Annotated in this window: 55 protein-coding genes (2 of these 55 cut by a window edge); 38 read left to right on the top strand and 17 right to left on the bottom strand. The window is 56.8% G+C overall.

Translation table 11 applies throughout. The annotated features are described in order from the left end of the window. On the bottom strand, positions 1 to 380 hold the 5' portion of the coding sequence (locus tag K1W69_RS06795; RefSeq protein WP_220227535.1) for an autotransporter outer membrane beta-barrel domain-containing protein. The gene continues 1993 nt to the left of window position 1, outside the view; only the first 380 of its 2373 coding nucleotides appear in the window; the start codon lies at positions 378 to 380; its stop codon lies beyond the left edge, outside the window. A gap of 208 nt (positions 381 to 588) precedes the next feature. Between K1W69_RS06795 and paaG the strand changes: the two genes are divergently transcribed. The 11 genes from paaG (at position 589) to K1W69_RS06850 (ending at position 8867) form a co-directional block, all read left to right on the top strand. After that, entirely contained in the window at positions 589 to 1374 is a 786-nt protein-coding gene (gene paaG, locus K1W69_RS06800; RefSeq protein WP_220227536.1) for a 2-(1,2-epoxy-1,2-dihydrophenyl)acetyl-CoA isomerase PaaG, read from the top strand. A 3-nt stretch (positions 1375 to 1377) separates the two neighbouring features. Beyond that, positions 1378 to 1839, top strand: coding sequence for a hydroxyphenylacetyl-CoA thioesterase PaaI (gene paaI, locus K1W69_RS06805; RefSeq protein ID WP_220227537.1), 462 nt, complete (start codon positions 1378 to 1380; stop codon positions 1837 to 1839). Between the two features lie 23 nt (positions 1840 to 1862). Next, positions 1863 to 3176, top strand: a complete 1314-nt coding sequence (gene paaK, locus K1W69_RS06810; RefSeq protein WP_220227538.1) for a phenylacetate--CoA ligase PaaK — start codon at positions 1863 to 1865, stop codon at positions 3174 to 3176. A gap of 31 nt (positions 3177 to 3207) precedes the next feature. Further along, positions 3208 to 4110, top strand: a complete 903-nt coding sequence (locus K1W69_RS06815) for a PaaX family transcriptional regulator (protein ID WP_220227539.1) — start codon at positions 3208 to 3210, stop codon at positions 4108 to 4110. 74 nt (positions 4111 to 4184) lie between these two features. After that, on the top strand, positions 4185 to 5180 hold the full coding sequence (gene paaA, locus K1W69_RS06820; protein ID WP_220227540.1) for a 1,2-phenylacetyl-CoA epoxidase subunit PaaA: 996 nt from the start codon (positions 4185 to 4187) through the stop codon (positions 5178 to 5180). A 10-nt stretch (positions 5181 to 5190) separates the two neighbouring features. After that, on the top strand, positions 5191 to 5646 hold the full coding sequence (locus K1W69_RS06825) for a DUF3291 domain-containing protein (protein WP_220227541.1): 456 nt from the start codon (positions 5191 to 5193) through the stop codon (positions 5644 to 5646). 10 nt (positions 5647 to 5656) lie between these two features. Beyond that, complete coding sequence (gene paaB / locus K1W69_RS06830) at positions 5657 to 5941, top strand: 1,2-phenylacetyl-CoA epoxidase subunit PaaB (protein ID WP_370688197.1); 285 nt, start codon at positions 5657 to 5659, stop codon at positions 5939 to 5941. Beyond that, positions 5941 to 6693: a 1,2-phenylacetyl-CoA epoxidase subunit PaaC gene (paaC, locus tag K1W69_RS06835; protein ID WP_220227543.1), complete on the top strand. Its 753-nt coding sequence runs from the start codon at positions 5941 to 5943 to the stop codon at positions 6691 to 6693. The genes paaB and paaC overlap by 1 nt, the downstream gene beginning before the upstream one ends. 7 nt (positions 6694 to 6700) lie before the next feature. Next, positions 6701 to 7222 carry a 1,2-phenylacetyl-CoA epoxidase subunit PaaD gene (paaD, locus tag K1W69_RS06840; protein WP_220227544.1) on the top strand — a complete coding sequence of 174 codons (522 nt, stop codon included), beginning with the start codon at positions 6701 to 6703 and terminating at the stop codon, positions 7220 to 7222. A 10-nt stretch (positions 7223 to 7232) separates the two neighbouring features. Further along, on the top strand, positions 7233 to 8318 hold the full coding sequence (paaE, locus tag K1W69_RS06845) for a 1,2-phenylacetyl-CoA epoxidase subunit PaaE (protein ID WP_220227545.1): 1086 nt from the start codon (positions 7233 to 7235) through the stop codon (positions 8316 to 8318). 225 nt (positions 8319 to 8543) lie between these two features. Next, positions 8544 to 8867 (top strand): hypothetical protein, encoded by a 324-nt coding sequence (locus tag K1W69_RS06850; RefSeq protein ID WP_220227546.1) that lies wholly within the window; start codon positions 8544 to 8546, stop codon positions 8865 to 8867. A gap of 294 nt (positions 8868 to 9161) precedes the next feature. Here K1W69_RS06850 and K1W69_RS06855 read toward each other — a convergent pair whose 3' ends face one another. Together K1W69_RS06855 and K1W69_RS06860 are read right to left on the bottom strand one after the other, a co-directional pair. Continuing rightward, complete coding sequence (locus tag K1W69_RS06855; protein WP_220227547.1) at positions 9162 to 9926, bottom strand: SDR family oxidoreductase; 765 nt, start codon at positions 9924 to 9926, stop codon at positions 9162 to 9164. 47 nt (positions 9927 to 9973) lie between these two features. After that, on the bottom strand, positions 9974 to 10546 hold the full coding sequence (locus K1W69_RS06860) for a carboxymuconolactone decarboxylase family protein (RefSeq protein WP_220227548.1): 573 nt from the start codon (positions 10544 to 10546) through the stop codon (positions 9974 to 9976). Between the two features lie 13 nt (positions 10547 to 10559). Between K1W69_RS06860 and K1W69_RS06865 the strand changes: the two genes are divergently transcribed. Together K1W69_RS06865 and K1W69_RS06870 are read left to right on the top strand one after the other, a co-directional pair. Next, positions 10560 to 11546: a LysR family transcriptional regulator gene (locus K1W69_RS06865; RefSeq protein WP_370688198.1), complete on the top strand. Its 987-nt coding sequence runs from the start codon at positions 10560 to 10562 to the stop codon at positions 11544 to 11546. A gap of 237 nt (positions 11547 to 11783) precedes the next feature. Beyond that, positions 11784 to 12458 carry a DUF2459 domain-containing protein gene (locus tag K1W69_RS06870; protein WP_220227549.1) on the top strand — a complete coding sequence of 225 codons (675 nt, stop codon included), beginning with the start codon at positions 11784 to 11786 and terminating at the stop codon, positions 12456 to 12458. Positions 12459 to 12664: 206 nt separating this feature from the next. Here the strand turns inward: K1W69_RS06870 and K1W69_RS06875 are convergent, their stop codons facing one another. Next, a complete protein-coding gene (locus K1W69_RS06875; RefSeq protein WP_220227550.1) occupies positions 12665 to 13978 on the bottom strand; it encodes a phosphoribosylamine--glycine ligase in 1314 nt (437 codons plus the stop codon). Further along, positions 13978 to 14883, bottom strand: coding sequence for a DMT family transporter (locus tag K1W69_RS06880; protein ID WP_220227551.1), 906 nt, complete (start codon positions 14881 to 14883; stop codon positions 13978 to 13980). The genes K1W69_RS06875 and K1W69_RS06880 overlap by 1 nt, the downstream gene beginning before the upstream one ends. A gap of 149 nt (positions 14884 to 15032) precedes the next feature. On the opposite strand from K1W69_RS06880, the gene K1W69_RS06885 reads away from it, so the two are divergent. Next, positions 15033 to 16496 carry an FAD-binding oxidoreductase gene (locus K1W69_RS06885; RefSeq protein ID WP_220227552.1) on the top strand — a complete coding sequence of 488 codons (1464 nt, stop codon included), beginning with the start codon at positions 15033 to 15035 and terminating at the stop codon, positions 16494 to 16496. 1114 nt (positions 16497 to 17610) lie between these two features. Here the strand turns inward: K1W69_RS06885 and K1W69_RS06890 are convergent. Genes K1W69_RS06890 through K1W69_RS06910 form a run of 5 tightly spaced genes read right to left on the bottom strand, consistent with a single transcriptional unit; the run spans position 17611 to position 23048 of the window. Then, positions 17611 to 18822, bottom strand: coding sequence for a molybdopterin molybdotransferase MoeA (locus K1W69_RS06890; RefSeq protein ID WP_220227553.1), 1212 nt, complete (start codon positions 18820 to 18822; stop codon positions 17611 to 17613). Further along, positions 18819 to 19307, bottom strand: coding sequence for a cyclic pyranopterin monophosphate synthase MoaC (gene moaC, locus K1W69_RS06895; RefSeq protein WP_220227554.1), 489 nt, complete (start codon positions 19305 to 19307; stop codon positions 18819 to 18821). Before moaC ends, K1W69_RS06890 begins: the two co-directional genes overlap by 4 nt. 3 nt (positions 19308 to 19310) lie before the next feature. Then, on the bottom strand, positions 19311 to 20108 hold the full coding sequence (gene trpC / locus K1W69_RS06900; RefSeq protein WP_220227555.1) for an indole-3-glycerol phosphate synthase TrpC: 798 nt from the start codon (positions 20106 to 20108) through the stop codon (positions 19311 to 19313). Position 20109: 1 nt separating this feature from the next. Beyond that, positions 20110 to 21138: an anthranilate phosphoribosyltransferase gene (gene trpD / locus K1W69_RS06905; protein ID WP_220227556.1), complete on the bottom strand. Its 1029-nt coding sequence runs from the start codon at positions 21136 to 21138 to the stop codon at positions 20110 to 20112. Positions 21139 to 21152: 14 nt separating this feature from the next. Beyond that, positions 21153 to 23048, bottom strand: a complete 1896-nt coding sequence (locus tag K1W69_RS06910) for a SurA N-terminal domain-containing protein (protein ID WP_220227557.1) — start codon at positions 23046 to 23048, stop codon at positions 21153 to 21155. A 201-nt stretch (positions 23049 to 23249) separates the two neighbouring features. Between K1W69_RS06910 and tpiA the strand changes: the two genes are divergently transcribed. From tpiA to pyrG, 3 genes are all read left to right on the top strand, one after another. After that, positions 23250 to 24011 carry a triose-phosphate isomerase gene (gene tpiA, locus K1W69_RS06915; protein ID WP_220227558.1) on the top strand — a complete coding sequence of 254 codons (762 nt, stop codon included), beginning with the start codon at positions 23250 to 23252 and terminating at the stop codon, positions 24009 to 24011. Positions 24012 to 24129: 118 nt separating this feature from the next. After that, positions 24130 to 24504 (top strand): preprotein translocase subunit SecG, encoded by a 375-nt coding sequence (secG, locus tag K1W69_RS06920; RefSeq protein ID WP_220227559.1) that lies wholly within the window; start codon positions 24130 to 24132, stop codon positions 24502 to 24504. Positions 24505 to 24653: 149 nt separating this feature from the next. Continuing rightward, on the top strand, positions 24654 to 26282 hold the full coding sequence (gene pyrG / locus K1W69_RS06925) for a CTP synthase (protein WP_220227560.1): 1629 nt from the start codon (positions 24654 to 24656) through the stop codon (positions 26280 to 26282). 12 nt (positions 26283 to 26294) lie between these two features. Here pyrG and K1W69_RS06930 read toward each other — a convergent pair whose 3' ends face one another. Both K1W69_RS06930 and K1W69_RS06935 read right to left on the bottom strand, forming a co-directional pair. Further along, complete coding sequence (locus tag K1W69_RS06930; protein ID WP_220227561.1) at positions 26295 to 27386, bottom strand: SO2930 family diheme c-type cytochrome; 1092 nt, start codon at positions 27384 to 27386, stop codon at positions 26295 to 26297. 4 nt (positions 27387 to 27390) lie between these two features. Beyond that, positions 27391 to 28626 carry a parallel beta-helix domain-containing protein gene (locus K1W69_RS06935; protein ID WP_220227562.1) on the bottom strand — a complete coding sequence of 412 codons (1236 nt, stop codon included), beginning with the start codon at positions 28624 to 28626 and terminating at the stop codon, positions 27391 to 27393. Between the two features lie 121 nt (positions 28627 to 28747). Here K1W69_RS06935 and K1W69_RS06940 point away from each other — a divergent pair, with 121 nt between their 5' ends. The 3 genes from K1W69_RS06940 to eno are packed head-to-tail and all read left to right on the top strand — an operon-like array spanning position 28748 to position 31045. After that, the gene (locus K1W69_RS06940; RefSeq protein WP_258570825.1) at positions 28748 to 29392 is read left to right on the top strand and encodes a TetR/AcrR family transcriptional regulator; all 645 of its coding nucleotides are present in this window, start codon (positions 28748 to 28750) and stop codon (positions 29390 to 29392) included. 10 nt (positions 29393 to 29402) lie between these two features. Next, positions 29403 to 29774 (top strand): VOC family protein, encoded by a 372-nt coding sequence (locus K1W69_RS06945; RefSeq protein WP_220227564.1) that lies wholly within the window; start codon positions 29403 to 29405, stop codon positions 29772 to 29774. Continuing rightward, positions 29771 to 31045, top strand: coding sequence for a phosphopyruvate hydratase (eno, locus tag K1W69_RS06950; RefSeq protein ID WP_220227565.1), 1275 nt, complete (start codon positions 29771 to 29773; stop codon positions 31043 to 31045). Before K1W69_RS06945 ends, eno begins: the two co-directional genes overlap by 4 nt. Before the next feature lie 24 nt (positions 31046 to 31069). Here eno and K1W69_RS26975 read toward each other — a convergent pair whose 3' ends face one another. Next, positions 31070 to 31711, bottom strand: coding sequence for a helix-turn-helix domain-containing protein (locus tag K1W69_RS26975; RefSeq protein WP_220227566.1), 642 nt, complete (start codon positions 31709 to 31711; stop codon positions 31070 to 31072). Positions 31712 to 32526: 815 nt separating this feature from the next. Between K1W69_RS26975 and K1W69_RS06960 the strand changes: the two genes are divergently transcribed. The 14 genes from K1W69_RS06960 to lpdA (K1W69_RS07025) all read left to right on the top strand — a co-directional run bounded on the left by K1W69_RS06960 (position 32527) and on the right by lpdA (K1W69_RS07025) (position 46624). Next, positions 32527 to 33261, top strand: coding sequence for an EAL domain-containing protein (locus tag K1W69_RS06960; protein ID WP_220227567.1), 735 nt, complete (start codon positions 32527 to 32529; stop codon positions 33259 to 33261). A gap of 123 nt (positions 33262 to 33384) precedes the next feature. After that, positions 33385 to 33699 (top strand): FtsB family cell division protein, encoded by a 315-nt coding sequence (locus K1W69_RS06965; protein ID WP_220227568.1) that lies wholly within the window; start codon positions 33385 to 33387, stop codon positions 33697 to 33699. A 139-nt stretch (positions 33700 to 33838) separates the two neighbouring features. Continuing rightward, positions 33839 to 34876, top strand: coding sequence for a pyruvate dehydrogenase (acetyl-transferring) E1 component subunit alpha (gene pdhA, locus K1W69_RS06970; RefSeq protein ID WP_220227569.1), 1038 nt, complete (start codon positions 33839 to 33841; stop codon positions 34874 to 34876). A 14-nt stretch (positions 34877 to 34890) separates the two neighbouring features. Beyond that, complete coding sequence (locus tag K1W69_RS06975) at positions 34891 to 36273, top strand: pyruvate dehydrogenase complex E1 component subunit beta (RefSeq protein ID WP_220227570.1); 1383 nt, start codon at positions 34891 to 34893, stop codon at positions 36271 to 36273. Positions 36274 to 36284: 11 nt separating this feature from the next. Then, positions 36285 to 37601, top strand: a complete 1317-nt coding sequence (locus tag K1W69_RS06980; protein ID WP_220227571.1) for a pyruvate dehydrogenase complex dihydrolipoamide acetyltransferase — start codon at positions 36285 to 36287, stop codon at positions 37599 to 37601. A gap of 32 nt (positions 37602 to 37633) precedes the next feature. Next, entirely contained in the window at positions 37634 to 38194 is a 561-nt protein-coding gene (locus K1W69_RS06985) for an HdeD family acid-resistance protein (RefSeq protein WP_220227572.1), read from the top strand. 56 nt (positions 38195 to 38250) lie between these two features. After that, complete coding sequence (gene lpdA / locus K1W69_RS06990; protein WP_220227573.1) at positions 38251 to 39714, top strand: dihydrolipoyl dehydrogenase; 1464 nt, start codon at positions 38251 to 38253, stop codon at positions 39712 to 39714. A gap of 34 nt (positions 39715 to 39748) precedes the next feature. After that, positions 39749 to 39988 (top strand): GlsB/YeaQ/YmgE family stress response membrane protein, encoded by a 240-nt coding sequence (locus K1W69_RS06995; RefSeq protein WP_370688199.1) that lies wholly within the window; start codon positions 39749 to 39751, stop codon positions 39986 to 39988. Between the two features lie 18 nt (positions 39989 to 40006). Beyond that, complete coding sequence (gene lipA, locus K1W69_RS07000; RefSeq protein ID WP_220227574.1) at positions 40007 to 40975, top strand: lipoyl synthase; 969 nt, start codon at positions 40007 to 40009, stop codon at positions 40973 to 40975. 12 nt (positions 40976 to 40987) lie between these two features. Beyond that, positions 40988 to 41446 (top strand): type II toxin-antitoxin system RatA family toxin, encoded by a 459-nt coding sequence (locus tag K1W69_RS07005; protein WP_220227575.1) that lies wholly within the window; start codon positions 40988 to 40990, stop codon positions 41444 to 41446. Between the two features lie 214 nt (positions 41447 to 41660). Next, a complete protein-coding gene (locus K1W69_RS07010) occupies positions 41661 to 42887 on the top strand; it encodes a thiamine pyrophosphate-dependent enzyme (RefSeq protein ID WP_220227576.1) in 1227 nt (408 codons plus the stop codon). A 2-nt stretch (positions 42888 to 42889) separates the two neighbouring features. After that, positions 42890 to 43909: an alpha-ketoacid dehydrogenase subunit beta gene (locus K1W69_RS07015; protein WP_220227577.1), complete on the top strand. Its 1020-nt coding sequence runs from the start codon at positions 42890 to 42892 to the stop codon at positions 43907 to 43909. Then, the gene (locus K1W69_RS07020; protein ID WP_220227578.1) at positions 43906 to 45228 is read left to right on the top strand and encodes a dihydrolipoamide acetyltransferase family protein; all 1323 of its coding nucleotides are present in this window, start codon (positions 43906 to 43908) and stop codon (positions 45226 to 45228) included. The genes K1W69_RS07015 and K1W69_RS07020 overlap by 4 nt, the downstream gene beginning before the upstream one ends. A gap of 1 nt (position 45229) precedes the next feature. Beyond that, complete coding sequence (gene lpdA, locus K1W69_RS07025; RefSeq protein ID WP_220227579.1) at positions 45230 to 46624, top strand: dihydrolipoyl dehydrogenase; 1395 nt, start codon at positions 45230 to 45232, stop codon at positions 46622 to 46624. 28 nt (positions 46625 to 46652) lie between these two features. On the opposite strand, the gene K1W69_RS07030 is transcribed toward lpdA (K1W69_RS07025), so the two are convergent. The 4 genes from K1W69_RS07030 to K1W69_RS07045 all read right to left on the bottom strand — a co-directional run bounded on the left by K1W69_RS07030 (position 46653) and on the right by K1W69_RS07045 (position 52330). Next, a complete protein-coding gene (locus tag K1W69_RS07030; RefSeq protein ID WP_220227580.1) occupies positions 46653 to 49196 on the bottom strand; it encodes an HWE histidine kinase domain-containing protein in 2544 nt (847 codons plus the stop codon). Beyond that, entirely contained in the window at positions 49193 to 49720 is a 528-nt protein-coding gene (locus K1W69_RS07035) for a biliverdin-producing heme oxygenase (RefSeq protein ID WP_220227581.1), read from the bottom strand. The genes K1W69_RS07030 and K1W69_RS07035 overlap by 4 nt, the downstream gene beginning before the upstream one ends. A 901-nt stretch (positions 49721 to 50621) precedes the next feature. Next, entirely contained in the window at positions 50622 to 51125 is a 504-nt protein-coding gene (locus K1W69_RS07040; protein ID WP_370688200.1) for a CinA family protein, read from the bottom strand. Beyond that, positions 51122 to 52330, bottom strand: a complete 1209-nt coding sequence (locus tag K1W69_RS07045; RefSeq protein WP_220227874.1) for a bifunctional 2-C-methyl-D-erythritol 4-phosphate cytidylyltransferase/2-C-methyl-D-erythritol 2,4-cyclodiphosphate synthase — start codon at positions 52328 to 52330, stop codon at positions 51122 to 51124. The genes K1W69_RS07040 and K1W69_RS07045 overlap by 4 nt, the downstream gene beginning before the upstream one ends. A 155-nt stretch (positions 52331 to 52485) precedes the next feature. On the opposite strand from K1W69_RS07045, the gene dusB reads away from it, so the two are divergent. The 4 genes from dusB to K1W69_RS07065 all read left to right on the top strand — a co-directional run. Next, positions 52486 to 53478, top strand: coding sequence for a tRNA dihydrouridine synthase DusB (gene dusB, locus K1W69_RS07050; protein WP_220227582.1), 993 nt, complete (start codon positions 52486 to 52488; stop codon positions 53476 to 53478). Then, on the top strand, positions 53475 to 54608 hold the full coding sequence (locus tag K1W69_RS07055; protein ID WP_220227583.1) for a two-component system sensor histidine kinase NtrB: 1134 nt from the start codon (positions 53475 to 53477) through the stop codon (positions 54606 to 54608). The genes dusB and K1W69_RS07055 overlap by 4 nt, the downstream gene beginning before the upstream one ends. Beyond that, positions 54605 to 56059 carry a nitrogen regulation protein NR(I) gene (ntrC, locus tag K1W69_RS07060; RefSeq protein WP_220227584.1) on the top strand — a complete coding sequence of 485 codons (1455 nt, stop codon included), beginning with the start codon at positions 54605 to 54607 and terminating at the stop codon, positions 56057 to 56059. The genes K1W69_RS07055 and ntrC overlap by 4 nt, the downstream gene beginning before the upstream one ends. Positions 56060 to 56255: 196 nt before the next feature. Beyond that, on the top strand, positions 56256 to 57671 hold the 5' portion of the coding sequence (locus K1W69_RS07065) for a sensor histidine kinase NtrY-like (protein WP_220227585.1). 852 nt of this gene lie beyond the right edge of the window; only the first 1416 of its 2268 coding nucleotides appear in the window; its start codon is at positions 56256 to 56258; its stop codon lies off the right edge, out of view.

The following is a 57671-nucleotide window of genomic DNA, read 5'->3' on the forward strand; positions in this document are numbered from 1 at the left end:
GCGTCGTCGTCGACATTGACGCCGTTTCCGTCGCCATCGATGAGCCCGTTGTTCGTTATGCTGGCTTCGTCGCCGCCCTGGACGCCATGCTCGCCGCCGCCCGACAATATCGTTCCGTCATTGGTAAGCGTTCCGTTGTCGCCGAACCGGAAACCGCGATCGCCGCCGCCGTCCACGACGGCGCCTTCTTCGACGATAACCGTCACGTCCTCGACATTTTCGTCAACGAAGCCGGTGCTTGGACCGGTGCAGATCACTGTTTGGCCGTCGGTCGGCGAGGCGGGGTCGCAATCCGCCCGCGCGGCGGATACGGAAATGACGCTCAAAGAGGCGCCGCACAGAAGTTGCGCCGCAATAGACGCCAAGGATCTCGATTTCATGTATTCCCCCGACTGGATATATGATGATCTGCTGGAACCAGCTGAACTGTTGTAGGGTGGCTGCATGACAGTTATGCGACAGTTTGATGATCGCGGATTGTCGCACGCCGCGGCGGTTCTTTTGGAACGAAGTCGGGATAAAAAAGATTCATTGACCGGTCGGTCGGTTTAAGTGCTATTATCAACGGAGCGCAGGGAGGAGACGCCAATGAGCGACGATTCAGTCAGGGTCGACAAGCAGGACGGGTATGTCGTGATAACACTCGACAGGCCGGACAAGCTCAACGCCTTCAATGAAGCCCAGCATGTCAGCCTGAAAGCGGCGCTCGTCGAGGCGGAAGAGGATCCTGCGTGCCGCGCAATCCTGCTCACAGGCGCGGGCCGCGGTTTTTGCGCGGGGCAGGATCTGTCCGAGCGTGATCCCTCTCAGGGAGAGATCGACCTCGGTCTCACCATCGACACCTGGTACAACCCTCTCGTTCGCAGGATCCGGTCGATCGGAAAGCCTGTGATCTGCGCCGTGAACGGCGTGGCGGCCGGAGCAGGGGCCAATGTTGCGCTCGCCTGCGATATCGTGCTCGCCGCCCGATCAGCGAAATTCATTCAGGCGTTTTCACGCATTGGTCTCGTGCCGGACAGCGGCGGAACATGGACCGTGCCGAACCTCATTGGCGAAGCGCGCGCCAAGGCGATCATGTTTACCGGCGAGCCGGTGACAGCCGAGCAGGCTGCCGAATGGGGCATGATCTGGCAGGTCGTGGACGACGACGACCTCATGGCTCAGGCGGCCGGTCTCGCAGCCAGTGTCGCAAAAGGCCCCACGCGGAGCCTTGGCCTCATGAAGGGTCTGATCCAGCAAGCCGGAGACAATACGCTCGACGAGCAGCTTGATCTTGAGCGCGATACGCAAAGGGAAGTTGGCAAAGGAACGGATTATGCCGAAGGCGTGCGCGCCTTCATCGAGAAGCGTCCGGCGAAGTTTACGGGGCGATAGACCATGTCGAACGATAGCGCGCAGAAACTGGCTTCGGCGGAGGACCTTGCGAAAGCCAGCGCCGAGGCGATGTGGCGCGAGGATCGCGCCTCGCAGCATATGGGCATGGAGATCATTGATATTGGCCCGGGTCGCGCGACTTTGCGCATGCCGGTGCAGGACCACATGGTCAACGGGCTGGATATCTGCCACGGCGGTTTCGTCTTTACTCTGGCGGACAGCACCTTCGCTTTCGCCTGCAACAGCTATAATCAGCACACGGTCGCCCAGCACTGCGCCGTGTCGTTCCTGCAGCCTGCGCGGCGCGGCGAGATGCTGACCGCGGTTGCGAGCGAGGTGCACAGGACGACGCGCAGCGGTATTTACGACATCCGGGTGACCAGGGACGACGGGACGGTTGTGGCCGAATTCCGCGGCCACAGCCGCACCATCAAGGGAACGCACGTGCCGGTGGCGGCCGAGTAGCAGACCGATCGGCGGAGGAGACAATGCAGACACACACGACGGGCGGATACAGCCCTGGCCTTGATGCGATCGAAACGGCGTCGAGGGACGAGATTTCGGCCCTTCAGCTGAAGCGCATGCGCGACACCTTGCATCGCGCCTACGAGCATTCGCCATTCTATCGCAAAAACTTCGACGCGCACGGCGTCCATCCGGACGATCTCAAGTCGCTTGAGGATCTCTCGAAGTTTCCCTTCACGGTGAAGCAGGACCTGAGGGACAATTATCCATTCGGCATGTTCGCTGTGCCGCGGGAGAAACTTGCGCGTCTGCACGCTTCCTCGGGCACCACCGGCAAGCCGACCGTGGTCGGCTACACGCTGGGCGACATCGACATGTGGGCGCAGATGGTCGCCCGGTCGATCTACGCCAGCGGCGGGCGGCCCGGCGACCTCGTGCATGTCTCCTACGGATATGGCCTGTTCACCGGCGGGCTCGGCGCCCATTACGGCGCCGAAAAGCTCGGCTGCACGGTCGTGCCGATATCCGGCGGCATGACCGAACGGCAGGTCATGCTGATCGACGACTTCAAGCCGCGCGTCATCATGGTCACGCCGTCCTATATGCTGTCCATCCTCGACGAGTTCCGCAATCAGGGTCTCGACCCGCGGGAGAGTTCGCTCAAGGTCGGCATATTCGGCGCCGAACCATGGACCAATTCCATGCGCGAAGAGATCGAAACGGCTTTCGACATGGACGCCGTCGACATTTACGGCTTGTCCGAAATCATCGGGCCAGGCGTTGCCAATGAATGCGTCGAGACCAAGGACGGCCTGCATATATGGGAAGATCATTTCTATCCGGAGGTCATCGACCCGGAAACGGGCAAGGTTCTGCCGGATGGCGAAATGGGGGAGCTGGTGTTCACGTCGCTCACCAAGGAGGCCTTCCCGATCATCCGCTATCGCACCCGTGATCTCACCCGCCTGCTGCCGGGCACCGCCCGGTCCATGCGCAGAATGGAGAAGGTGACGGGTCGATCCGACGACATGATGATCATCCGCGGCGTCAATGTGTTCCCGACCCAGATCGAGGAGCAGATCCTCAAATGCCGGATCCTTGCGCCGCACTACCAGATCGAGCTTACGCGCGAAGGGCGCATGGACCGCATGGCCATCAAGGTCGAGGCGAGCGGGTCCGGCCTTGGCGACGAAGACCGCAAGCAAGGCGCCAACGAGCTGCGCCACCACGTCAAGAGCGTCGTCGGCGTAACGGTCGAGGTCGAGGTGCTTGATCCGGGCGGCGTGGAGAGATCCGCCGGCAAGGCGCGGCGGGTCGTGGATTTGCGCAGCGCTTGATCGATCGGCCCTTCGCGGCGATAAGTGCGGCATGAGCGAAACCGCGCACAGCCACGTCGAACGATTGATCGACGCCTTTCACGGGCAGGAGCGTATCCGCGTCTGGTCGCTGGTCATCACGATCTTCGGAGACGCCGTCAATCCGCGCGGCGGCGAACTCTGGCTCGGGTCCCTCCAGGAATTGATGTCCCGACTGCGCGTCGAACCGAGCGCCTTGCGCGCCGCCATGTCGCGATTGACTTCCGACGGCTGGCTGCTTCGCATCCGCGAGGGACGCAACAGCTACTACCGTCTGGCCGAAGCCGGGCAGACCGAATTCGCCGAGGCGACGACCCGGATCTATGCGCCGGCTCCCGTGTCCTGGGACGGTCAGTGGACAATCATTCTGTCGAATGGCCCAAACGACCGGAAGCGCGAGGCGCGCCGCTCGGCGTTGCAGTCCGCCGGTTTCGGCGCCTTGTCGCGTGGTCTGTTCCTGCGTCCCTCGGACGGCGCGGAATCCATCGCGGCGCAACCGGACGAGTTCATCTTCTCGGCGCATCTTCGCGGCGAATCCAATGTCGGCGCATTGATCGAAAAGGCCTGGTCGGATGTCGGCGCACAGCGCTCCTACGCGTCCTTCACGCAAGATTTTCGCCCGCTCGACGAGGCGCTTCGCGCGAAGAATGATCTCGATCCGCTGTCATCCATGGCGGCCCGGACGCTGTTGATCCATGCGTTCCGCCGCGCCGCCTTGCGCGATCCCAACCTGCCGCCGAAACTGACGCCGGACGCCTGGAAGGCGGACGAAGCGCGCCGGATAGCGTCGTCAATCTACAGCGCCATCGCCGAAGCAAGCGAACGCTGGCTCGACGAATGCAAACGATCCGGTGACCGGACGCTCGAAACGCCTGCAATCGATATCAGTCGCAGATTTCGCGCCCCATCAACGTAATTCGTTACGAAAATAACATTGAATTATTCTATTTCGTAACATATAATGGTTGCGAGGATGAGGAGCACGCTTCCATGTATTCGCAGGGATTGATTGGCGCCGACGGCCGTACCGACGAAGACGAAGCCTTTCTGGCGGCGTTTCAGGAGCGCATCGACGCCGAAATGAAGATCGAACCGAACGACCCGATGCCGGAAGGGTATCGCAAGACGCTGGTTCGCCAGATTTCACAGCACGCACATTCCGAAGTCATCGGCATGCAGCCGGAAGGCAACTGGATCACACGCGCGCCGACACTGCGTCGCAAGGCGGCGTTGCTCGCCAAGGTGCAGGACGAGGGCGGTCACGGTCTCTATCTCTATTCGGCTGCCGAGACGCTCGGCGTCAGCCGCGAGGAAATGACCGATCAGCTCCTGTCCGGCGCCGCCAAATACTCCTCCATCTTCAACTATCCGACTTTGACCTGGGGCGATATCGGCGCAATCGGCTGGCTGGTCGACGGCGCCGCCATCATGAACCAGATTCCCCTGTGCCGGTGCTCCTTCGGCCCCTATGCGCGGGCCATGATCCGTGTCTGCAAGGAGGAAAGCTTCCACCAGCGTCAGGGCTACGAGATCATGATGACGCTTGCTCGCGGCTCGGACGAACAGAAGGCCATGGCCCAGGACGCGCTCGATCGCTACTGGTGGCCTTCGCTCATGATGTTCGGACCGTCCGAAGGAAGTTCGGTTCATTCCAGCCAGTCCATGGCCTGGAAGATCAAGCGGTTCACCAATGACGAACTGCGCGACAAATTCATCAACGCTACTGTGCCGCAAGCCGAGTATCTCGGCCTGACGGTGCCGGATCCCGACCTCAAGTGGAACGAGGAACGGCAGAGCTATGATCACGGCGAGATCGACTGGGACGAGTTCTGGCGAGTCGTGAAGGGCGACGGGCCCTGCAATCGCGAAAGGCTTCGCAATCGCACCCGCGTCCACGAGGAAGGCGCGTGGGTGCGCGAGGCCGCGCTTGCGCACGCCGAAAAACGCCGGGAGCGGGCCGAAGCCGCAAAGATCGCCGCAGAATAGGAGTGCGATCATGCATCTGGCCGAGCTGAATATCGGCAGAACCCGATACGATCTGGACGATCCGCGCATGGCGGATTTCGTCAACAGACTTGATGTCGTCAATGCGCTCGCGGAACGCAGCAAGGGGTTCGTCTGGCGCCTGACCGACGAAGCGGGCGAAACCGTTGCGCTGGAAGACGATCCGCATGTGATCGTCAACCTTTCCGTCTGGGAAACGGCGGAGGACCTTGAACACTTCGTCTGGAACACGGTGCATCGCAAGGTCTATGGCCGCCGTGGCGAGTGGTTCGAGACCATGGGCAAGGCCCACTTCGTGATGTGGCGTATCGAGGAAGGCTGCGTGCCAACGGTCGCAGAGGCAATGGCCCGTCTTGAGCATCTGCGACAACACGGCCCGAGCGATCATGCCTTCGGATGGGAAGGCCTGCCCAATCTCAAGACCTGGTTTGAAAAACGCTGCGCATAGGACAATGACAATGACCGAAACGACGCCGCTTTGGGAAGTCTTCATAAGGGCGAGGAACGGCCTCAACCATAAACACGCCGGTTCGCTGCACGCAGCCGACGCGGAACTGGCGCTGCAAGCCGCCCGCGACGTTTATACCCGTCGGGGCGAGGGCCAGAGCATCTGGGTCGTGCGCTCCAGCGACATCGTCGCTTCCGACCCTCAGGACAAGGACATGATGTTCGAGCCGACGGCGACGAAGATCTATCGGCATCCGACCTTCTATGAAATTCCCGACGAAGTGGGCAACATGTGATGTCTGACGACCTGTTCCGGTATGTGCTGAGACTTGCCGACGATCACCTGATCCTCGGCCAGCGGTTGGGCGAATGGTGCGGCAAGGCGCCCAGCCTTGAGGAAGATCTGGCGCTCGCCAATATCGGCCTTGATTGTCTCGGTCAGGCGAGGGCGCTTTTCACCTATGCAGGAAAGGTCGAAGGCAAGGGCCGCGACGAGGACGACCTGGCCTTTCTGCGTCCGGAACGCGAATACTGCAACGCGCTTCTGGTGGAGCAACCCAACCGGGATTTTGCCTGGGCGATCGCCCGTCAGTTCTATTTTTCCGCATTCATGCTGCCGTTCTGGCGCGCTATGGGGAAATCGACCGACGACGATCTGCGCGCCATTGCGGCCAAGGCCGAAAAGGAAGTGGCCTACCATCTGCGCCATTCCGCTGAATGGGTCATTCGTTTGGGCGACGGCACGGAAGAGAGCCGCCGGCGCATGATCGCGGCGCTGGAAGAACTCTTCATCTACACTGGCGAACTCTTTGAAATGGACGATGTCGCCCTCGCCATGGTCTCCGAAGGCGTCGCCGTCGATGCATCTGAATTGCGCGACGAATGGCGGCGCACGGTCGATGGCGTTCTTTCCGAAGCGCATCTGACGGCGCCAGAGGCCGCCTACGACCAGACAGGCGGTCGGGAAGGGCGTCACACGGAACATCTCGGGCATCTCCTGAGCGAACTGCAATACATGCAGCGCGCCTATCCCGGGCTGGAATGGTGAGGATGCCATGGGCGTTGTCGTCTCAGATGCGCTGAACCCGTCAAATGTCCGCGCCCGTCGAGCCTGGGACATCGCGGCGGCGGTGCCTGATCCGGAAATTCCGGTTGTCACCCTGGCCGATCTCGGGATCCTGCGCAGCGTCGAATGTGACGACAACGGCGCCGTCATAGCCAAGGTCACGCCGACCTATTCGGGATGTCCCGCCACGCAGCTGATCGAACAGATGGTTCTGGAGGCGCTGAAGAGAGACGGGTTCGAAAATGTTCGGGTCGAGAGTGTCATGAGCCCCGCCTGGACCACCGACTGGATCACATCGGAAGGCCGCGAAAAGCTGCGCGAGTTCGGCATCGCGCCTCCCGTCAAGGCTTCCAATTCCATACGCGCCCTGTTCGGGGAAACCGCGGTCAATTGCCCCCTGTGCGGTTCGGAAGACACAGAGCGCATCAGCGAATTCGGTTCGACGCCGTGCAAGGCGCTCTACCGGTGCCGAACGTGCCTTGAGCCGTTCGACTATTTCAAATGCCTTTGAGGATCAGGCGATGGCGCAATTTTACCCGTTGAAGATCAAGCATATCGTTCGTGAAACGCCGGACTCCGTTTCCGTCAGTTTTGACGTGCCGGAGGAGGCAAGGGAGCGGTTTGTGTTCGTGCCTGGACAATATCTCACGCTCCGCGCCAGGATTGCGGATGAGGATCTACGCAGAACCTATTCTATTTGCAGCGGAATCGACGACGGTGATCTGCGCGTGGCCATCAAGCGCGTGGATGGCGGGGTGTTCTCCGGTTTCGCCAATGACAATCTCGAAGTGGGCATGGAAATCGATGTGATGCCCCCGCTGGGGCGCTTCACGAATGCGGCTGATCCGGCCGCCCGCAATGACTATGTGGCCTTCGCCGCGGGATCCGGCGTCACGCCCGTGCTTTCGATCGTCAAGTCGGTGCTTGCCCGTGAGCCTTCCAGCACCTTCACGCTGTTCTATGGCAATCGCGATCGCAATTCGGTGATCTTCCGCGAGGAGCTGGAGGATCTGAAAGACCGGTTTATCGACCGCTTCACCCTGGTGCATGTTCTGAGCCGGGAGGCGCAGGACGTCGATATTCTGCACGGTCGCATCGATGCGGACCGTATTCGAAAATTCGCGGAGAACAAGCTGTTCGATCCGCGGTCAGCCACCAAAGTCTTTCTGTGCGGTCCTGGCGACATGATCGACGACGCGCGGCGGGTGCTGGAAGATCTGGGCGTGGAGCCGGATCGCATCCGGTTCGAGCTGTTCACGCCGGCTGATGGAGGCGCTGCATCGAAAAAGAGCGCTGTACCTCCGCCGTCTGCGGCGCACAGCAAGGGCGTGTCGGTTGAAGCCGTCCTGGACGGCGTAAGGGCAACGTTTACGATGGAGGGCGCCGACGGCAATGTCATTGACGCGGCTCATCGACAGGGGATTGAGCTACCCTATTCCTGCAAGGGCGGCATGTGCTGCACCTGCCGTTGCAAGCTGGTAGAAGGCGAGGTCGAGATGGCCGAAAACTATTCCCTGGAGCCGTGGGAGCTCGACGCCGGCTACATCCTGTCCTGTCAGGCGCGTCCGTTGACGGAAAAGGTTGTGCTTGATTTCGACGAGGTGTGAATCGTCAGGCCTTTTGTGCAATCAATAGAGGAAAATTTTTTTCATTCAGCCTATGGCTGAATTAGTCTCCGCGGTGGTCATAAACCCAGTGGAGTCCACGCAGATATGTTTTTCAAAAATTTGTTTGCCGCATCCGCGATACTTCTGATTTCCGTTCCCCTTGCCCGGGCGCAGACCCCGCAATCCTGTGAGCCTTTTACCGTTGTCGGTCACGCCAAACGGACCATGACATTTATCGATCTCGGCGAACCCGGGACAGATCCGGGCGACGAGCGCGTCGTCAAACGTGTCATCTACGATGAAAATAACATGGAGATCGGCGTCCTTACATGGGTGGTGAAAACAATCACAAACCCGACTAAAGGCGAAGCCGGCGTCGTTCATTTTTCCGAACATTTCGAGTTTCCTGATGGCAGTGTCACTTACCTCGGCATCCTGCGCACCAACTACCATGCCCACGAAACACAAGCTGCTTCGTTCGATAAAACCCACGAGAACGCGATTCTCGAAGGGACCGGCATATTCACCGCAGCAGAGGGAACGATCTAATCCAGGCCTGAGGCCGCTCCTAAGCGAATTCTCTACACCAAGGAAATCCATTGCGACTGACCGATCGGCGGAAGATATTCATTCGGGGATCCTATTGGGCGCGGCCAGTCGAAGTATGCGACTGCCTATGCAAACGGCAATCCAGACACGGTCTTTCTGGCGGTTTCTCCCTCGAATACATGAAACTTGCGGCTCAAAATTCGTTTAACGATCCAGCGCTGCGAATTGGTGGGGTTTTCGGCCTCAGGGAGGCGTTTGCCGGCTCCCCGGCACACATCCATTTCAATCCCAAACTTATTCAATGGACAATCCGGCCAACTGCCGCCCTTCTTCAGTCTTCAGCGAAAAATCCGCCCCGAGGTAGCCATCCGCAGCCGCGGTCGTAAGCCATTCTATCGCCCGCGCTACCCATTCCGCCGGTATGTGCGCCGACCAGTCCAACTGGCTGACAGGGTTGATCCCGGAGGCGCGGATTTGTTCCTGCATCCGCGTTGCGACTGTACCGGGACTCAAGCCGATCACGCGGACGCCCTGATTGCGGTACTCCTTGTCGGCTACCCTGGTCAGTGACAGCACGGCCGCCTTCGTAGCGCAGTAATGGCTCCATCCCTCCAGAGCCGAGGTCGCCGCGCCGGAGGAGATGTTCACGATCGTCCCCCCGCCGTGCGAGACCATTGCAGGTATCGCGTAGCGCAAACCGTGATAGACGCCCTTGAGGTTTACGTCGACAACCCGGCCCCAAGCCTCGGGATCGCTGTCGCCCATTCGAACAATCGGATCGATAATGCCTGCGTTGTTTAATAGCAGGTTGATTTGTCCGGCTTCTTCCACGGTCGCGTCGATCAACGATTTCACCTGCGCTGCATCGGCCACATCCGTCCGCCACGCACAGACGGACAAGCCTTGTCCATTCAGGTCTGTCGCTATGGAATTGATCCGGGTCGCATCCCTTGCAGCCAGAACGACATGGGCGCCCAGGGCCGCGAAGTGGCGGGCGGTTGCTTCGCCGATGCCTCGGCTGGCTCCGGTAACAACAACGGTCTTGTCTTTGAATGTCATTTATACGCTCCAATCAAGGCCGGGGCTAGCGACCCCGGGCATGGTGGTCATTCAGCTGCGGTTGCCATCGAGCGGCTCCAGGCGAGCGCCGGGTCGGACATGAACTCCTCATCCGGGACGCCAGCCAGCGCTGCGGTGTAATTCGACAGGACCTTCGTCGCGATGATAGTCACAACGTCGAGCACGTTGGCTTTCGTGAAACCGGCTGCGAGAAAGCCGGGAACTGCCTCTGCAGCTTCGCCTCGCTCGATTGCGACACTGCGGGTGAATGTCCACAACGCACCAAGACGTCTGTCCTCTGGCGCTTTGCCGGCCCGCAGATTGGCAATCGTAGCCTCGTCCACGCCAGCCTGCGCCGACAGGAATGTATGGCCCATGGTGCAGTAGCCGCAGCCATGGAGAACGTTAACCGCCTGAAAGGCGACCTGTTGTTCAATCGGGTTCAGAGATGATTCTGCAATTTTCTCGAACAGGGTTTCATAACCGATAAGGGCGGCCGGACTTTCAGCCATCGTCGCATGCATCTTGGGGGTAAAGCCCCATACTTTCGCGACGGCGGCGAGAGTATCGCGAGATCCGTCCGGGGCGGTCTCCGGTGTGTGCAGTTGGAAATCCGGCATCTAGGCCTCCTTCGTGAAGATTTCTGATGTGGACAGGTTTATTCATGATGTAACTTCCGATAAATTACGTTCTGCACCACACACTATTGCGATATCCGCACGAATGAATTTCAACGATCTGACTCTGATTCAGGACATTGTCCGGCTTGGCAGTTTTGCCGCAGTTGCCCGTCAGCGCGGCGTAGACCCTTCCTCGATCGGGCGGGTTGTCGCGGGGATCGAAACAGAGCTTGCGGTGCGCCTGTTCTCCCGCACGACGCGGCGCATGGAATTGACTGAGGCAGGGGCTCTGTACCTCGCTCGGATCGCCCCGTTGACCGACGAACTCGAACGCGCCAGAGAGGAAGCCCGCGCCATACAGTCGGAACCGCGTGGCACTTTGCGCCTTTCCGCATCTGCCACCTTTGGGCAGCACTTCATTGTTCCTCGCCTGGCCGGATTCTGCGCCGCATATCCGGAGGTCGCCATTGAGGGCTTGTTTTCTGACACAATCGTCGACCTTGTAGCGGACCGTATCGATCTGGCCATCCGTCTGGCCCCGGAGGTCGAAGGCGACTACGTGGTGAGCAAGTTGATGGACACGCGCTACCGCGTCGTGGCCTCAACGGAATATCTGGCGAAAGCGCCGCCCCTCTTGCGGCCCGAAGACATCGCAAGCCACAGAGCAATCCTGTTTCCCTTCCGTGATTTTCGTTCCCGTTGGCTGTTTCGGGATGCCCGGAACAACGTGATTGACCAGCCCGTCGCGGGCGACATTGTCCTGTCGCCAGCCGGGGCGATCCGCGACGCGGCCTTGGCGGGACTTGGCCCAGCGCTGCTCCCAGACTGGCTGATCCGGGGCGACCTTGAGCGTGGCCTGCTATCCACTTGCATCACCGGTTGGGAGGTCACAGCCACGACATTCCAGACGGCCGCTTGGCTTGTCTACCCGAGCCGAAGTTTCGTCCCGGGCAAGGTCCGGGCGATGATAGATTACCTAAAGGGCGCGCGAAGTGATTGAGCGCTGACCTGTCATTGCTACAGAGTTTGCGGTCAGCCACATGTGATCGCCTTTGCAAACGGCCAACCAGACAAGGTCTTCTTTGGTGGATATTCCATCGATTAGAAATTCGAAGATAGTCGAGTTCAGGCAGCTTGTAAAAGTTGGTGTGCGTATCGTCATCCGAAAAACAGGCTACAATGAAGCGCGGGCAGGTGTGACATTCTATCCAAAGCATTGAAAATCAGCATTTATACTGTGGCAACGGTATTCTGCCTCGCCGGGGCCTACCTCGTGGCCGCTGCAATCGGGACTGTGTGGCGGACGCCGCCGACGGAAACACTCACGGCTCAGACGACGACGGCCTATGTGCTGTCCAACGGTTTCCACAGCGATATCGTTCTGCCTATCGAAGGGGGAAAGCTTCCAGCCGGCTTTCCGGAACTGCAGCAGGATCTCGATGTTTTACTCGAGAATACGGATTACCTGATCATTGGTTGGGGATCACAAACCGCCTACACCAGTCTTCTTGAATTATCTGATCTGACCGCCGGAATAATCGCAAAGGCGTTGTTCTTCGATCGTTCTGTCCTTCACATCCAGCCGTATTCCGGGTCATTGCAAGGACCCGGAGTCTATCGTCTGGAGCTCGAAAGCGCGCAGCTCGATCAGCTTTGGAGCTTTGTCGCGCAGACATTTCTTGTCGACAGCAACGCAGCTCCGACGCTCATACCGGACGTCACGCACGGCTATGGAGATGTGTTCTATCGGGCGGAGCCTCGCTTCAGCCTCTTCTACGGATGCAACGCCTGGGTCGGAGAGGCATTGCGCAGCGCGGGACTGTCATTCGGCCGCTGGACGCCATTCGCCCAATCCATCGAGTGGAACATGAAACGCCTGCAGGATCATTCCCGCGTCGGCGCCAGCGAATGACGTCGTTCGAGCACTGAAGATGTTTGTTGGTCGGCAGTCAGCTTTATGCAGCCGACCCGGCAGAGAAATGGTCAAATTTCGCTCATTTATGAGAGGCAGGAACAATTGATTTTGGCCATGGCAATGGTCGCTGCGACCCATTTCCAGGCGTTCCCCTGGCAGGCGAGAGAAGAAGTCCGGTTTTAGGCGAGCGAACACGCGCTTCGTCAGTTTTGATCGGCAAAAAGTTCCTCGGCGACACCGTATCCGAGATCGCTGCGCCAGTGCTTGCCCTCGAACCTGATACGCGACAGCGCGCCGTAGACCTCGTGCTTCACGTTTTCTATCGACCGCGCACTGGCGACAGGTGCGGCGATCCGGCCTCCCGCAACAACGAGGCCGCCGTCTTTGTCGAGTCCGACGGCTTCGGTAACGGTGCGTCCCTCGGCGACGACTTCTTCCAGCCCCTCGATGGGCTTGGCTGCGACATCTTCAGTTTCCGGATAGTCGGCGGCCATGGCGAATACGCATCCGGAATATCGGTCGGCATGCCAGGTCACGGATATCTGGTGCAGGGCGCCGCAGGCCGCATGTTCGATCATGTCGTGAAAATCGGACGAGAGCAGTTCGAGCAGCACCGCAAATTCCGGATTGCCGGGCCGGACGTTGATTTCGAGCAGCACCGGACCCTCATCTGTCAGCATCACACCGAAATAGAGAAAACCGCGATAACCATAGCCGGACTTCTTGAGTTGATCGAGCGCCGGTTCGATGATCCGCCTGCGCAACGATTGTTCGAGCTCCGGGGGAAATCCGCCGCCGAAAGCCAGTGCGGCGGCGCCGTTGGTGTTCGGTCCCCGATCCTCGTCGAGCGCCTGCTTGTAATCCCTGACAGGTGGAAAAAGCACGTAAGAAGACCCGTCCCACAGCACATGCACGGATGTCTCGAAACCAGTCACGCGCCTTTCTATGATCAGTCCGCCGGCGGCATGCGCCTTGAGCAGCGCCTCGATCTCCTCGTCCACGTCCTGGAGGCTTTCGCGCAGGCTGTCAGGAACCATCGATCGGTGTTTCCCGTCCCGGATCAGGCGATCCGTCTTGATGACGAACTGTTCCCGGGGAGACCAGTGATCGCGGAGAAAGGTCTTGGCGTCTTCGGCCGTCTTGACCAGCCAGCTCTCCGGACTGGGTATGCCCGCATCCCTGACAAGGTCCTTCATCAACGCCTTGCTGCCTTCCACCTGGCTGGCGTGGAGTTCGGGGCCCAGAACTGTCATGCCTTCGCTTTTGAAGCTGTCCACCGCCGCCGCCTGGAGCAATTCGGCGTCTGTAATGAGAATGATCCGCGCGCCTTCCTCGCGGGCGCGTTTTGCCGCTTCTCTCGGATTGTCTTCCGGCACTGCCACAGACCAGGGCTGGCCTGACAGGATCGCATTCGTTCCGCCGTTGAAGAAACGAATGCCCCGACCGTCGCGCTCCTTCTCCAGTCTGAGCAGGCAGGCGTGATCCCGCGCGCTTCCGTGTCCGTAAAGCCCGAACATCAGGAACTCCTCTCCTTCGCCGTCATGACCGGTTCGATTCTGTTGCGGTATGACGCAAACCTCAACGTCAGAACACCCGAAACGATCACGAGCAACATTCCGACAGATGATACCAGGTTCGGAACCTTGTCCAGCACGAGCCAGTCGATCAGGGCAGAGAATACGACGGCCGAATATCCGAGCGGTGCAATCAGCCAGGCCGGCGCGTGCGCGGTGGAAAAGACGAGGAGGGTCGTTGAGATGATCAGAAACAGACCGGCGATGAAGAGTTGCACGATCGTCGTATAATCCGGTGTGACATAGGTCTGTGCCGCAGGGATGAACGTCCCGAGTATTCCGATCGCGAATATGTACAGCAGGATCCGGTCCTGCGGCTCGCCCAGTTTATTGAGACGTCTGGTCAGCAGGACCTGTACGGCAAACAGCAGACCTGCCGCCAGTCCGTAAAGATAACCGGCGTTCAGCGTGGCGATGTTCGGATGAAGGACCAGCGCCACACCGACGAAACCACACAGGAGAACAGGCCAGATCCTGCGCGGCATCGCTTCACCAAGAAAGATACTGGAAAGCAGAGGTATCCAGAACGGCGCCGTTTCCCGAAACAGCATCGTTTCCAGCAGTGAAATCGAGGCCACGGCCTTGAACAACATCCCGATCTGCGCAACCGAGACTATGCCTCGCACAACCAGCAATGCGAGATTTGGTGATGCGAAGGATGATCCGCGACGGCGTATGAGGACGAACGGAATGATGAAAATCCCGCCGAATAAAAACCCGGAGAAAACCGTCGTCCAGCTGCTGACCTGCGTGCTGGCGAACTGAACGAACAAACCCGCTAAAGCAAAAACTGCATTGGCCAGAACGAACATGCCGGCGCCGAGCAGGGGACGTTCCGTTTCAGCCATGTCCTGTGAACCCTATCGTTCGCGGATACCTCAGGCAGCTTCTCCCGGTCTTCCGCCACGTGTCAGAAATGGGATGCAACTCGTGCGGAGCGTTGCTAGTCTCTATCGATTTTGTATAGCGGTATCGTATTCAATTGCTGGAGGGAAGCATGCCCGAAAGTCAGGATAGCAGCAATATGGCGCCGGATCTTTCCCGGCTCGAGTCCGAAATCACCGGTGTGGTCGGTTTGCCGGGTAGTCCGATTTTCCACGAGGCAACACAAGTCTTTTGTCCACCGGCTCGCCACCGCCGGCCCCAAGCCGTTATCAGACCGGCCGGTACGGACGATCTCGCCGCTATTCTCCGCAGGGCTGCTACAGATGGTTATCGTGTGACGGTGCGATCGGGCGGGCATTCTTTCGATGGCTTTCCGATCAGGGAAGACGCCGTGCTGCTTGATCTGTCGGGTCTCAACGAGGCCAGGCTCGATTCGGACCGGCGCCTTCATGCCGGTCCCGGCGCACGCATTCTCGATTTGGCGAAGGATCTCGACGCCTCCGGTTGCGCGGTCCCCACCGGAGACTGCCCGACCGTGGGATTGGGCGGGCTCGTTTCGGGCGGTGGTTTCGGATACGCCACCCGGAAGCTCGGCCTGACAACGGACAATCTCATGGAGGCGGTGGTTGTCACCGGGAGCGGAGAAATCCATCGTGTCAGCCGAAGTCGCAGTCCGGACCTCTTCTGGATGTGCCAGGGAGGGGCTGGAACGGCGGCAATTATGACGGAAATCGTTTTGCGAACCTTTCCGGTCGAGCGTGTGACGGCCGCCGAGATAACGATGAACTGGGAATACGCCCGCGAGGTGATCGTTCTTTACGACGCCGTAATGCGGTCCGCGCCGCTCGACCTCGACCTGAAGCTCAAGTTTCGCACAACAGGCCCCGACCGGTTCATGGATATGGCTTCCGAAGGCCCGCAAGACGCCGTGCCGGGCGAGCCACTGGTCCATATTGACGGACAGTATCTCGGCAACCGGCAACAGGCGGAAGCGCTTCTGAGCCCATTGCTTGATCATCCGGCCGTTGTCGGTCTGTCGCTCAGGGAAGAGAGCTATTTCGAGGCGATGACCGATTTGATTCCGCTGTCGCTTCTGGTCGATCCGGCGCCGGAAACGATCAGACCGACGCGCGTAACCTGCGATTTCGTTGCCGCAGCGATCGGACAGGGAGAAGCCGACGCCCTGGTGCGCTTTGTTGAAGAGATTCAGTACGCACCCGAAATGCATGGCGGAGGTTTGCTGATCGAACCCTGCGATGGCGTGGTCGGTCAGATTGCTTCGGACCAGACGGCATATCCGCACCGGGATCAGCGCATGGTGATCGAATGGGAGCTTTTCCATCCCCTGGTTTGTACGTCCGAGCAGATCTCACGGATGGACGAATGCCTGTCCAGCGCACGAAGCCAACTGAGCCATGCGATTTCCGGAGGCCGCTACGTCAATTATGCCGATCGGCTCGATACACCGTCGAACTGGTGGCTTGGAAACAAAGACCGCCTCGAAACCCTTGCCGGGCGCTTCGATCCGCAAGGAGTAATCGTCTCGCGGCTCCGACCGGGGCCGGACGTACGCTAGCAGGCTGCGGAAAAAGGCAGACCAGGGCCGGGCTTTGAACGGCGACGGTCTTGGTCCAGCCAAAAATCTCTTCGATGCGCTTGCGATGCCTCAGGGAGAGGTTGATGCCTTTGCGGAGCTTGCTTCCAGAATCCTGAGCCGAGTTCAAGTCGAATTCACCAGGAAGAAGAGTAATATATTGTTTTGATCATTGTACTTCGTGGATTGCAGCAAACGATATCAGCTTGAAATTCCTGGATATAGTATCCGTGTCAAGCGCATCATTTGCAGGCCCGGGGGCATGATATGAAATCACGCATTCTTACGGACGAACGGGATCTTCTCCTGTTCAAAAAAATTTTAAAGGAATTCACATCCAGTGTCTTCCGAGGCTGCTCTATGTCGGCGAGACGACATATTTTGGCAGGTCCCAACGATGCTGGATCTACGGCGCGTCGCGATCCGTGATGCTCGCCAAACTCCTCACGGCGCCAGCTCTCGAATTTGTTGGCAAGCTGTTGGGACTTCTTACCTGTCACGACAAGGCCCGACGCATTGCGGCGGTCGAAGAACAAGAAAATGGAAATCTGTTTCCAGAACGAAATCCCTGTCACGCAGATCAGCAAATCGGATCGGCTGTAGGTGAAATGAGGAACCCGGCCTCGCCAACCGGCTGACCGACCAAAAGCTGCTCACTTTTGGCACTGTCTGGCGCCAATCAACGAGAACATAGCGAGAACTTTTTGATGCGTTTTAACGCAATTCATGCTATAAGAACGCCGCCCTGGTTTGCCGTTTTGCGGTCTTTCCGGTGATGAGACAGACGAATTTTTCGAATTCCCGAAACAAAGCCAACCAGGTACAAGGACCGGAAAAACCAAATTCCCGAAACGAAGCCAACGAGGCCGAAAAATCCGTAATTCACGATTTACCGAAACAAAGCCAAATCACATTTCACCGATCAGCATGATCTGAAATCTCGCAAATCGTCAAATCCCGAAACAAAGCCAGAGAGGTCGCAGGATCCGTAATTCGCAAATTCCCGAAACAAAGCCAGACTTAAATATCTATAATAAATTCAGATATATAGCTATGTTTGAGGCTTGTCTCAAAAGGATTGAATATTGGCGGCGGCCTATCTCAAAAGAATGACCCGACAGGGGTCGCCTTTCTTTGCCGGTTCTGCGAATGGCGCGCGGATAGTCAGGCAGTCAGATTGCGCGAAGATCCGAGTCATGGAGGAATCCTGCCGGTCGAAGGGCAGGGCGATCAGGTCTCCGTCAGGGCGCCGTTCAATCTTCGAGCGCAGATAGTCTTCACGTCGATCATTGGCCGGCAGGTCCTTTCCGAGAACGGCAGGCCGTTCCAGATCCGGCGCGGCGTGTCCGCGAAGGCGCGCGATCAGGGGGCGCAGGAAGAGGTGGGAGCAGACCAGGCTTGAAACCGGGTTTCCGGGAAAGCCCAGCACGTGCAGATGGTCGAGGCGGCCATACATCAGCGGTTTGCCTGGACGCATTGCGATCTGCCAGAAATCGAGCTCCATCCCGCGCGCGACGAGCGTGTCCTGAACGAGATCGTGATCTCCAACGGAGGCGCCGCCAAGCGTCACCAGAATATCGGCTCCGCCTTGCAGGGTCCTGTCGATAGCGGACTCGATGGATGCGCGGGTATCCACGGCGATGCCGAGATCCAGCGACGTCGCGCCGTCGGCCTGCGCAATCGCCGCCACGCCATAGCCGTTCGAGGCAATGATCTGATCGGCGTTCGGGTCCGATCCCGGCGGAACCAGTTCATCGCCGGTCGCCAATATTGCGACATGAGGACGCCGTCTGACGGTCAGGCTCGGATAGTTCATCGAAGCGGCGACCGTGAGGCGTCCTGCGTCAAGTATGTCGCCGTTTTGAAGCACCACGTCGCCCGCGGCGAAGTCGAGGCCTTCCGGACGGACATAGACGCCTTTACCCGCGCCCTGGCTTATCAGAACCCGATCCGGTCCGAGCGTTTCGGTGTTTTCCTGGATAACGATCGTGTCGGCGCCATCCGGCAGGGGCGCGCCGGTAAATATGCGCACAGTTTCTCCTGAAGCCACCGCGCCTTCAAAGCGATGACCAGCGGGCGCCTGACCGATGACGGTCAATTCGACGGGCGTGTTTTCGACGTCGGAAGCGCGCACGGCGTAGCCGTCCATCGCAGACGCCGAGAAGGGTGGTTGCGAGCGTCGCGCGACAAGGTCCTCCGCCAATGTCCTTCCGGTCGCGTCAGCGAGCCCGACGCTTTCGCGCTCTTCAATGGTTTCGGCATTGGCGAGAATGCGGCCACGGGCGTCCTCGACGGAAACGAGGCTCATGGATCACGCCGCCAGTCGCCGGATTTGCCGCCGCTCTTCGAGACCAGCCTGATTGAGCCGATCTCCATACCCCGATCGACGGCTTTCGCCATGTCGTAAATCGTCAGACAGGCTACGGAAACGGCGGTCAGCGCTTCCATCTCGACGCCGGTTTTTCCCGTCAACTTGACGGTCGCCCTGACATGAAGACCAGGCAAGACCACGTCCTCGGAAATGTCGACGGACACCTTGCTCAGCATGAGCGGATGGCAGAGCGGAATGAGCGTCGAGGTCTGTTTGGCCGCCATGATCCCGGCCAGACGGGCAGTTCCGATGACGTCGCCCTTCTTGGCGTCGCCATCACGGATCAGCGCGAGCGTCTCCTGCGCCATGACAACATGACCTTCGGCGATCGCGATACGCTCGGTTTCATCCTTGTCGCCGACATCCACCATATGCGCTTCGCCGGACGCGCCGATATGGGTGAGTTTGTCCGGCTTTGACATCGATCAGACTGCTTCCGCCAGCAAGTCGCGCGTCGCCCCTGCGACGTCGGCCTTGCGCATCAAACTTTCGCCGACCAGGAAGGAACGGATGCCGACATTGGAAAGCCGTTGACAGTCTTCATGCGTGAAGATGCCGCTTTCGCCCACGAGGTGCCGGTCATCGGGCGCCATCACAGCGAGTTTCTCACTGGTCGACAGGCTGGTTTCGAAGGTCCGCAAATTCCTGTTGTTGATCCCGAGCAGTCGGGAGTTCAGGGCGAGCGCGCGTTCCATTTCTCCTTCGTCATGGACCTCGATGAGGCTGTCCATGCCAAGTTCGGCGGCCGTGTCCTCCAGAAGACGTGCGTCGTCGTCGCTGACGGAGGCCATGATGATGAGGATCGCGTCTGCGCCCCAGGCTCGGGCCTCATAGACCTGGTAGGGTTCGAACATGAAATCCTTGCGCAGAGCGGGCAGGGAGGTGGCGTTTCTCGCCAGGGTCAGGAACTCCGGCGCGCCCTGGAAGGACGGCGTATCGGTCAGGACCGAAAGACAGGTAGCGCCGCCGGTTTCGTAGGCGCGCGCAAGGGTCGGCGGATCGAAGTCTTCCCGGATGAGCCCCTTTGACGGGCTGGCCTTCTTGATCTCGGCAATCAGACCGAAGCCGCCGCGCTGCTGTTTTTCAGCGAGCGCCCTGTGAAACCCGCGCGGCGCGTCGCGATCGGAAAGCATCGCCTTCAATTCAGCCAGCGGACGCGTGGCCTTTGCGACGGCGATTTCCTTGCGTTTGTAGTCTTCGATCTTTTCGAGTATGTCCGCCATGTTATTCCGCAAGCTTCACGTGGAATTTCGATGTTTTGATCAGGGCGTCCAGCACCGCGTTGGCCGCGCCGCTGTCGATCGAGTGCGCCGCCTGTTCCAGGCCTTCGGAAAGGTCCTCTGCCTTGTCGCCGATGACGAGCGCCGCGCCTGCATTCAGCAACGTGATGTCGCGATAGGCGTTCTTGGCGCCGTTAAGCACTTCCTTTAGCGCTGCCGCGTTATGTTCGGCGTTGCCGCCACGCAGTTCGGCAAGGTCCACCCGGCGCAGACCGAGTTCTTCCGGCGTGACCTCGAACCGGGTGATGTCGCCATTGTGAAGCGCTGACACCGTTGTCACGCCCGCCGTCGTCATCTCATCCAGACCGTCGCCATGGACGACCCAGACATGTTCCGATCCCAGGTCGCGAAGAACTTCAGCCATCGGTTCGCACCAGTAGGGGTCGTAGACGCCCAAAAGCTGACGCTTGACGCCTGCAGGGTTGGACATCGGCCCGAGCAGGTTGAAGATCGTACGGGTGCCGAGTTCGACGCGCGTCGGTCCGACATGGCGCATCGCTGAATGATGGGCAGGGGCGAACATGAAGCCAATTCCGGCCTCGTTGATACAGGCGGCGATGCCTTCCGGCGACAGATCCAGCTGGACGCCAAGCGCGGCGAGCGTATCCGCCGCGCCGGATTTGGATGTGAGCGCCCTGTTGCCGTGCTTGGCGACGGTCAGCCCGGCGCCGGCTGCGACGAAGGCGGCGCAGGTCGATACATTGTAGCTGCCGGATGCGTCGCCGCCGGTGCCGACGATGTCGATTGCGTCTTCCGGGGCATCCACGCGAAGCATCTTCCTGCGCATGGTGCTGACCGCGCCCGTAATCTCGGACACGCTTTCGCCACGTACCCGAAGCGCCATCAGAAAACCGCCAATCTGCGACGCAGTCGCTTCGCCCGACATCATGATGTCAAAGGCTTTACCCGCTTCCTCTCGGGTCAGCGGTCGTCCGCTGGCGGCGATGCCAATGTAGTCTTTCAGTTCGGACATGTCTTGTTCAGCGCCTAGTAACTTTGCGAGAGGGTGAGGTCAGCGAGCCTGGCGTTTACCGTCACGCCGAATTCCTCCTGCATCATGCGAACAGCTTGTCCGAGAATATCATTCGAGATGCTGTCCGAAATCGCAGAGACGGCGGCGGGCGGCAATTGAACGTCTTCTGCGGGGGAGGGCGTCGTGACGCTCTGAACCTTCAGAAGGATTCTCGCGGTGTTATCCGGATCGCTGGCCAGCGCGACATGCCCTTGCGGACCTGAAAAGGCGGCGTTCAGCGCATCAGCCCCGAACAGCGCGTCCTGATCGTTGCGGCCAATATCGTATTTTGTGTCCGGAGTAAGTCCGTATTCAGCGCCGATCGCATTCAGGTCTTCGCCATCGGACAGACGCTTGCGCAGTTCCTCGCCAAGTTTCGCCAACTCCGCATCCGTTTGCTGATTTTTCCAGTCTGCGACAACCTGGTCGCGCACCTCGTCCAGCGTCCGGTCTCGAGAAGGCGTGATGTCGTTGACTTCGTACCAGAGGAAACCATCCGAACCGATGCTGATCGGCGGAGAGTCGATGTTGATGTCGGCCTCGAACGCTTCCTGCAAGAGCGTTGCTCTTTCCGGCAGGTCATTGATCATTTGCCCGCTCGGGTCCCGGCCCGTGCGGTCCACTGCGTCGATGGTCACAGGCGTGAGCTGTTGCTTGGTCGCCGCCTCCACAAGCGTGTCGCCTGCGGCGCGGGCGTCTTCGTAGGCGTCATGCACGTCCAGCAGAATATTTCCGGCGTCGACGAGCGCCATTTCCTGACGGATCTCGGGTTCGACTTCCTCGAAACTCTTGGTGGCGCCGGGCGTAATCGAAGTGACGCGCAGGATGACCGGGCCGAAGGCGCCTTCAATTACACCGGATGCTCCGCCCTGGCTCTCAATGGAAAATGCGGCGTCAGCGATGAGCTGATCCGGAACCGCCGCCTTGGAGAACGTGCCGAGATTGACGTCGTCAGCCGTCTTGCCCTGTTCACTGAGTAGTTCGTCAAAGCTCTTGCCCTGTTCGAGTTCGCTGGCGGCGGCTTCCGCGTCTTCCCGTGACGCGAAATTCAACTGTTCGATTGTTCTCTCTTCGGGCGTCGTGTAACGGTCCTTTGTGCGTTCGTATTCATCACGCACAAGATTCTCCGCCACTGCGGCCGGGTCCGAAATATCCACGGCAGTGAGTGTGACATAGCTGATCTTGCGATATTCCGGAGCGCGATATCTCGACTTGTTCTCTTCGAAGTATTTCGACGCCTCCTCGTCGGTGGGGTCGGCAATGTCTCCGATCAGTGTCCGGTCCAGAAACAGGTAGTCAACCGTCCTCTTTTCGTTCTGGAACCGGTTGAACGCTTCGAGCAGAGCCGCAGGGGCTTCATATCCGTCCGCGATCGCATCGACGATCTGTGTTCTGATGGCGGCGTTCTGCTGGCTTGTGATGAAGCTTTCCGGCGTAAAGCCTGAATTGCGCAGCACTGCGTCGAACGTGGCTTCGTCGAAGCGGCCGTTTATGCCCTGAAACGCCGGATCGTCGCGGATGATGCCGGCGAGGCGATCTTCCGAAAGTCCCAAATTCATCCGCCGCGACTGTTCGTCGAGAGCGGCAGACGTGGCGACGATGCTGAGCGTTTGTGCTTCGACGCCCATGCTGCGGGCCTGTTCCCGTGAAATGTAACGCTGCAATTGCTGGGAAATGAGAGAAACCTGCCTGTTGTAGGCGAGCAGGAATTCATTTTGTGTCACGCGGGTGTCGCCGACTGTCACGACCGAATTGCCGGCGCCCTGGAACATCGTGCCGCTGATGCCCCATACGCCGAATGAGAGCACGAGCACGATGAGAAGCAGTTTGGCGAGCCAGGACTGCGCGGCGCGACGAAGGGTGTCTAGCATGTGAATTCCATTCCAACCCGGGAAGCCGGCGCTTTTGAACGCCGACAATATTTGCATTTGTTGATCGTCTTTTAAGCGGCGGGCAAGCCGCTAGCAAGACCCGCATGGCGACAGCGGCAAATTCGAAATGCGGCTGCTGGACTTTGAAATCGTCCGCCGACCTGATAGGTCGTCCGCAACGATGGTTTGAGGGGTACGGGAATGACACCGGGAGTGAAGCCGCTGGTGGCGGGCAACTGGAAAATGAATGGCGACCGCAACGCTTTGCATGAGATAACCGCGATTGCCAATGGTATCGACGGGGCGCTTGACGAGAAGATTGACGCAATTATCTGCCCGCCGGCCACATTGCTGTATCTTGCAGCGGGAAGCGTTCTGGATACGCCGCTATCGATCGGAGCGCAGGACTGTCATCAGTCGGCGTCCGGAGCGCATACCGGCGATATCGCAGCCACGATGATCAAGGAAACAGGCGCCACGCATGTCATTGTTGGTCATTCCGAACGCCGGACGGATCACCATGAAGACGATGCGCTGGTGCGCGTGAAGGCGATCGCCGCGCACGAACAGGGACTGGTTTCGATTATTTGTATTGGCGAAACGAAAGACGAAAGAGAAGCCGGCGAGACGCTGACGATTCTGGGCGCGCAACTCGCAGGCTCGCTTCCGGAAAATTGCACGGAATTCAACACCGTTGTGGCTTACGAGCCCGTCTGGGCGATCGGCACGGGTCTGACGCCGAGCATTGACGACGTCGCCGAAGCGCACGCCTTTATCCGAAGCAGGCTTGAGGACAGGTTCGGGGAAGCCGGCAGCAAGATGCGTCTTCTCTATGGCGGTTCGGTGAAACCCGGCAATGCATCGGAACTGATGGCGGTCGTAAACGTCGATGGAGCGCTCGTTGGCGGCGCGAGCTTGAAATCGGCTGATTTCCTCGCCATTTGTGAAGCATATAGAAGTTGACCCATGTCGGCGCACGCCGTCGTTTCAATCTCCCAGATTATGGGTTGGAATAATCAACGGCGTCGTGTAAAGAGCCGCCCAATCCCTACATTCGCCAGACTTCGGCAGGAAAAGGTTCATGCAAACGGTTTTGATCGTTATTCATCTCATGGTGGTCGTCGCGCTTGTCGCCGTCGTTCTGCTGCAACGCTCCGAAGGCGGCGCTCTTGGCATCGGCGGTGGAGGCGGTTCCGGCTTCATGTCTGCTCGCGGCGCAGCGGATGCGCTTACGCGGACAACCGGCATCCTCGCGGCGGCGTTCTTCGCAACGTCTATCGCATTGGGCATCTGGGCGCGTTACGAATCGCGGCCGACGGATATCCTGGAACGCATTCAGCAGACGCAGCCGAGCGAAGGCACAAGCGTTCTGGATCAACTCGGTGGATCGTCGGAAACAGATAGCCAGACAGATAGCAACGGCAATTCCGACGGACAAATTCCGACGGGGCAATAACCAGTTTCACTTAACGAATGATCGGCGGCTCCAGCGAGCCGCCGATTTTCTTGTGAGGATTCGGCAAGCCGTTTCCGAATGAAAAATCTGCGGCCTCGTGGCGAATGGGGCTGGTGGAATCACTTTGAAAGCGGTAACGACATAAGCCCATGGCGCGATACGTATTCATAACCGGCGGCGTGGTTTCCTCTCTTGGCAAGGGCATCGCTTCGGCAGCGCTCGGCGCGCTTTTGCAAGCTCGCGGCTATCGGGTACGGCTCCGCAAGCTCGATCCCTATCTCAATGTCGACCCGGGCACGATGAGCCCGTACCAGCACGGCGAAGTCTTCGTTACCGATGACGGCGCCGAGACGGATCTCGATCTCGGGCACTACGAGCGCTTTACCGGCCGATCCGCCGTACAGGCCGACAACATCACCACCGGCCGCATCTACAAGAATATTATCGACAAGGAACGCCGGGGCGACTACCTCGGCGCGACCGTTCAGGTCATCCCCCACGTCACCAACGAGATCAAGGATTTCGTTCTCGACGGCAACGAGGACTATGATTTCGTTCTGTGCGAGATCGGCGGAACTGTCGGTGATATCGAGGCTATGCCGTTCCTGGAGGCGATCCGGCAACTCGGAAACGATCTGCCGCGCGGCAATGCGATCTACATCCACCTGACCTTGATGCCCTGGATTCCGGCTGCAGGTGAACTGAAAACCAAACCGACGCAGCATTCCGTCAAGGAATTGCAATCAGTGGGCATCGCGCCGGACATTCTTCTGGTCAGGGCGGACCGTCCGATACCGGAAGAGGAGCGCAGGAAGCTCTCGCTGTTCTGCAACGTCCGACCGTCTGCGGTCATTCAGGCGCTGGATGTCGCCAATATCTATGACGTGCCAACGTCCTACCACCGGGAAGGTCTGGATGGAGAGGTCCTGGCTGCATTCGGCATTGATCCTGCTCCTGCTCCAAGACTGGAAGCCTGGGAAAAGGTTTCTGCGCGCATTCGCAATCCGGAAGGACAAGTCACGATCGCGATCGTTGGCAAGTACACGGGGCTGAAGGACGCCTACAAATCGCTGATAGAAGCCCTGCATCACGGCGGTATCGCCAACCAGACGAAAGTGCAGCTTGAATGGATCGAATCCGAGATTTTCGAGAAGCAGGATCCTGCGCCATGGCTTGAAAAGGTCAACGGCATTCTCGTGCCAGGCGGTTTCGGCGAGCGCGGCTCGGAAGGTAAAATCCTCGCAGCGCGTTTCGCTCGTGAGCGGAAGGTTCCCTATTTCGGTATTTGTTTCGGCATGCAGATGGCGGTTATCGAGGCGGCGCGTTCGCTCGCAGGCATCGAAAACGCTTCATCAACCGAATTCGGTGAAACGTCCGAACCGGTTGTCGGTCTCATGACCGAATGGCTGAAAGGCAATATGCTCGAGAAACGCGCCGCGAACGCGGATCTCGGCGGCACAATGCGGCTAGGCGCGTTTCCCGCCGTGCTCAAACCCGGTACGCGAATCGCCGAAATCTACGGCGATACAGAGATTTCCGAACGTCACCGGCACAGATATGAAGTCAATCACGACTACAAGAATGTGCTGGAGGAGCACGGACTTGTGTTCTCCGGAATGTCGCCTGACGGCGTTTTGCCTGAAACCATTGAATATGCGGACCACCCGTGGTTTATCGGCGTTCAGTACCATCCTGAACTCAAATCGCGTCCGCTGGCTCCACATCCGTTATTCGCGTCTTTCGTCGAAGCGGCGCTCGAACGTTCCCGCCTCGTATAGACCAGGCATCCGTCAGTCGAGTTGGGCGATCCATTCCTCAAGCATTTCGACGGCTTCTACATGGACCATGGAGCGACCGAGCTCTGGCATCATGACGCCCGGGTCGAGGCTTTTCATACGGAAAATCAGGATTGAGTCGTTCGGGGCGCCTGGAACAATATCGAACTTGTGATCCCCTGATCCGCGCCCTGCGGCGACCGGTCGTTTCATAAATCCCCATTTTACAGGGTCAGTTTCCGAGCTTCTCAGGAACAGGCCGGAATTGCTGGCGGCTCCTTCAAGGCGATGACAATGGGCGCAATTGACGTCCAGATAGGAGCGGGCTCTTGCGTCTATCGGCAGAGCGTCGTCGTTCCAGTTTGCAGCTCGCGGCGCCTTGTCAGCCGATGGGGCGCCACTCAGAATGCCGCGTTCCGACCAGGTTTCCAATTGGTTCGAAGCGCCCGTTGCGTAGTCAAACTGATGATTGAGATTTCGCGCGCTGGGGCCGATCGGCGTTATCCGGTCACCATTGGCGTGGCATTCCTTGCATTGGTTCGCGTTCGGGACAGCGTAGTTGATAACGACAGGATCGCCTGAGTTGTCGATGACATGAACCGGCAACCGTTTTCCAGCGATCTTCAGCGTCGCGTCTTCCGAGTCTTCGTCCCATACATAGGCAAACGCCTTCCAGCCATCGTCCTGGTTGATCAGAAGCCGCGTTTCTACATGTCTTATGTCACGGGTCGGTTCACGCAGTTCAGCCGGATATGAGAATGTTTTGACGAGCGTTGTTCCGACCGGAAACCGGAAGACGTCGTCATCGACATACTCGGCGGATTTGCCTTCAGGCACATATATGAAGCGGTTCTTGGATGCGTAATCGGTAAAAAGCGGCGTGACGAGATCGTAGGGCAAGACGCCTTCCGACGGCGTTTGTTTCAAGCCGTCTGCAAACAGATTGTATTCAGATAGATGCCGCGCCGGTTTGCTGGCCAAGAGCGCTGCGTCGTTGACCGAGCCGGCCCGAGCCTGCCCGACGTTGGCCAACAATCCGGAAGAAACCAGCGAAATTGTAAATGCAACCAGAAAGCCGAGGAGATATTGTCGGCGCGACCGCTTCATGCCATCATTTTTCCAGTTGTGGGAGCGAGACCGGCTTCGGCTCCGGGAGCGATCCGACGTAATCCGCAACATCCCTGTCAGGAGAGGTCGTCCACGGATACAGAGTGTTCTGGATCATGTGGAGATTGGCGAATGTCGCGCCGCCTGGCTCGTCGATGTAGATTCGATCTTCGTCAGAAGTCCACGTCACCCATTCTGTCAGCGGCACCACCCCATCCCAGACGATATCCGGAACCGGCTTACCGGTCAGTCCGGCTATCAGGGTTCCGACTTCGCCATCCGGGTCTCCGCCACCATTTTCATAAGTGTTGTCCCTTATGACCACCGCCCTGGGGTGTGGATAGTAATTGTCGTCGTCATAACTTTCAGGAAATGTTGCGATGAGGACCTGCACTGTTCCATTGTTTTTCAGAGTGTTGTTGAAGATATGCACATCCCGGTTGGCCATGACCATGATGCCGGTGCCCTTTGCGACCATCCCGACCATGTTGCCTTCAGGCGCGAAATTCGGCGTGTCGTTGTCTGCAACCATATTGTCGAAAACCCGTACCGACCGGCCGCCCATCACCGGAAGGTTTGGCAGGTCGAACACCAGGATCCCGCCAGTGTTGTGCGTGGCTGTATTGCCATAGACATCGGCGTTTCTGCTGTTTTCGATCTCGATGCCGGCGACGCTGTATTGTACGAGGGAGTTGCGGACGATGATGTTCTCCGATTGGCCAACGTAAATGCCAGCGTCCGATGCGCCGCTGACTTCACAGTCTTCGATCAGAATATTTTTTGATTCCACCGGGTAAATCCCGTAAGCGCCGTTGTTTTCGTCCGGTCCTCCGGTCCATGTGACTCTCACGCGCCGATAGGTGATGTTGTCGGCGGCTTTTGATTTGACGCCGTCGCCCTTGCTGTCTTCGATGGCGAAGTCTTCAAGCGTAACGCCAGGCGCGGTGACGAGCAGACCTTCACCGCCGCCGACCTGATTGGCGTAGGAAAGGATTGTCTGGTCCATACCTGCGCCTTTGAGGGTAACGCCCTCGATATCCAGCGAAAGACCGTCTGCCAGATCGTATGATCCGGCTCTCATGAAAATCGTTGAGCCTGGTTCCGCGAGAATGAGTGCTTCCTGAAGTTTCTCGGCGGCGTCCGGTCCCGGGTCGATATATGTCACCGGTTCGGCGCCGGCGGGTGAAATGGCCAGAAGAGCAAAGGAAACGCAAACTGTTGCAAGCAATGAGTGAAACATGATCTCTATCCTTATGCCGTTTCAAGGTACCACGCCGGCGTGTACTGTTCAACGAACATGAAGGCGCTTCATATTCGCGTTTGATTTGGTTGATTGCTGCGTCTTATACTTCGCCATGGACATGAATCCGGTCAACGGGCGACGACAACCGCGACAGAAGCGTTCGCTGGAAAAAGTCGAGACCATCCTCGACGCAGTGGAAACACTTGTGGCGCAGAACGGGGTTGAGGCGCTAACGACCACCGCGGTCGCCAGACACTCCGGCATGGCCGTGGGCACGATCTACCAGTATTTTTCGAACCGAACGGAAATGGCTCTGGAAACCTATGAGCGCATGTTCGAGCGGCTCGCTGCTGAAATCGAGAAGGAAGCGGTACGCGGCGATCACGGAAAGGATATCGACGATCCGATCAGGCGTCTTATTTTCCTGTATCTGAACAACGCCGAGAATCATCCCGGCTTCATCCCGCTTCTGCAGTTTGCGCGTATAAACCGGCGACACGGGGACGTAAAAAGCAGCGCTGAGGAAAAAATCGAGAAGCTGGTGAACCAGTACCTTAATTTGTATTTGCCCGAGCTCGACGCCACTGATCTCTATGTCGTCCGCCATATCGTGTTGAGATTGTTGAGGACGCTGGTCGATGCTGTTCTGTTGCAGTCCGATCCGCAGCTGCGGGCCCGGTTCAGTGAAGAGTTGGTGGAACATTGCAAGTTCGCAATCGAGCGCGCCAGACTGACTAATCAAGAAATGTTTGTTTCCGAGTGACGAACCAAAAATGATGCGAACACTCGATCACCTCCTGCTGACCGCTGGCAGCCTCAGCCTTTCAAGACGCCGTCTGCAGCAAATCGACTTTATTGTTGCTTCCAACGCGAATCATCCGTTCTGTACGGCGAATGCGTGCGTGTTTTTCGCTGATGGCTCTTATCTTGAACCACTAGCCATTCAGGATCAGGTCCTCTGTGATGAGGCGGTGTCTGCCGGCAATGTTTTTTTCCTGTTCGATCAGCAGTATCGCATGCACAACGGCGACGATGGGTTCTCGGCGCTGGTCGTGTCCAAACAAGCAGCGTTGCGTTTTGCGGGAGGTTGCCTAAAAGACTTCCTACCTTCTTCCGCCTCCCATCGAAAAGGAAATCTGTCATGACCGAAATCGTCGATATTGCCGGCCGCGAAATTCTGGATAGCCGGGGCAACCCCACGGTGGAGGTTGACGTGTTGCTCGAAGATGGATCGTTTGGCCGCGCCGCGGTCCCATCCGGCGCTTCAACCGGGGCGCACGAGGCGGTTGAATTGCGCGATGGCGGCAGCCGCTATCTCGGCAAGGGCGTGCTCGGCGCCGTCGGAGCTGTCAATGGTCCGATTCTCGAGGCGGTCACCGGCCTGAACGCGGAAAACCAGATCCATATCGACAAGGTCATGATCGAACTGGACGGCACGCAGAACAAATCCAAACTCGGGGCCAACGCCATTCTCGGCGTTTCGCTGGCTGTCGCCAAGGCAGCCGCCGAAGCTGCGGGGCTGCCGCTGTTCCGGTATATCGGCGGCTCAAATGCACATGTGCTGCCTGTGCCGATGATGAATATCATCAATGGCGGCGAACACGCCGACAACCCGATCGATTTTCAGGAATTCATGATTATGCCGGTTGGAGCCGATTCGATCGGTGACGCCGTAAGGATGGGTTCGGAGGTCTTCCACACTCTGAAAAAGGAGCTTTCCGCTGAAGGGCACAATACGAATGTTGGCGATGAGGGTGGGTTCGCTCCCGGCATCGCCAGCGCGCCCGCCGCGCTCGACTTTATCATGAAGTCGATCGAGAAAGCCGGATACAGGCCTGGCGAGGACATGTTCGTCGCGCTCGACTGCGCGTCGACAGAATTTTTTGACAACGGAAGTTACGTCCTGAAAGGCGAGGGCCGTACGCTCGAGCCAGAGGCAATGGCCGACTATCTCGCGGAACTCGTTGGCAATTATCCGATCATTTCGATTGAGGACGGGATGGCTGAAGACGACTGGGAAGGCTGGAAGGCGTTGACCCAGAAGGTCGGCGGACAATGCCAACTCGTCGGCGATGACCTGTTTGTTACGAATTCGGCGCGTTTGCGTGACGGAATCGGGATGGGCGTCGCCAACTCCATCCTCGTAAAGGTCAATCAGATTGGCACGCTTACCGAGACGCTTGACGCGGTGGATACGGCGCACCGGGCGTCCTACACAGCTGTCATGTCTCACAGATCCGGCGAGACAGAGGATTCTACTATCGCCGATCTTGCTGTCGCCACCAATTGCGGTCAGATCAAGACCGGGTCCCTGGCGCGGTCGGACCGGTTGGCGAAATACAATCAGCTGATTCGCATTGCCGAAATGCTGGGGGATCAGGCCATGTACGCCGGAAAATCAATTCTGCGCGTATAGTCGGTTTTCACAAGTCGTCGAGTTTCAGACTTCGCGTTGCCTCCGCCGGTATTGACTTGGACTGACGCCGATCAAGTTCTTGAAAGTGCTTGTCAGATGCGCGTGACTGCAAAAACCGGTCATCATGGCAATGTCCGTGATGTCGATTGAGGTGCAGGACAACAACGATTGCGCCTTTGATATTCTCCTTCCGATAACAAACCGGATCGGTGTTTTACCGGCGGTCTGCGTGAAATCGGACAGGAAGCGCTTGGATGATTGACCGGTGATTTTTGCAAGCTGGTCAAGCGTGATCTTTTCACTGAGATGCTCGTCGACGAAGCGTTCCACCGCGACATATTGATCCGGCGTCAGCGGCCCGTAGCTTTTGTTTCTGGAGGAGGTTGTGATGCTGGCTGTGTATTCCTTACAGATGTAACGACACATCGATTCCATAAGGCTGGCTGCGAACGCCATGTCCGTTTTGTCAGGCTCTTCGGAAATCTCCGCCAATTGCCTCAGGCCGAGATGAATCAATTCGTCTCTGAGAGCCAGTTTTGCTTCGAGGTGCAGGTCGGGAGGCGGATTTGTTGAAAACTCGTTCAACGCGCTTTGCTCTATCCGCAGTTCGGCGAACTGGAACTGCGCGCCTTGCAACTGCACCTTGAAAGTCTTGCCTGCTGGCACAATCCATATGTCGCCATCAATTGGTAGACTGATGCGCCAGTGCCCGCCTTCTATCAATGCTTGAAATGTACGTAGACGTTTTCCGAGGTAAACATAGACGGTATGGTAATCAGCGGTTACCTGCCACTCACATTTCCCTAAGATATTGGCTTGATTGTAATAGAACTTGACCTTTTTACTATAAATAAACGCATATCACAATATAGATTTTTATCATATGTGCGGCAATCAATTTTATGGGTAATATTTTCTATCATCAGGTGCATTCTCAAAGATTAATATTTAAAAAATATTGGCGAATATATATTCTTTTGGCGGAAAGAGTTATTTTTTCAAAATTACGAAAAATTATTTGATTGATCTACGTATATTTCAATTAAAATTTCTTACAATCTCATCGGACACTAGCCGGTTTTATCTGTCAGATTCGGTGTTAGTGTCTGCACTTTATTGCGAGGCCGGAGAACACCGCCTGATTCCGGGTTCGCGCTATAGTTGTTAAAACGGTATCTCGATGTCCAAGGTATATCAATATAGAGAATAGCGCTCATTCACCCTATGGGTGTTGTATCAAGAAATGCTAGCTTTTTTCAATAATTTCAACCTTAGGGTTAAAAAATTATAGAATTTTCGGAAATCTTGGATTGCAGAAGCTGCCTATATGTAGATGATATGGGGTTGAGGCTGCGAAGTTGTGTAACGGACGCGTGTCTCATTGGGCGAACTCTCAGATTTTGGCAATTCAGATGTATTCGAGTGGACTAAAGGGTGTGGCGCCCGTACGGGACGATGTTTCCCCGGAGCCAGGTCTTCTGATGTTTCGAGACGCTTTAGCTGACGAGCGTATCGGCCTTCAGGCCGAAAGGATCGTCGATGTCCGGGATCTTGGCGCTACTCTTTATTCGGAATGTCTCGCTCGCCTCATTGATCCGACGGGTTGCGTGCGCATGGCGTCTGAGTTTGTGCCGGCGGTTGAGACGTCTGGAGAGATCGCTTCATTGGATCGGTGTGTGATGAGCCAGGTGCTCGAAGAACTGTGCGCGGATTGCAGCGCTGTTCTCGGGTGCAATATTTCCGCGGAAACCTTGTCGGACGAAGATACCTGGAATAGCATCGTCGGACTAATCTCGAAATACAGCTCTGTGGCGGATAGACTGGTGCTTGAAGTCACGGAGACACGGCCACTCGGCATTGACCGCTATGAGGCGCGAAAGCGGTTCTCCGAGGTTCAGAACCTTGGCTGCCGGGTGGCCGTAGACGATTTTGGAGTGGGGCATTTCAGTCCTTCCACACTTCTTTTTGTTGATGCGGACATCGTTAAGATAGATGCATCACTTATGAGAAAACTGCGTGTCGGCAAAGACGGCGTCAGCAATCTGGACTGCATTGTCGGATTTGCGTCTTGCACCGCGCCTGTGGTCGTTGTGGAAGGCGTTGAGACGCCGGAGCAATTGATATTGGTGCGCAGAGCCGGCGCAACGCATGCGCAGGAATATTTGTTTCCGAGAGCTGAAATCAAACGCCGTACGTCAGGCGATGGCGCTTCGTAAGCGGACCTGTCGACGTCCCGCAAAATCGCACGCTGCTAATACGTTGTTAAGCTAGACCGTACATAGTCGGGCAACTGGGCATCGATATGCTCCATTCCGTATGAGTTCCGAATTGTCTGATTGATGTCGACGCGTCAAAAAAAGATACGCAATACAGGACGATACCTCGTCCCGGTTATAGCGGCCGGCTTTATTAGCTATTTCGGATACCACTCAATTCATGGTGGGAGAGGGCTCCTTGCAAAGGAGGGGTTTGAACAGCAGTCGGCGCTCCTTCAGGAAGAACTGGACAAGCTGGTTCAGAAGAGAAATTTCCTCCAGAGACGCATTCTGCTTCTGCAAGACGGTACATTCGATCGCGATATGCTGGACGAGCGCGCTCGAAACGAACTCAATCTGTCGCGTCCCGGCGAGATCACCATATATCTGGATCGCTAAATTAATCAAAATCAAGTTAATATTCTGAATTCCAAGCATAATCAAATACTTGGCATTCAAGTGTGCTATGCATTATCGCACTTGCTGAGATTGGAGTCGTCCCGTAGACTTTCTGCAACAAAACACAGGGAGGACGAGAATGGCTCCGCGTAAAACCGCCGCGTCAACAACCCGTAAATCTCGAGCGAAAAAGCCGGCCATCGGCAAGGATATCGCTGATTTCGACAAGGAGCAGGAGCTTCAGGCTTATCGCGACATGTTGCTCATACGCCGTTTCGAGGAAAAGGCGGGGCAGTTGTATGGCATGGGTTTCATCGGCGGATTTTGCCACCTCTACATAGGACAGGAGGCCGTCATCACCGGAGTCATGATGGCGCTCAAAGACGGCGATCAGATTATCACCGGCTACCGCGACCATGGTCATATGCTCGCCACGGGTATGGAGCCGCGCGGGGTTATGGCCGAGCTGACTGGCAGACGCAACGGGTACTCACGGGGCAAGGGCGGCTCCATGCACATGTTCTCGACGGAAAAGAATTTCTACGGCGGGCACGGGATCGTTGGTGCGCAGGTGCCTCTCGGAACGGGACTGGCCTTCGCAAACCGGTATCGAGAAAATGACAATCTGAGCGCTGTATTCTACGGCGACGGCGCCTCCAACCAGGGCCAGGTTTACGAGAGCTTCAACATGGCTGAACTCTGGCGCCTTCCGGTTATTTACATCGTCGAAAACAACCGTTACGCGATGGGAACGTCGGTGGCGCGGGCCTCTGCGCAGACTGACTTCTCACAGCGCGGTGTATCGTTTTCCATTCCCGGATATCAGGTTGACGGAATGGATGTGCGCGCTGTCAAGGCTGCTGCCGAAGCTGCTGCCGAACACTGTCGTTCAGGCAACGGCCCGATCATTCTCGAAATGATGACCTATCGATATCGCGGGCATTCAATGTCCGATCCGGCGAAATATCGGAGCAAGGACGAAGTGCAGAAGATGCGGTCCGAGCATGACCCCATAGAGCAGGTCAAGGCGCGTCTCCTTGAAAAGAAGTGGGCCAGCGAAGACGAACTCAAATCCATCGACAAGAGCGTGCGGGAAGTCGTCGCCGACAGCGCTGAATTCGCTCAATCCGATCCGGAGCCGGATCCGTCGGAACTGTACACGGATATACTCAGGTAGGAACGGAGGAAGCCATGCCGACAGATATTCTCATGCCAGCCCTTTCTCCGACAATGGAAGAAGGCACGCTTTCCAAATGGATGAAAAAGGAAGGCGATTCGGTCACAGCGGGTGATGTGATTGCAGAAATTGAAACAGACAAGGCGACCATGGAGGTCGAAGCCGTTGACGAAGGCACGATCGGCAAGATCGTCGTTCCGGAAGGCAGCGAAGGGGTCAAGGTCAATTCTGTGATCGCTATTCTGCTGGGGGAAGACGAAGACGCAAGCGCGATGGACGCCGAGAGCTCCGCCAAGCCTGCAAAAGAAACGCCGAAGGAACCCGTTGAATCGCCAGAGCCTCAGGCAAAGCCCGCCGAGGCTGCGCCTAAGGCAGAAATTGCGTCAGATCCGGACATCCCATCCGGCACGGAAATGGTGTCGATCTCCGTTCGCGAGGCGCTACGGGACGCCATGGCGGAAGAAATGCGCGCCGACCCGGACGTGTTTGTCATGGGCGAAGAAGTCGCCGAATATCAGGGCGCTTACAAGGTCACGCAGGGTCTGCTGGACGAGTTCGGTCCCAAGCGCGTTGTCGATACACCGATAACCGAGCATGGTTTTACCGGCGTCGGCGTCGGCGCAGCGATGGCTGGACTTAAGCCAATCGTCGAGTTCATGACCTTCAATTTCGCCATGCAGGCGATAGACCAGATCATCAATTCGGCGGCCAAGACCCACTACATGTCCGGCGGGCAGATGGCCGCTCCAATCGTGTTTCGCGGACCTAACGGCGCAGCAGCGCGCGTAGCGGCGCAGCACTCCCAATGCTACGCCTCCTGGTACAGTCACATACCAGGACTGAAGGTAGTGATGCCTTACACCGCAGCAGACGCAAAGGGTTTGTTAAAGGCGGCGATTCGGGACCCGAATCCAGTCATCTTTCTGGAAAACGAATTGCTTTACGGTCATTCCTCCGATGTTCCGAAACTGGACGACTTTGTTCTGCCTATCGGAAAGGCGCGCATTCACAGATCAGGAACGGATGTAACCATCGTATCTTTCGGCATCGGGATGACATACGCCGATGAAGCAGCATCCGAGCTCGCCAAATCGGGAATTGAATCCGAGGTCATCGATTTGCGGACGATTCGCCCGATGGATATCGAAACCGTCATCGAATCCGTCAAGAAAACCGGACGCCTTGTCACAGTGGAGGAGGGCTTTCCGCAAAGCTCGGTCGGTACGGAAATCGCAACCAGAGTAATGCAGCAGGCTTTTGACTATCTTGATGCGCCGGTTGCGACGATCTCCGGACGTGATGTTCCCATGCCCTATGCTGCAAATCTCGAGAAACTGGCGTTGCCCAGCACCGCCGAGGTGATAGAAGCCGTCAAAGCCGTGACCTACACAGCCTGAGGGAGGCGAACATGTCGATAGAAATTACCATGCCTGCGCTTTCTCCGACTATGGAGGAGGGCAACCTCGCAAAGTGGCTTGTGAAAGAAGGCGACAGCGTTGCGCCTGGTGATGTAATCGCGGAAATTGAAACCGACAAGGCGACCATGGAAGTCGAGGCCGTCGATGAAGGAACGGTTGCAAAGATCATCGTTCCAGCTGGCGCCGAGGGCGTCAAGGTCAATGCGCTAATCGCCATTCTGGCTGAAGAGGGTGAAGACGTTTCAGCAGCGGCTTCCGAAAAACCCAAGCAAGAGGCGCCTTCTTCAAAACCATCGGAAGAACCTGAGCAAGACACAGTCTCCCCCCCGGTGACAGATGCGTCTCCTGCGCCATCGACGCCTGTAGCTAAGGATTCGTCCGGAGACCGGATTTTCTCGTCTCCGCTTGCCAGACGTCTTGCAAAAGAAGCCGGTGTGGATCTCTCGACTGTCAAAGGGTCCGGCCCGCATGGCCGCATCATCAAACGGGATGTAGAGGCGGCAGCGTCCGAAGGCGCTGCTCCTGCCGCCGAACAAAAACCGGCGAACGCGCCAGCTGCGGCTCCGGCGATGTCTGACGACCAGACTCTTAAACTTTTCGAAGAGGGCTCCTACGAACTCGTTCCGCATGACAATATGCGCAAGACGATCGCCAAGCGGTTGGTCCAATCCAAGCAAAGCATTCCGCACTTCTACCTGTCGGTTGATTGCGAACTCGATGCTCTACTGGAGCTGCGTCAGCAGCTTAACGCCGCCGCGCCTGCCATCGATGGAAAGCCGGCATATAAACTGTCGGTCAATGATTTTATCATCAAGGCGCTCGCCTTTGCTCTGCGTGACATTCCCGCCGCCAACGCTTCATGGACCGAAAGCGCCATGGTGCTGCACAAACACAGCGACGTCGGTGTTGCTGTTTCCATACCCGGAGGATTGATCACGCCAGTTGTTCGCAAGGCCGAACAAAAAACGCTTTCGGTCATTTCCAATGAAATGAAGGATATGGCTGCGCGCGCCAGAGAGCGAAAACTCAAGCCGGAAGAATATCAGGGTGGTTCGTCGGCGGTTTCCAATCTTGGCATGTTCGGCATCAAGAACTTTTCGGCAGTCATCAATCCTCCGCATGCGACCATACTCGCCGTCGGCGCGGGCGAGCAGCGCGCCATCGTGCGTGAAGGCGAAGTCGTGGTGGCCACAGTCATGTCAGTGACCCTGTCGACCGACCATCGGGCCGTTGACGGCGCGCTGGGAGCAGAATTGCTCTCCGCTTTCAAACGCTACATCGAGAATCCGATGGGAATGCTCGTCTAAAATATCCAGTGGCAGCAATTCAGGAGATCGCAATGCCGGACAGCAGTAAAAATGGCGCCGACGATTTTATCCAGAGGCTCAAAAAAGCCTGGGGCTGGCTTGTTCTGCTGGGCGTCATATCTCTTGTGGGAGGGATTCTGTGTTTCGCCAATCCACTTAAGGCGACGATAGCGGCGGAAACGCTTGCAGCAATTTTCTTTATCCTCATCGGCATACTCCAACTCGCGCAGGCATTCTCAATGCAAGGCTGGGGGGGCGTGCTGTGGTCGGCGATTGTTGGCGTGGTGTCCGTGCTTGTTGGCGCTATCCTGATCAAGAATCCGCTGGAAGGCGCGGCCACACTCACGGCGATGGTCGGTATCTTGATGTTCGTAATGGGTGGCTTCAAGATCGCCTATTCGTTCTCGCTGCGCTCCATGGCCGGATGGGTCTGGGTGCTGGTTTCGGGTATTCTGTCGATCGTTATCGGGATCGTCATTTTTGCGGATTTTCCCTGGGCGGCGGTAACAGTGCTCGGTCTGTTTCTCGGAGTTGAACTGACATTCAACGGGATCAGTCTTCTGATGACCGGGATTGCGCTGCGAAACGCCTGAGTTGCGGGAACGCCGGCGGCGTTTGCTGTTCCCTAGCAAAGACAAGGAGACATAAAGTGTCCAACAGTTATGATGTCATTGTCATAGGATCCGGACCTGGCGGCTACGTATGCGCCATCCGTGCGGCGCAACTTGGTTTGAAGACCGCAATCGTCGAGCGGGAGCACCTCGGGGGGATTTGCCTGAATTGGGGCTGCATTCCCACGAAAGCGCTGCTCCGGTCGGCTGAAGTGCTTCACCTTGCCGAACATGCGGACGCATACGGACTCAAGCTTGAGGGCAAGATTTCACCGGATCTCCAGGCCGTGGTGAAACGGTCTCGCGGCGTATCAGGGCGTCTCACTACAGGCGTCGGTTTCCTGATGAAGAAAAACAAGATCGACGTCATCTGGGGCGAGGCGAAACTGACGAAAGCCGCCAAGGGCGTCGCGCCGGCCGAAATCAAGGTTTCCAAACCAGGCAAAAAAGCAATGGAACCGCAGAATCCTCCCCCCAAAAACACCTTGGGCGAAGGGACATACGCGGCCAAACACATCATCGTTGCGACCGGCGCAAGACCGCGCGCGCTGCCGGGAATCGAGCCTGACGGCAAGCTGATATGGACCTATTTCGAAGCCATGGTGCCGCCGGAAATGCCGAAAAAGCTTCTTGTCATGGGTTCCGGCGCCATTGGCATTGAATTCGCCAGCTTCTACAACGCCATGGGCGTGGATGTCACGGTTGTTGAATTGATGCCAAACATCATGCCGGTCGAGGACTCCGAAATTTCCGGTTTCGCGCGCAAGCAACTAGAAAAACAGGGCCTCAAGATCATCACGGAGGCAAAGGTTTCCAAGGTCGACAAGGCGGCGGACAGCGTTACGGCGCACGTGGAGACAAAGGATGGGAAGACGCAAAAGATTGAGGCGGACCGGCTGATTTCCGCGGTGGGCGTTCAGGGCAATATCGAGAATCTCGGGCTTGAGGAACTTGGCGTCAAGACAGATCGCGGATGCGTGGTTATCGACGGCTACGGAAAATCAAGTATCGAAGGCATCTACGCAATCGGCGATGTCGCCGGTCCACCAATGCTGGCTCACAAGGCCGAGCACGAAGGCGTCATATGCGTGGAAAAGATAGCCGGCGTGCCCGGAGTCCATCCCCTGGACAAGTCGATGATACCGGGTTGCACCTATTGTCATCCGCAGGTCGCCAGCGTCGGGCTGACGGAGGCGAAAGCCAAGGAGGCCGGTTACGAAATCCGCGTCGGACGGTTTCCGTTCGTGGCGAACGGAAAGGCGATCGCGCTTGGCGAGGACCAGGGACTCGTCAAGACTATTTTCGACAAGAAGACGGGACAATTGCTCGGCGCCCATATGGTTGGCGCGGAAGTGACGGAACTGATCGAAGGCTTCGTGGTCGCCATGAATCTGGAAACGACGGAAGAAGAACTGATGCATTCCGTGTTCCCGCATCCCACATTGTCGGAAATGATGAAGGAAAGCGTGCTTGACGCCTATGACCGCGTGCTCAATGCTTGATCAATGGGTTTGAGCAACCAAATGGAGGTGTGATGTGAGTTGGATTCTTTGGATCATCGTTGGCCTGCTTGCAGGCTGGATCGCTCAGAAAATAATGGACCGACAGGGAGGCCTTATCAAGAACCTGGTTGTCGGTCTGGTTGGCGCATTCGTCGGTGGTCTGCTGGCCAATGCTGTGGGGCTTGAGTTCTACGGATTCCTTGGCACTCTTATCGTTGCGACAGTGGGCGCCGTGGTGGTGCTGTGGCTGTTTGCATTACTTGCCGGAAGATAAAAACGGATTTTCAGTGGTATGGTGACGGTTGTCGATACGGTTTCGGGAAATACAAAGCGGGTTCGCCATCCTGAGAAGGCGCATAAGCCAGATACCGAAATACAGCGCAAGCCGGACTGGATCAGGGTAAAGGCGCCAACGTCAAAAGGGTATCTTGAGACGAAGGACATTGTCAAAAGCAACAACCTCGTAACGGTATGCGAGGAGGCGGGTTGTCCGAACATAGGCGGCTGTTGGCAGCAGAAACACGCCAGCTTCATGATCATGGGTGAAATCTGCACCCGGGCATGCGCCTTCTGCAACGTCTCTACCGGCAGACCGACGGCGCTCGACGACAACGAACCGGAAAATGTCGCGAAGGCCGTGTTCCAGATGGGCCTGAAGCACGTCGTCATCACGTCTGTCGACCGTGATGATCTCGACGACGGCGGCGCCCAGCATTTCTACGATACGATCCTTGCTATCCGAGAGGCCTCTCCCCACACGACGGTCGAGATTCTGACGCCCGATTTTCTGCGCAAGTCCGGCGCACTCGAAAAAGTCGTCAGCGCCCGCCCGGATGTTTTCAACCATAATCTTGAAACTGTCCCGTCCAATTACCTGACCGTCAGGCCAGGCGCGCGCTATTTTCACTCCATCAGGCTGCTGCAGCGTGTGAAGGAAATTGACCCTGACATGTTCACCAAATCGGGAATCATGGTGGGCTTGGGCGAAGAGCGGAACGAAGTCTTGCAGTTGATGGACGATCTGCGTGTTGCGGATGTTGATTTCCTGACTATCGGCCAATATCTGCAGCCAACCCGAAAGCATCACAAGGTGATGAATTTTGTGACTCCCGACGAATTCAAGGCCTATGAGACGATCGCCTATTCGAAGGGTTTCCTGATGGTGTCAGCCAGTCCGCTTACCCGCTCTTCACACCATGCAGGCGATGATTTCGCAAAGTTGCAGGCTGCTCGGGCTGAGCGAAATGGACTGAAAGCCTGATACTGGTCGGTCATGCCGAAATTCGAAACGACACGCAGCGTCGGTCACACGCCGCAAAACATGTTCGCCCTGGTGGCGGATGTCGAGCGATATCCTGAATTTCTGCCGCTTTGCGAAGCGCTGCAAATACGCAAGCAAAAGGAACGTAATGGCAAGAAACTGCTGATTGCCGACATGACGGTCGGATACAAGGCGATCAGGGAAACCTTCACCAGCCAGGTTCTACTCGATCCGGACAACAAGGTTATCGACGTCAAATATCTCGATGGGCCATTTCGCTATCTAGACAATCGCTGGACATTTCACGACGCAAAGCATGGTTGCGACGTCGGATTTTATATTGAGTACGAGTTCAAGAACCGAATGCTCGGGATGGTGATGGGCTCCATATTTGATCGCGCTTTCCGAACTTTTGCAGAAGCCTTTGAGCAACGCGCGGACGAAATATACGGTAAGCCTGCCGGTTCGTAGGCTAACAGATCTCCTTTCTGTTTTGCGGAGAACGCAAGAAACCGGCATTTAGCGGTTTATCCGTGAAACGCTGTGTCTCTGGTCAGTAGCCCCGCGTCATAAAATTTCTTTCGTTGGCCGGCCACTTGCCGCCGGAAGCTTCCGATGCACATTATTGGGTGCGGGAGGCGAGGAAAGCTCCTTCAGCCTCTGTGTTTTCGTATGGGAGGTTGCTGTGCCAGAATATTCTCCGCTTACATTCAGAGTTCCGGAACCGCCTGTGCGCCCTGGTGGCGAGCCCGATTTTTCCAAATTCGACGTTCCCAAGGCCGGGACGGTTCGACGCCCAGAGGTCGATAGCGACCCTGATGACATGAAAGATCTGGCGACGTCGCTCATCAGGGTCCTGAACCGCAATGCGGAAGCGGTTGGCCCCTGGGCAGGAGACATTGACACAGACCTCCTTCTGCATGGTTTGCGCTCGATGATGCGGACCCGCTCCTTTGACGAGCGCATGATGACACTGCAGCGGCAGGGTAAAACGTCATTCTACATGAAATGCACCGGAGAGGAGGCGATCGCCGTTGGCCAGCAACTCGCGCTTTTGCCCGGCGACATGAATTTCCCGACCTACCGTCAACAGGGACTGCTGATTTGCCAGGATTACCCGATTGTCGACATGATCTGTCAGATCCTGTCGAACGAACGGGATCCGTTGCATGGCCGGCAACTTCCGGTTCTTTATTCAGCGCGAGAGTACGGTTTTTTCACGATTTCAGGAAATCTAGGCACCCAGTACATCCATGCGGTCGGGTGGGCGATGGCGTCGGCGATCAAGGGCGACACCAAGATCGCAACCGGCTGGATCGGAGACGGATCCACCGCAGAGAACGATTTTCATGCGGCGCTTGTCAACGCTTCCGTATATCAGCCGCCGGTCGTTCTCAATATCGTCAACAATCAGTGGGCCATTTCTTCCTACCAGGGTATTGCCGGCGGAGACCTTGCGACGTTCGCAGAAAGAGCGCTTGGATACGGAATTCCGTCATTGCGTGTCGACGGCAATGACTTCATAGCCGTGCACCAGGTTTCCAAATGGGCCATTGAACGGGCCCGGCGAAATCTCGGGCCTACACTGATCGAATGGGTTACCTATCGGGTGGCTCCACATTCGACATCGGATGATCCGAGCAAATACAGGCCGAGAGAAGAATCAGCGGCCTGGCCGCTGGGTGATCCGATCCTGAGGTTGAAGAACCATCTGATACAGCGCGGACTCTGGAGCGAGGAACGACACAAGCAGGCGGAAGCCGAGTTTGATGAAGAGATGCGGCTGACGGCAAAGGAGGCGGAACGTTACGGCGTCATGGGAGAGGGGGCCAGTGACCGCGACATCTTCGAAGACGTGTACAAGGATATGCCTCCGCATCTCAGCAAACAACGCCAGGAGCTTGGGGTCTAGTCATGGCGCAGATGTCTATGATCGAAGCGATCCGAAGCGCCATGGATGTGATGCTGGGACGCGATGAGAACGTCGTGGTTTTCGGTGAGGATGTGGGCTATTTTGGCGGGGTATTCCGATGCACCGCTGGACTGCAGGAGAAATATGGTCCTACGCGCGTGTTTGACAGCCCGATCAATGAGAGCGGCATAGTCGGCGCCGGCATCGGAATGGCGGCTTATGGCTTGCGCCCCTGCGTTGAAGTGCAGTTCGCGGATTATATCTATCCGGCCTATGACCAGATTGTATCAGAGGCGGCGCGGTTGCGTTACCGGTCCGCTGGTCAGTTCACAGCGTCGATGACCATCCGAAGCCCCTGTGGCGGCGGTATATTTGGCGGGCAGACTCATAGCCAGAGCCCGGAAGCGCTTTTTACCCATGTTTCCGGATTGAAGACCATAGTTCCATCGACGCCATATGACGCCAAAGGCTTGCTGATATCTGCGATCGAAGATGATGATCCGGTTGTCTTTCTCGAGCCCAAACGCCTGTACAATGGCCCCTTCGACGGTCATCCGGACCGTCCCGCGCAAAGCTGGGCGGGCCATCCTCAAGGGGATGTGCCTGAGGATCACTATACCGTGCCCATTGGCAAGGCGCGTCTGGTGCGGGATGGCTTCGACGCTACAATTGTGACCTATGGAACCATGTGCTTCGTCGCTGAAGCGGCGGTGAGTGAGACCGGCATCGACGCAGAGATTATCGATCTCCGGACATTGCTGCCTCTCGATATCGACACAATCGCCAATTCGGTTCGGAAGACAGGGCGTTGCATGATTCTGCACGAGGCGACCCGAACCTCCGGCTTCGGCGCCGAGCTATCCGCGCAGATCCAGGAAGAGTGTTTCTACAACCTCGAGGCTCCTATCGTACGTGTCACAGGCTGGGACACGCCTTATCCGCATGCCCAGGAATGGCAGTATTTTCCCGGGCCGGAGCGAGTTGGCCGTGAACTCACGAACCTGATGGAGGCTGCGTCATGAGCCGGCGTTCAGTGAAAATGCCGGATGTCGGCGAGGGCATTACCGAGGTGGAGATCGTCGAATGGACTGTTGAGGTTGGCGATGCCGTTCGCGAAGATGAAATTCTTGCATCCGTCATGACCGACAAGGCCACGGTTGAAATTCCGACGCCCGTTGATGGCAGGATCGTTTCCTTGAATGGCGAGGTTGGTCAGATGACGCCGGTTGGAACGGTCATCGCCGTTATAGAGACCGACGACGTTTCCAGTGATCAGACGACAAGTGTGGTTGAGCAAGAGACATCGGAAGATGAACTGGAGGTTCCGGCCAGCGAAGCGGAGGCTCAGCCGCCTTCCGTGCCGGCGGAGACAAAAGAGAAGGAATCCGAAAAGGCAAGCGTTCCGCGGCGGAACTTGCGTCAGGAGCCTGATCATCCCATCGCGCAAGGAAGGTTGCCTCGTCCGGAAGGAGAGAAACCCGTTGCATCGCCGAGCGTGCGTAAACGCGCCATGGACGCCGGCATTCGGTTGGCATTCGTCCACGGCTCAGGTCCGGCGGGCCGGATTCTGCATGAGGATCTGGATGCATTCATCGCGGGCGAAAAGACTGTCGCAGCACGTACCGGCGCCAAGCCGAACACGAGCGTCAGAGAGCACGCCATCGTTGGATTGCGTCGTCGTATCGCGGAACGCATGCAGGACGCAGTCCGCCGTATTCCTCACATAACTTATGTCGACGAGGTCGATATGACTGAACTGGAATCCCTGCGTAAGCATATGAATGACCGCCGCAGGGAGGATCAACCACGCCTGACAGTTCTCCCGTATTTGATGCTCGCTATGGTGCACGCAATCAAGGCCTATTCTAAGTTCAGCGCTCACTTCGATGACGAGGCGGGTATTGTCCATGAATATGGCGCGGCGCATATCGGGATGGCGACACAGACGGATTCAGGACTTATGGTCCCGGTTGTAAGGCATGCCGAGGCTTCCGATATCTGGTCGATCGCAGACGAAATCGGTCGACTGTCTTCGGCGGCGCGGGATGGCTCGATAAAACGCGATGAGCTTACCGGTTCGACTATTACGATTTCCAGCCTTGGCCAGATTGGCGGAATCGTCAGCACGCCGGTTATCAACAGCCCGGAAGTCGCTGTCGTCGGCGTGAACAGAATCATTCAGCGGCCTGTTTATATCGATGGAACGCTGGTTCCGCGAAAGATCATGAATCTGTCTTCCTCCTTCGATCATCGCTTCATCGACGGTTGGGACGCAGCACAGTTCATTCAACACATAAAGCAATCGCTGGAACACCCGGCGACCCTGTTCATGGAGCAGTAGTATGGAACGGATATCCTGCGAAGTGCTCGTTCTCGGCGCCGGACCAGGCGGGTATGTGGCGGCGATCCGAGCCGCACAACTTGGCCTCGATACCGTAATTGTCGAAAAAAGCCGCACAGGGGGAACCTGCCTGAATGTCGGATGCGTGCCGTCCAAAGCCCTGATACATGCAGCAGATGAATATTATGCAGCAGCAGGAGCGACAGGCGGCAACAGCATAGGTATTCATGTCGAGAACCCCTCTATTGACTGGTCAAAGACACTGAACTGGAAGGGCCGAGTCGTCAGCGGCCTCAATCATGGCGTTGATGGCCTGTTGAAGAAGTCCGGAGCCCGGATGATCGCAGGCGAGGGACGCATGGCCGATGGCAAGAATTGCATTGTGGAAACGGATGACGGCGCTATACGCATTACCGCCAAATACGTTGTCCTGGCGCCTGGCTCCGCGCCAGTGGAATTGCCCGGTTTGCCTTTCGGAGGCGCAGTAATCTCGTCGACGGAGGCCTTGTCCCTTGATAGCATTCCTGGAAAACTTGCCGTTGTTGGCGGCGGATATATCGGCCTGGAACTCGGAACCGCCTTCGCAAAACTGGGCTCCGAGGTGACAGTAATCGAAGCGACAGGTCAATTGTTGCCTCAATACGATAAGGCCCTGTCGGCTCCTGTGGCAAAGCGCTTGAAAGAACTTGGGGCCGCCGTTCATTTGAACAGTCGCGCGCGCAGGCTTGCCGAAGATGGCGCGAAACTGGAAATCGAAACGGAAGGTGAGGGGACATCACAGATTTCCGTCGACAAAGTTCTCGTAACTGTCGGGCGGAAACCGAACCTGCAGGGCTGGGGGTTAGAAGAACTGCAACTCGACATGTCGCAAGGCTGCATCCTTGTTGACGAGACATGCAAAACCTCCATGACGGGCGTTTACGCGATTGGTGATGTGACCGGAGAGCCTATGCTTGCCCATCGGGCCATGGCGCAGGCCCAGGTGGCGGTGGAGGTGATTGCCGGCGGAAAGCGCGTTTTTGACCCCGTCTCGGTTCCCGCAATTTGCTTTACTGACCCGGAAATCGTCAGCGTCGGCCTTCTTCCGGAGCAGGCCGAACAAACAGGCCACGACATCGTGGTCGCCAATTTTCCTCTTTCAGCAAACAGCCGAGCTATCACGCTGGAAAGTCGCACCGGGTTTGTTCGCATCGTAGCCCGCAAGGACAACGGTTTGGTGCTTGGCGTTCAGGCCGCAGGAAAACAGGTGTCTGAACTTTCTGCGTCTTTTTCACTGGCTCTTGAGATGGGGGCGTGCCTGGAGGATATCGCTCGCACAATTCATGTTCACCCGACGCAAAGCGAGGCCTTTCCTGAGGCAGCGATGATTGCGCTTGGCAGAGGACTGCATATCTGAATCAACGCCTTTGCGGTCAACAGAGTTGCTAACCGACTATTCGTTCTATGGTCTGGACAATCGCCCTGGCGTCATAGGGCTTTTGCAGGACAGGAGCCTCGGGATATTGCATGACCACGGCGGCGGTCTCGCCGTAGCCGGTCGTGAAGGCAAACGGAATTCCCCGCCGCTTCAGTTCCTGCGCCAACGCTTCGGAGGTTTCCGTTCCCAGATTGACGTCCAGCACTGCAACTGTCGGCGTGAAACGGTCGATCTTATCCATGGCGTCGGACACTGTGGCTGATGTTACGAAATCACTGACGCCCGCATCTCTCAGGATCTGCTCCATGTCCATCGCAATCAGCATTTGATCCTCGACGATTAATATGCGCGCAGCGGAAATATCCCCTTCCGATGCTTCGACCTCTTCTGAATCAACGGCCTGATTGAGGCCGATAGCGTCAGCCTCTTCACCTAGTGTCACAAAGCGGGCAGGAATGAGCATGCGCGCTGAAACTCCCTCGGGAGCATAATCGACACTGCTTTCCCCACCGAGATCATAGGGAATGCTTCGCTCGACCAGAACGGTGCCGAAGCCGCGGCGTTGAGGCGCGCGCGCCTCTGGTCCGCCGCTTTCTTTCCATTCGATGACACAGTTTCCTGCTTCGTCAATTTTCCAGTGAATGCTGAGGGTTCCGCCGGATGTGGACAAGGAGCCGTACTTCACGGCGTTTGTCAGCAGTTCATGCAGCACAAGCGCCATGACTGAGAAGGAACGGGCGTCAAGAAGAATATGTGGACCACTCACGTCAAATGTGAATTCAATGGAACGGAAGGGCGTGAGTTCCGTTCTGACCAAATGCATCAGGGCGCCCCCGCCATCGCCACGTATTATCTGATCGTGTGCGGTCGCCAGCGCTTGAACGCGTCCTCTGAGGGCTGACACGTACTGGTCTATGGTCTGTCCGCCGCCGGACGGTTGGGCGATAACGGAATTGATGACCGCCAGAATATTCTTGACCCGGTGATTGAGCTCCTGATTGAGCATGCGCTGACGCACATCGGACTTGGCGCGTTCATCGACCAGCAATTCATTGTGATGGAGAACGACCTCGGCGAGCGCAGTTCGCGTCGCTTCGGCGATTTCCAGTTCCTCGTCAGACCACGGAAGTGACTGTCGATGCACTGTTTGCTTCCAGATATCGAAACTGCTGCGCGGTGTGAGACGGTCTCCCATCGGACCGGTCTCATAGGTCTTTTGCGGATTTCCTGCCCAGTTCAGGGTCCTGACCATCTCGCGTCTAAAGAAAAACAGGTAGTCGCGGGGCCGTTGTGAAAGAGGAACAATCAGTATTCCCGAGACGTCGGCGGCGTAGTCGACTGCTTCCGGAATATCGTTTGAAATCTGGTTTGTTTCCCAGACTGCAGCCTCAGAGACCTTTTTGGCGAAATCCACAAGCGTTGGAACATGATTTTCAGAAGGGGCATATCCCTTAAAAGTCCAGCTTCCGTTCAGCCAGATGCCGGCGCCATCGCAGGGTATGAGGCGGGCGAAGTCTTCGATGCTATCGCGAATGACTGCATCGATATTCTGGGCCCGAACGGCAATCCGGAGGAACCTGTCCAGCGATTGGCGGGCGTCAGTGGCCGCCTCCAGCCTATTGGTCTGCTTCAAGGCGCTGAGGTGGAGAGAAAAGAAATCGCCAAACATTTCCGCGCCGATGCGTTGAGCCATCGTCAAGACCCGCTGCGAATAATGATGGCAGGCGATCAACCCCCATAGCTCGCCGTCTACGATAATGGAAATCGACATTGATGCGGCAACGCCCATATTGCGCAGATACTCGCAGTGTATAGGCGACACGCTGCGGAGATGAGCGAAGGAAAGGTCGAGCGGCTTATCGGAGGCATCGAAAACCGGAGTTACTGCCACCGGTATGAAATTAGCGTCTGAAATTACGCGTATCGTGTTTTGAAGATAGAGCTTCCTCGCTTGCTGAGGAATGTCCGACGCCGGAAAATACTGGCCAAGAAAACTCTCGAGATGTTCGCGTTTGGCTTCGCTTATGACCTGTCCCGATCCGTCATGCATGAAGCTGTAGATCATGACGCGGTCGTATCCAAGCAGCGCCTGGAGAAGGCGCGCGACATGTTTGACGACACTGTCGATGTTTTCAATCGATGAGATGCGACCGATCAGTTCTCTTGCGAGTTCCAGCGGTTGCGTCGGATCCGAGAGTTGCGGCTCGAATTCAAGAATACAGTTTCCTTCAAACCGGTGAACAGCGATATCAAAGCTGCGCCCGGATTGGAGAACTGTTTTGAAAAGAAGGGCGGGGCGCGACGGATCGTTTGTGCGATTGAGCGCATTTCGGACTGCGTGCGTGGCCTCGCTGCCGAGGATGTCAAAGAGAGGTTTTCCGTTGATATTTTCATCGACGCCCAGCATTTCGGCTGTGTTCTGCGAATGACGGATCACGGTGTCGGCAATTGCGTCGCAGGCAATCAGGCAGCCATGCGGCTGAATGCTGCCCGGAATATGGATCGGCTCGCGATCGCAATTTGTAAGATCAACGCTAAATTGCCGGCTCATTTCGGACCTGCGAATGCATTGTAGGCGATACTGAAGAGATGATTGGCTGAGGTGATCGCGACAGAGATATCGATATCGGACTGTTCCAGCAGCGCGATAAAGTCCGGCCAACGTGTTTTATCCGCGGACTGGAGTGACAAATGACTTGCGCCGTATTGGGATCCAAGCCCAAGCGCCAATGCGTCGCGATAGAGCAGGCGCGCTCCCATGTTCGAACCCTCGATCACGTAGAGCGATCCCATAAGAGAGCTTCTGTCACGGGGTTGATAGGCTGCGCCGGGACCCTCTTGAGCGGGCTCAGCCATATTCAGGTCAATCATGTCGCTGCGAATGGCGTCTAGTAGCGCCAGTGGTTTCCAGTTGTGAACTTCTCCCAGCCGCGCGTTGTTTCCTGCAAAGCGCTTCTCGATCCTTTTTCGAAAGAGATACTGACCAGTCAGATAGCGCCGATACATGTCGAGTGTAGCGAATCTCGCAATGCTGTCGTCGAGTTTTGCGTGCGATTCCGCTGTTCCGTCTCGCAACGCGAAACGATGACTTGTCCTGGCGGAAGATGTTGGTTTGGTGTGTGTATTCAACAGTGTGTAAGGTATGCTGGGACTGCTTTTGACCTTTGGCTGCAAAGGTATTTATGCGTAAAGATAAACAGTCAAGATAGGGAATGCTATAAAATTTATTAATATGATCTTGCGGCGGCATGGCAACGCCACTTCAGTCCTTGCTACCGCCGAACTGAAGTTTCGATGTATAGTTGAGAGTCAAATATTATTTCAACGAGGCCCGCCACGTTTTCGCGCCCAATGGTCCGGGGCTGGGACGCATCAGCGATACTGGAGGCCTGTTCCCATCATTCTTTCTCGAGTGCCATAATCTACCTGATGAAGGACGCTTTCAGTAATATCCATAAGTGAATTACAATCATAAATAGCTTTTTTTAGCGCGTGCTACAATTAAAGAGACTACGCGGCGCCTTGGTCGCAGCCGTATTGCTGGCCTTTCCGAACTAGACGCCTGGTGCAGCGGCGTAAAATGAAACTACCAACAAGCGGGAGGATCAACGGATGGAGAAATCCATTTTCTGGATATTTGAAGCGACGATAAAGCCGGGAAGCATTGACCTATTGAAGGCGCTGATTTTCGAAATGGCGGACCGTACGGAAGAATCCGAAGCTGGAACTTTGCGTTTCTAGTGTATGATCAGCGATAACAAAGAAAGTGCTCAAGTCCTCGAACCGTACAGTGACTCCGAAGCGGCGCTTAGGCGCCTTGCGTCATTCAACACAACTACGCCCAAAGGCTGATGACGTTGGTCGAGCCGACAGGCATGACAGTCTTTGGCGACCCCAGCGAGGCGTTGAAACATGAATTGTGAGGAGTCTCTCCCGTTTACATGTACAAGGCTGGCGGCTTTGAACGCGAAGAGGATTAACGGCCACACCCGTTGGACGCCGAAGCGTCAATTAGCATATCCAGTGCATTCTCGAGTGTGGCTACCCGCACTGCGTCTCTTCCGATATTCCCGCAGCGCAGGATTTTGTGGCGAAGAAACCCGGACCTGCCGGCAAGTCCCATATGGACGAGACCGACCGGTTTCTCTGCTGATCCGCCGCCGGGTCCCGCAATGCCCGTCACGCTGACAGCAAAGTCAGCGCGGGATCGGGAAATGGCGCCAAGAGCCATCTCTTCGGCTGTTTGTCGAGACACGGCGCCAAATCGATCAAGCGTCGCTTCTGATACCCCCAACATGTCCTGTTTCGCCTGGTTCGAATAGGTGATGAACCCGCGATCGAAAACTGCTGATGACCCTGAAACATCCGTAATCGCAGCGGCGATCATCCCACCTGTACAGGACTCGGCGGTTGCAACAAGCAAGTCGGCCCGTTTGCAGGCTTCAACGAGCCTCTCAGCCTTGTCGAAGGTTGGCATCATGACGCGTTACCGGAATAGACGACGGTTGCAGTAGCGATGGCGGCTATACCTTCGGCGCGTCCCACAAAGCCCAATTTTTCATTCGTTGTCGCTTTGACCGAGCAACGGTCGATCTCGATCTCGAGTATCTCTGCCAATTTTTCGCGCATGGCCTGACGATGTGGGCCTATACGGGGTGCTTCGCAGATCAAGGATACATCCGCATTGCGGATCAAGCCGCCGTTTGCTCGAACAATGTCAGCCGCATGTTCAAGAAAAATATGTGAGGAGGCGCCTTTCCACTTCGGGTCGGTCGGTGGGAAGTGGTCGCCGATATCTCCGGCTCCGCAAGTCGCAAGCAGCGCGTCAGTCAATGCGTGAAGCGCGACGTCGGCGTCGGAGTGTCCGGATAACGCCTGATCGTGCTCAATGAAAATCCCGCATAGCATAACGCCGTTACCCGGCGTCAATGCATGTACGTCGTAGCCGTTTCCGGTTCGAACGTCGGGCAGGGCGAATGCGGGTTGGCTTGCTGACAGTCTGGCGTCCGCCATTACAATGTCCTGTGCTGTCGTCAGTTTGGCGTTGTCGCGAAGACCTTCGACGATTTCGACGGGAATATCCGCCCATTCCGCAATGCTGCAATCATCCGTGAATTCAAGTTGCGGATTTTCGGCGGCGCGCCGATGTGCGTCAAGTATTCTGTTGTACTCGAAACACTGAGGTGTTTGGGCTCCGTAGATCCCGCTTCTGGACACCGTGCACTCCACCCGCTTTCCGTCGGAGGATTTTTTCAAAGTATCGGTGACCGGCAGAGCTGGCAGCAGGGCGGCGGCGCCGGCGCTGAGTGTATTGGAGAGCCCGTCCAGAAATTCCCTGGTCAAAAATGGACGGACGCCGTCGTGAATCATCACATGGGTCATGCCAAGCCCTTCGAGGGCTTCCAGTCCACATAGGACGGAAGCCTGTCTTGTCTCGGCGCCCGTCACCACGACTATACGCTCGGGGTTTGGTGCAAATTGCATGACGCCATCACACAAATCCCTGTCGTCCGGATGTATCACAACAACTATTGTTTCTATTTGATCGGATGTGATAAACGGCGCGAGCGTCCACGCGAGGACAGGACGGCCGCCGATAAGCCGATATTGCTTGGGGCCTTCAACGGACCGGCCTGCGCGCTCACCTCGACCGGCGGCGACGATTACCGCAGCGATTGCATTCATTTTCAACAATTTGTCCGTTTTGGCTTCAGTATGGATTGTACTGGTCCTTCGTTGCCGTTTCTGTAAACAGCATTCGCTGATTTATCTTGCAATTTTCTACTTATTGCTTAAAAAAGAAGCATGTTTGGCCGATGCCTCAAAAGTCCGCATTATCAATGATCGATAGCCCCTTATCTATCGGACCGGTGCAGATTCGCAATCGATGCATTCTGGCGCCCATGTCCGGCGTAACCGATTTGCCGTTCCGACAGTTGGCCTGGAGGCATGGCGCAGGACTTGTCGTAACTGAAATGATTGCGAGTCGCGAGCTTGTATGCAGCCGGTCAGAATCGTGGTCACGGCTGAAGGGCGCCGGTATCCGCCCGCACATGGTGCAGCTCGCCGGACGCGAGGCCAGATGGATGGCGGAAGCTGCAAAGATCGTCGAAGCCAATGGCGCGGATATTATTGATATCAACATGGGTTGCCCTGCGAAAAAAGTAACCGGCGGATATTCCGGATCGGCGCTGATGCGGGATCTCGACCATGCGCTGAGCCTGATCGACGCGACGGTCGGCGCTGTTTCGTTGCCTGTGACTCTGAAGATGCGTCTTGGCTGGGACGAAAACAGCATCAATGCGCCGGAACTGGCCCGTCGCGCTGAAGAAGCCGGTGTTCAGATGATTACCGTCCATGGCCGAACGCGCAATCAGTTCTATGAGGGCAGGGCCGACTGGCGCGCTATTGCCAAGGTGCGAGAGACTACAACGCTTCCGTTGGTCGCAAATGGCGACATAGACTCGCTGGAAGATATCGGCGCTATCATGAGAATGAGCGGGGCCGATGCGGTAATGATCGGGCGCGCGGCGCAGGGACGTCCATGGCATATTGGCGCTTTGCTTGGTCGCGAGGATGTTCCGAGTGACCCGGGCGATATCGTTGCGCTCGTAGCTGAACACTACGATATGACCCTTCAACATTATGGACAGGCTTTGGGCGTTCGCCACTTCAGGAAGCATCTTGGCTGGTATCTTGATCGTCATGCGAGAGAATGCAATTCGGATCTGCGCGCTCAGATCATGACCGGAACCGAACCAGCTGTTGTAGTCGAGTGTTTTCGACGCGCAATCGAAATGCAGGCGGATAATGTGGATCGGGAGGCGGCATGAGCGATCGCGATGTGTTGGAAGAAAATGCGGAAACGGACCAGGCCAAGTTCGTTCTCAATGCAATACGCCATCCAGTCATCATGATAGATGACGATGACTACATTATCTTTGCAAACTGGGAGGCGGAATCCTTTTTCGGCGCAAGCGGCAACTACCTCTCCCGACACAAAATCGATTCCTATATCCCCTTCGGCAGTCCGCTGCTGGCGCTCATTGAGCAGGTGCGCGAACGGCGCGCGCCGGTCAATGAATACAGGGTCGATGTCAGTTCTCCGAAACTTGATGGAGACAGGTTGGTGGACATTTATGTCGCGCCTGTAACCGAACAGAGCGGATCGATCGTAATCCTCTTCCAGGAACGATCAATGGCCGACAAGATTGATCGGCAATTGACCCATCGCGCGGCCGCACGCTCAGTAACCGGCCTGGCCTCCATGCTCGCCCACGAAATCAAGAACCCGTTGTCCGGGATCAGAGGCGCGGCGCAACTGCTTGAATCATCTGTCAATGATGAAGACAGGCCGTTGACCCGTCTCATTCGAGACGAAACGGATCGCATCGTGTCACTGGTCGATCGGATGGAGATTTTTTCGGACGAAAGACCGGTCGACCGCGAGGCTGTCAACATTCACTCCGTTCTTGACCGGGTCAAGGCAATCGCACTCGCCGGGTTTGCGCAAAACATAAAGATCAAAGAGCAGTACGATCCATCTCTGCCGTCCGTGTACGCCAACAGAGACCAACTGATCCAGGTGTTTCTCAACCTCATCAAAAACGCCTGTGAAGCTCTCGGCACCCAACCTGGTGGAGAAGTGCTCCTGACGACAGCTTTCCGTCCGGGCATGCGCCTGTCCGTTCCAGGATCCCGCGAGAAGGTTTCTCTGCCTCTCGAATTCTGTGTGCAGGATAACGGACCGGGCGTGCCGTCAGATATTCTGCCGCATCTCTTTGATCCGTTTATCACGACGAAAATAAACGGATCAGGCCTCGGGCTGGCGCTCGTTGCCAAAATTGTGGGTGATCATGGCGGCATCGTCGAATGCGATTGCCATTCGAACAGGACAATTTTCCGGATTCTGATGCCAGCTTCCAGCAATCCGCCCACCTCGACAAAGGAACAGTCTCAATGAGCAAGGCCACGATTCTCGTTGCCGACGATGACGCCGCCATCAGGACCGTTGTTAACCAGGCGCTCTCGCGCGCCGGATATGAAGTGCGTGTAACATCCAATGCAGCGACCCTATGGCGCTGGGTTGCAGCCGGAGACGGCGATCTCGTCATAACAGACGTCGTCATGCCTGATGAAAACGCTTTCGATCTCCTGCCGCGCATCAAGAAGGCGCGGCCCGACTTGCCGGTCCTCGTCATGAGCGCGCAGAACACTTTTATGACGGCGATCAAGGCGTCGGAACGCGGCGCCTATGAGTATCTGCCGAAACCGTTCGATCTGACCGAACTCATCGCGATTGTCGGCAGGGCGCTCTCGGAGCCGAAGAAGGTCGCGGCGGACGCCAACGCCGATTCCGGGGAGGGGATGCCTCTTGTTGGCCGCTCTGCAGCAATGCAAGAGATTTATAGGGTGCTTGCCCGTCTGATGCAAACCGACTTGACGTTGATGATTACCGGGGAGTCGGGAACGGGTAAGGAACTGGTGGCCCGGGCGCTGCATGACTACGGCAAACGGCGTAATGGTCCATTCGTCGCAATTAACATGGCCGCAATTCCGCGTGACCTCATCGAATCAGAGTTGTTCGGGCACGAAAAGGGCGCCTTCACCGGAGCGCAGACGCGCTCAAGCGGCCGGTTCGAGCAGGCTGAGGGCGGGACGCTCTTTCTCGATGAGATAGGCGACATGCCGATGGACGCCCAGACCCGGCTCTTGCGCGTTTTGCAGCAGGGCGAGTACACGACCGTTGGCGGCAGAACCCCTATTCCGACCGACGTTCGGATCGTTGCAGCGACCAACAAGGATTTGAAAACGTCGATCAATCAGGGGCTGTTTCGAGAGGACCTTTACTATCGGCTGAACGTGGTCCCGCTGCGGCTCCCACCGCTCCGCGACAGGGCGGAGGATATTCCAGATCTGGTTCGCCATTTCAGCAAGGAAGCGTCCAAAGAAGGTCTTTCCGCCAAAACGTTCGAGAACGCGGCGTTCGAACAGCTCAAAAGATATCCTTGGCCTGGAAATGTGCGCGAACTGGAAAACTTCATACGCCGCATTACAGCGCTCTATCCACAAGACATCATCACTTCTGAGATTGTCGAAGCGGAAATCAAGAACGAAATCCAGGGAGATATCTCCAGCTCCGTAGATGGTATGCCGGGTCCGATGACGATCGGACAGTCGGTTGAGGAGAATATGCGTCGCTATTTTACCGAGTTTGGCGACGATCTTCCGCCTCCTGGTCTTTATCACCGTGTGCTGGAGGAAGTTGAATATCCCCTGGTGCTTGCCGCCCTTTCGGCCACGCACGGCAATCAGATACGAGCCGCAGAACTACTGGGACTGAACAGGAACACCCTGCGTAAAAAAATTCGTGAGCTCGGTGTTTCGGTCTATCGTTCGCCGCGAACTTCCTGATAAGGAAGATTGCCCAAAATCCGTGTCCAATTAACGATCGGCTTATACTGATCTTAATACCAAAATGTTGGATACTTGTGTCGCGTCGAAAAGGGATTTTGGTCTGACGGCGCAGGAGCCGTTGTATTTTCGCCACATTACGTTGCTCAAAAGCAACGGTATTGGCAAGCAATGACAAGCCTGGTCGCGGGATCTGATGACTGCTGGTGAATATTACGCTGCCGCCAAGAGCGGACTGTCGACCGAACTGAGCGACAGACGAAGGCCTCTGGCGCTTCTCGGTATCGTCATCGTCGGATGCGCACTGGCTTCCGCAATTGTTTCCTTCATCATTCTTATGGGGCTTACCCCGATCGAACCGCGCGGCGAAGTGGTGCTCGCAGCCGTTGTCGTCAATCTCGTCTTTGTCGTTGCGTTGATCGCGCTCATCCTTAGAGAGGTCAACCATATTGTCGTATCACGCAAGCGTGGAAGGGCGGCGTCCCGACTTCATGTCCGGATCATTGGCCTTTTCAGCGTTGTTGCGATCCTTCCTGCAATCCTCGTCGCGATTGTCGCCAGTATAACGCTCGACGTCGGTCTGGATCGCTGGTTTTCACTCAGAACCAAGGAAATCGTCAATTCTTCGCTGAGCGTTGCGCAGGCCTACGTCAACGAAAATGCCCGTTATTTGCAGGGACAGACGGTGTCGATGGCCTCGACCCTTGATGGCGCCAGAACCCTCTACAGTCTCGACCGCACAGGCTTCAATGTACTTGTGACTCGTCAGGCCATTGGTCGCGGCCTCCTTCAGGCGTCTCTTGTCAGGCGTGATGGAAGCATTGTCGTGAGCGCGGATATCGAGACGAGCAAACCGTTACCCGACGTTCCACAGACAGCAATTGACCTTGCGGCAAATGGGGAGCCCGCGCTTATCCCGCCTGGCGCGACCAATCTGGTTGGCGCGGTTATCCAGCTTCAGAATATTCCTGACATGTTTCTCTACACGATCCGTGCAGTTGATCCGGAAGTCATGGAATCCATGAGGCTAATGGAGGACAATACGGCGGAGTACCACGCTCTGGAAACCGACAGGGCTCCCATTCAACTCGCTTTTGCTATTCTTTATCTCGGCTTTGCCTTGATCGTTCTTCTTGCCGCCATCTGGACCGCGATTGCGGTGGCGGACCGGATTGTGAGACCAATCCGTCAGCTGATAGGGGCCGCCGACAATGTGGCGAACGGGAATCTGGACGTCCGGGTGCCGGTTCGCCGATCAGACGGAGATGTTGGTAGTTTATCTAATACATTCAATACGATGACGGATGAACTTAGAGCGCAGCGTGACGAAATTATCGCCGCCAGGGATGAGATGGATGAACGTCGCAGGTTTACTGAAGCGGTGTTGTCCGGGGTTACAGCCGGCGTCATCAGCGTTCAGAAAGACGGCCTCATTTCGATTGCCAATCGTTCGGCGGAGATTATGTTCGACGCCGAACCCGGAGAACTTGAAGGCCGAAGGCTAGAGGATGTTTCGCCAGAAATCGCCAACGTTCTTACGAATGCTGCGAAATGGCACCGCAGCGAGTACCGCAGTCAGGTGAGCCTGATCAGAAACGGCAAGGAAAGCACA

This window comes from Flavimaribacter sediminis, assembly GCF_019492055.1.
In the GTDB taxonomy this organism is placed as follows: Bacteria; Pseudomonadota; Alphaproteobacteria; order Rhizobiales; family Rhizobiaceae; genus Flavimaribacter; species Flavimaribacter sediminis.

Coding starts and splice junctions, on each gene's coding strand:
- paaG (WP_220227536.1), top strand. CDS start 589: ATGAGCGACGATTCAGTCAGGGTCGACAAGCAGGACGGGTATGTCGTG.
- paaI (WP_220227537.1), top strand. CDS start 1,378: ATGTCGAACGATAGCGCGCAGAAACTGGCTTCGGCGGAGGACCTTGCG.
- paaK (WP_220227538.1), top strand. CDS start 1,863: ATGCAGACACACACGACGGGCGGATACAGCCCTGGCCTTGATGCGATC.
- K1W69_RS06815 (WP_220227539.1), top strand. CDS start 3,208: ATGAGCGAAACCGCGCACAGCCACGTCGAACGATTGATCGACGCCTTT.
- paaA (WP_220227540.1), top strand. CDS start 4,185: ATGTATTCGCAGGGATTGATTGGCGCCGACGGCCGTACCGACGAAGAC.
- K1W69_RS06825 (WP_220227541.1), top strand. CDS start 5,191: ATGCATCTGGCCGAGCTGAATATCGGCAGAACCCGATACGATCTGGAC.
- paaB (WP_370688197.1), top strand. CDS start 5,657: ATGACCGAAACGACGCCGCTTTGGGAAGTCTTCATAAGGGCGAGGAAC.
- paaC (WP_220227543.1), top strand. CDS start 5,941: ATGTCTGACGACCTGTTCCGGTATGTGCTGAGACTTGCCGACGATCAC.
- paaD (WP_220227544.1), top strand. CDS start 6,701: ATGGGCGTTGTCGTCTCAGATGCGCTGAACCCGTCAAATGTCCGCGCC.
- paaE (WP_220227545.1), top strand. CDS start 7,233: ATGGCGCAATTTTACCCGTTGAAGATCAAGCATATCGTTCGTGAAACG.
- K1W69_RS06850 (WP_220227546.1), top strand. CDS start 8,544: ATGACATTTATCGATCTCGGCGAACCCGGGACAGATCCGGGCGACGAG.
- K1W69_RS06855 (WP_220227547.1), bottom strand. CDS start 9,926: ATGACATTCAAAGACAAGACCGTTGTTGTTACCGGAGCCAGCCGAGGC.
- K1W69_RS06860 (WP_220227548.1), bottom strand. CDS start 10,546: ATGCCGGATTTCCAACTGCACACACCGGAGACCGCCCCGGACGGATCT.
- K1W69_RS06875 (WP_220227550.1), bottom strand. CDS start 13,978: ATGTTCGGGCTTTACGGACACGGAAGCGCGCGGGATCACGCCTGCCTG.
- K1W69_RS06880 (WP_220227551.1), bottom strand. CDS start 14,883: ATGGCTGAAACGGAACGTCCCCTGCTCGGCGCCGGCATGTTCGTTCTG.
- K1W69_RS06885 (WP_220227552.1), top strand. CDS start 15,033: ATGCCCGAAAGTCAGGATAGCAGCAATATGGCGCCGGATCTTTCCCGG.
- K1W69_RS06890 (WP_220227553.1), bottom strand. CDS start 18,822: ATGAGCCTCGTTTCCGTCGAGGACGCCCGTGGCCGCATTCTCGCCAAT.
- moaC (WP_220227554.1), bottom strand. CDS start 19,307: ATGTCAAAGCCGGACAAACTCACCCATATCGGCGCGTCCGGCGAAGCG.
- trpC (WP_220227555.1), bottom strand. CDS start 20,108: ATGGCGGACATACTCGAAAAGATCGAAGACTACAAACGCAAGGAAATC.
- trpD (WP_220227556.1), bottom strand. CDS start 21,138: ATGTCCGAACTGAAAGACTACATTGGCATCGCCGCCAGCGGACGACCG.
- K1W69_RS06910 (WP_220227557.1), bottom strand. CDS start 23,048: ATGCTAGACACCCTTCGTCGCGCCGCGCAGTCCTGGCTCGCCAAACTG.
- tpiA (WP_220227558.1), top strand. CDS start 23,250: ATGACACCGGGAGTGAAGCCGCTGGTGGCGGGCAACTGGAAAATGAAT.
- secG (WP_220227559.1), top strand. CDS start 24,130: ATGCAAACGGTTTTGATCGTTATTCATCTCATGGTGGTCGTCGCGCTT.
- pyrG (WP_220227560.1), top strand. CDS start 24,654: ATGGCGCGATACGTATTCATAACCGGCGGCGTGGTTTCCTCTCTTGGC.
- K1W69_RS06930 (WP_220227561.1), bottom strand. CDS start 27,386: ATGAAGCGGTCGCGCCGACAATATCTCCTCGGCTTTCTGGTTGCATTT.
- K1W69_RS06935 (WP_220227562.1), bottom strand. CDS start 28,626: ATGTTTCACTCATTGCTTGCAACAGTTTGCGTTTCCTTTGCTCTTCTG.
- K1W69_RS06940 (WP_258570825.1), top strand. CDS start 28,748: ATGAATCCGGTCAACGGGCGACGACAACCGCGACAGAAGCGTTCGCTG.
- K1W69_RS06945 (WP_220227564.1), top strand. CDS start 29,403: ATGATGCGAACACTCGATCACCTCCTGCTGACCGCTGGCAGCCTCAGC.
- eno (WP_220227565.1), top strand. CDS start 29,771: ATGACCGAAATCGTCGATATTGCCGGCCGCGAAATTCTGGATAGCCGG.
- K1W69_RS06960 (WP_220227567.1), top strand. CDS start 32,527: ATGTTTCGAGACGCTTTAGCTGACGAGCGTATCGGCCTTCAGGCCGAA.
- K1W69_RS06965 (WP_220227568.1), top strand. CDS start 33,385: ATGTCGACGCGTCAAAAAAAGATACGCAATACAGGACGATACCTCGTC.
- pdhA (WP_220227569.1), top strand. CDS start 33,839: ATGGCTCCGCGTAAAACCGCCGCGTCAACAACCCGTAAATCTCGAGCG.
- K1W69_RS06975 (WP_220227570.1), top strand. CDS start 34,891: ATGCCGACAGATATTCTCATGCCAGCCCTTTCTCCGACAATGGAAGAA.
- K1W69_RS06980 (WP_220227571.1), top strand. CDS start 36,285: ATGTCGATAGAAATTACCATGCCTGCGCTTTCTCCGACTATGGAGGAG.
- K1W69_RS06985 (WP_220227572.1), top strand. CDS start 37,634: ATGCCGGACAGCAGTAAAAATGGCGCCGACGATTTTATCCAGAGGCTC.
- lipA (WP_220227574.1), top strand. CDS start 40,007: ATGGTGACGGTTGTCGATACGGTTTCGGGAAATACAAAGCGGGTTCGC.
- K1W69_RS07005 (WP_220227575.1), top strand. CDS start 40,988: ATGCCGAAATTCGAAACGACACGCAGCGTCGGTCACACGCCGCAAAAC.
- K1W69_RS07015 (WP_220227577.1), top strand. CDS start 42,890: ATGGCGCAGATGTCTATGATCGAAGCGATCCGAAGCGCCATGGATGTG.
- K1W69_RS07020 (WP_220227578.1), top strand. CDS start 43,906: ATGAGCCGGCGTTCAGTGAAAATGCCGGATGTCGGCGAGGGCATTACC.
- lpdA (WP_220227579.1), top strand. CDS start 45,230: ATGGAACGGATATCCTGCGAAGTGCTCGTTCTCGGCGCCGGACCAGGC.
- K1W69_RS07030 (WP_220227580.1), bottom strand. CDS start 49,196: ATGAGCCGGCAATTTAGCGTTGATCTTACAAATTGCGATCGCGAGCCG.
- K1W69_RS07040 (WP_370688200.1), bottom strand. CDS start 51,125: ATGATGCCAACCTTCGACAAGGCTGAGAGGCTCGTTGAAGCCTGCAAA.
- K1W69_RS07045 (WP_220227874.1), bottom strand. CDS start 52,330: ATGAATGCAATCGCTGCGGTAATCGTCGCCGCCGGTCGAGGTGAGCGC.
- dusB (WP_220227582.1), top strand. CDS start 52,486: ATGATCGATAGCCCCTTATCTATCGGACCGGTGCAGATTCGCAATCGA.
- K1W69_RS07055 (WP_220227583.1), top strand. CDS start 53,475: ATGAGCGATCGCGATGTGTTGGAAGAAAATGCGGAAACGGACCAGGCC.
- ntrC (WP_220227584.1), top strand. CDS start 54,605: ATGAGCAAGGCCACGATTCTCGTTGCCGACGATGACGCCGCCATCAGG.